Source organism: Thioalkalivibrio sp. AKL8 (assembly GCF_000380525.1).
Taxonomy (GTDB): domain Bacteria; phylum Pseudomonadota; class Gammaproteobacteria; order Ectothiorhodospirales; family Ectothiorhodospiraceae; genus Thioalkalivibrio; species Thioalkalivibrio versutus.
Genome location: NZ_AQYF01000004.1, coordinates 112,193 through 160,000, shown reverse-complemented (window position 1 = coordinate 160,000; position 47,808 = coordinate 112,193). Strand labels below are relative to the sequence as shown.

Below are 47,808 nucleotides of genomic sequence, written 5' to 3'. Positions count from 1 at the left end.
ACCGAAGCTGCGGACTTGCTTTGCAAGTGGTAGAGGAGCGTTCTGTAAGCCTGTGAAGGTGTGCCGAGAGGCATGCTGGAGGTATCAGAAGTGCGAATGCTGACATGAGTAACGATAAGATGGGTGAAAAACCCATCCGCCGAAAGCCCAAGGTTTCCTGCGCAACGCTAATCGGCGCAGGGTTAGTCGGCCCCTAAGGCGAGGCAGAAATGCGTAGTCGATGGGAAACAGGTTAATATTCCTGTACCGACTGTTAATGCGATGGGGGGACGGAGAAGGCTAAGTGATCCGGCAGTTGGTGCCCGGTTCAAGTATGTAGGGAGTGTCCTTAGGCAAATCCGGGGACACAATCCTGAGATACGATGACGAGCCTCCACGGAGGCGAAGTCACTGATGCCATGCTTCCAGGAAAAGCCTCTAAGCTTCAGTTAACAGTTGACCGTACCCCAAACCGACACAGGTGGGCAGGGTGAGAATCCCAAGGCGCTTGAGAGAACTCGGGTGAAGGAACTAGGCAAAATGGTACCGTAACTTCGGGAGAAGGTACGCCTCGGCTGGTGATGGGACTTGCTCCCTGAGCTGGCCGAGGTCGCAGAGACCAGGCCGCTGCGACTGTTTATTAAAAACACAGCACTCTGCAAACTCGAAAGAGGACGTATAGGGTGTGACGCCTGCCCGGTGCCGGAAGGTTAATTGATGGGGTTATCTTCGGAGAAGCTCTTGATCGAAGCCCCGGTAAACGGCGGCCGTAACTATAACGGTCCTAAGGTAGCGAAATTCCTTGTCGGGTAAGTTCCGACCTGCACGAATGGCGTAACGATGGCGGCGCTGTCTCCACCCGAGACTCAGTGAAATTGAAATCGCAGTGAAGATGCTGTGTACCCGCGGCTAGACGGAAAGACCCCGTGAACCTTTACTACAGCTTCACACTGAACTTTGAACTTGTTTGTGTAGGATAGGTGGGAGGCTTTGAAACCGGGACGCCAGTCTCGGCGGAGCCAACCTTGAAATACCACCCTGGCAATTTTGGAGTTCTAACCCAGGCCTGTTATCCAGGTCGGGGACCGTGTGTGGTGGGTAGTTTGACTGGGGCGGTCTCCTCCCAAAGAGTAACGGAGGAGTGCGAAGGTACCCTCAGCGCGGTCGGAAATCGCGCGACGAGTGCAAAGGCATAAGGGTGCTTAACTGCGAGACAGACACGTCGAGCAGGTGCGAAAGCAGGTCTTAGTGATCCGGTGGTTCTGTATGGAAGGGCCATCGCTCAACGGATAAAAGGTACTCCGGGGATAACAGGCTGATACTGCCCAAGAGTCCATATCGACGGCAGTGTTTGGCACCTCGATGTCGGCTCATCACATCCTGGGGCTGAAGCAGGTCCCAAGGGTATGGCTGTTCGCCATTTAAAGTGGTACGCGAGCTGGGTTTAGAACGTCGTGAGACAGTTCGGTCCCTATCTGCCGTGGGCGTCGGAGATTTGACAGGATCTGTCCTTAGTACGAGAGGACCGGGATGGACGCACCTCTGGTGTTCCGGTTGTCACGCCAGTGGCATTGCCGGGTAGCTAAGTGCGGAAGGGATAACCGCTGAAAGCATCTAAGCGGGAAACCCACCTGAAGATGATATCTCCCTGGACCCTCGAGGTCCCTGTAGGGCCGTTGAAGACTACAACGTTGATAGGCTGGGTGTTGAAGCGCGGTAACGCGTGTAGCTAACCAGTACTAATTGCCCGTGAGGCTTGACCATATAACACCCAAAGTGTTGGTGGTCTCGTTTGACACATCGCTACGTACACAAGCCTAGAAAGCATTCCGAATTTAGATGACGTGGAACAGTCCGCGTGGTCTAGCCAGTTTGTCTGGCGGCAATAGCGAGTAGGAACCACCCGATCCCATCCCGAACTCGGAAGTGAAACTGCTCTGCGCCGATGGTAGTGTGGGGTCTCCCCATGTGAGAGTAGGTCACCGCCAGGCATTAATCCGAAGCCCGGTCCCCTTTTTGGGGGCCGGGCTTTTTTTATGCGTGTTAGTCAGGCACCGTGTGCGGACGGTGAAGGCTGCTGCTGCGGCCCTTGGCCGGTTTGCAAGGGACGCAGGTGCCGAGACGGAGGCTGGGATGAGACAGAAGCGGACGGACGGAGGGTTGGTCCTGGTAGGGCTGGTGCTGCTCGGAATTGGACTCTATGCGATTTTCGGCGGACAGTTGGCTTTCACGCCCATTGCGCCGCGGGAGGGTTCCGGGTTTGGCGGGCCGGTGGCAACAGTCATTGGCGTGGCCTTCGTGATCGGGGGCCTGTATTTCCTTCGGGAGTCGCGCCGCTGATCACACTGGGCTTGGGACCACGTTGAAGAGCCGGCCTTGGTTTCCGACCCCAGCGTCAGGTGGCCGGAGGGGGCTGCGCCATGTGGGTTGATTGGCGCAGCCCTTCGACATGCGGCCGCGGCCGGGCTGATGTGACCGGGGGCACGGCGTTGGACGGGTAGTTGGAGTCAGGCTTGAGCCGTGGTTCGCCACGTGAAGCCGTAGTCCTGGGTTGCGATCTCGGGGTCGGATGGGGAGGAGCCAAGGCCGTCGGCGAGCGCCTGGCGTGCAAGCCCCTCGTGGTTGTTGTCACTCGACAGGTGCATACCGATCACGTGGCGTAGCCTGGATCGATCGATGCGATGGAGAAGGTCGGTGGCCGCGTGATTCGGTAGGTGGCCGTAACCGCCCGCAATACGTCGCTTGAGCGATGCCGGGTACCGCCCGGCGGCGAGCATGGCAGGGTCGTGGTTGCACTCCAGTAACAGGGCTTCGGCTGCATTGGCCACGTCGACCATGTGCGGGGAGATGTGGCCGGCATCCGTCATCAGGACCAGCCGGTGATCGCCGTCGGAAAACGCGAATTGGATGGGTTCGCGGGAGTCGTGCGGCACCGTGTACGGTTGCACCCAGGCGTCGTCGATCTCCAGCGGTGCATCCGCCTGGATCTCCTGGATGTGAGCAAAACCGGTGTCGCGGGCGGCCAATCGGGTGCCGGGGCTGGTAAATACGGTGAGGCCGTAACGCCGGGATAGCGGCGCGGTGGCGCCGATGTGGTCGGCGTGCTCATGGGTCACCAGGACGGCCGTCAGGTCCTGTGGGGTCAGGTCGACCCGGGACAGGCGGCGTTCCAGCTCCTGCATCGAGAATCCGCAATCCACCAGCAGGCGAGTGGCACCGATCTCGACCACCAGGGCGTTGCCGGAACTCCCGCTGCCCAGGGAGCAGAAGCGGATCATGGTGGCTGGGCTCGCCGCGTTCTAGCGAAGGATCTGCTGCTCGATCTGCTCCAGTACGAACTCGGCGTCACGGCGGCCAAGGGGCTCGCCATCGATGTCGCGCGCCTCGATTCGCAGATCGCCGTCGCCGATGTCGGTCAGGCGAATCTGATAACGCTCGTTCTCGCGACGATCACCGCCGCGCCCGAAGATCCGACTGAAGAAGCCGCCGCGTTCGCTCTCGCCGACCATGTCGGGGCGATAGGTCACCTCGAAGGTCCCCGTATTGCGGTCTTGCTCGTCCACCAGGAGGCCGGCGCGGTCCAGGTAGGTGCCCATCTGCGACCACATGCGGTCGAAGTCGCTGCCCGTCACCAGTACCGGGTGGCCTTCGTGTTCCGTCTGGTGCAGCTCGGTCGGACGGTCGCCAATGGTCTCGGCTACCCGGGTGCCGCCCTCGGGGGTCTCGCCCGTGGCGAGGTAGACACGCAGGCGATTAAGCATTTCGGCCTCGAGTTCGGGATCGGACGGGCGCATTGCCCAGCGCCAGGTCTCGCCCTCGGGTTCTTCGGTGGCCCTTCGGTGCGAGATGTAGATGGCTGAGCGGCCATTGTCGCGTTCGACGCGCAGGCGGTATTGGTCGCGCGTGTTGGCGTCGTACACGTTACCCAGCGCACGGGCGAAGATGTTCTGTGTGCCCCGCAGCGGAATCCCGGCGCGGTCTTCGGCCCATTCGGTCTCCATGACGCCGACCTGGGGTTCGTTGCGCTCCAGGCGCAGGTTCTGACTGTCCCAGAATGCGGTCAGGCGATCCCAGAGATCCTCCGGGGCCACCTCGACACTCAGCCAGCGGACGCTGCCTTCGCGCATCAGCTGGATCTCGGTCGATTCCGGAAGCACCCGGGCATCGCTGCGGACCGGCGCGGTTGCCCCGGTGGGCTGGCGCTGCTGCTGGCGGGCCGCGGAGTCTTGCTGCATCTCGCGGGCGCTGATCCGTTCGCCCGGGGCGTCCGGAATACGGTAGGCGCGTTCGCTGTCGGGCGCGATCAGGTCCGGCGGGACCTCGAGGTTGTCCATCTGCCGACTCATTTCGTACTCGGGGCCGGACTGGCGGTCGCCGGAGGTCGAGCACCCGGCGATGGCCAGGCCCGTAGCCAGGGCCAGGGCGGTGCGGGTCGCGTGACGGTGGAGCTTGGCAGACTGTTTCATGTCGGGGATCAGACCTCTATGCCGGCCTGGCGCATCGCGTCCAGGACCGGCGCATGGAAGGGTTCGGACAACGGAGTCAGAGGCAGGCGGATGCCTTCCTCCATGAGCCCCATGCGTTGCAGCGCCCATTTGACCGGAATCGGGTTGGCCTCGAGGAACAGGGCCGAATGCAGCCCGTCCAACTGGCGATTGATCTCGCGCGCCTCGTCGGGGCGGCCTTCGCGCACGGCGCGGCACATGGCGGCCATCAGTTGCGGTGCGACGTTGGCGGTGACCGAGATAACCCCGTGGCCGCCCGCGAGCAGAAAGGCCAGCCCGTTGCCGTCATCCCCACTGTAGAGGTCCAAGCGGTTGCCGACACGGGCGACCAGCTCGGCGGTGCGTTCGTTACTGGCCGAGGCTTCCTTGATCCCGATGATGTTCGGGATGTCGGCCAGACGCTCCACCGTCTCCGGCAACAGATCGACTGCGGTGCGGCCTGGCACGTTGTACAGGATCTGCGGGATGTCCACCGCTTCCGCAATGGCCTTGTGGTGCAGGTAAAGGCCTTCCTGGGTCGGCTTGTTGTAGTAGGGGGAGACCAGCAGGCAGGCATCCGCGCCGCCTTCCTTGGCGCAGCGGGTCAGGGCGATGGCCTCGCGCGTGGAGTTCGCGCCGGTACCCGCGATCACCGGCAGGCGCCCCGCGACGGTCTTCACCGTGTGGGCGATGGCCTCGCAGTGCTCGTCGAAATCGAGGGTCGCGGATTCACCGGTGGTGCCGACGGCAACAATGGCATCGGTGCCGGCCTCGATGTGGAATTCCAGGAGCCGATCCAGGGCCGGCCAGTCCAGGCTGCCGTCCGCGTGCATCGGGGTCGCCAGTGCGACCATGCTGCCTTGAAACATCGACTCCTCCAACAACGGTAATGGTGCAGTCTAACGGGCGGGTGACAGGGCATTCAAGATTCCTTCGGCCGGGTGTTCGCCGCACCTCGTCTTTCGTGCACCCGGTCGCCTCCCCTGGCGGGGAGACACGCGGATCAAGTCGCCCGGCTGCGTTGGCGCCGCCGGGGCAAGGTGGTATGTTGCGAGCCATCATGCCTGTCGCCGCTTTCACGCAGAGAACCCCCGGGTGCTTGCCCGCCCCTTGCCTCGCGCGCAGCCGGCGGGTGCCGCATGGCTGAGGTGGTTGGCGCGGGCACCCACACCCACTTGATCCTCAACCTGATCGGGCCCGATCAGCCCGGTCTGGTGTCCAGCGTGACCCGCGTGATCGCCGACACCGGCTGCAATCTCGAATCCAGTCGCATCACGGTCGTGGGTGGCTACTGCTGCATGGCGCTTAGCGCCAGTGGCAACTGGAAGACCCTGGGTACCCTGGAGTCCCGTCTGCAGCGCCTGGAGGCGGAGATGGGGCTGGTCGTGGTGGCCCGTCGCGGCCCGCTGGAGGAGCGCCCCGAGGCGGCGATGCCCTATGCCGTGGACGCAGTAGCCCTGGACACCCCGGGCCTGCTGAATGCCCTGGCCGATTTCTTTACCAGCCGTGGAGTGAACCTGCGCGACGTCCAGACCCGGGTGTACATTGCCCAGCAGACTGGGGCGCGCATGTTTGCGGCCAATATGGTCGTGGATATCCCCGCAGGGCAGCACCTGGCCACCCTGCGTGGCGAGTTCATGGATTTCTGTGACGAACTGAACGTGGACGGCGTGCTGGACCCGATCAAGGCCTGAACCGGCCGGGCTCGCGTGGCGTCCGCAGTCTTCTGCTTTGAGACCCTCTACTCAAGGAGCAACGCCTGATGAGCATCGCAATCGACCAGCGGGTACCCGAGGACCTGCGTGTGCCGGCGACCGGCGACCAGACGCTGGGACCGGCCGACTTCAAGGGCCGCATCGTGGTCCTGTATTTTTACCCCAAGGACAGTACCCCCGGCTGCACCAACGAGAGCCGCGACTTTGCTGCCAACCAGGCCGCCTTTGACGCCGCCGGTGCAGTGATCCTCGGTGTCTCGCGCGACAGCGTGAAGAGCCACGAGAACTTCCGCGCCAAGCAGGAGTTGCCCTTCGATCTGTTGAGCGATGGCGACGAGACCCTGTGCGACGCCTTCGATGTCATCAAGATGAAGAACATGTACGGCAAGCAGGTGCGTGGTATCGAGCGCTCCACGTTCGTGATCGATGCCGATGGCGTGTTGCGCAAGGAGTGGCGCAAGGTGAAGGTGCCGGGCCATGTGGACGAGGTTCTCGCCGCGGTGCGCGAACTCGCAGGGAGCTGAGCCCCTCTTCCCCCACTGCGCCCCGGAGGTGTCATGAACGCGATCGCCCAGGATCCGAAACGCCTGCTCGTCCTGGACACCAATGTCCTGATGCACGACCCCACGGCGCTGTTCCGCTTCAAGGAACACGACATCTTCCTGCCCATGGTCGTGCTCGAGGAGCTCGACCGTGGCAAGAAGGGGGTTTCCGAAGTCGCGCGCAACGTACGCCAGGTCTCGCGCTTCATTGACGAGCTCACCACCGGCGCCCAGCACGAGCAGATCGCCGCCGGGTTGCCGCTGCAGGCGGATTCGCTCAGCGAGTCGACGTTCGCGCCCACCGGGCGCCTGTTCTTTCAGACCCGCAACCTGTCCTCCAGCCTGCCGGCCTCGCTGCCGGGCACCTCGGCCGACAATGACATCCTCGCCACGGCCCAGGCGCTGAAGACCGAGTATCCCGACACCCCGGTGACGCTGGTATCCAAGGACATCAACCTGCGCATCAAGGCCACGGTGATCGGCCTGCACGCGGAGGACTACTACAACGATCAGGTGCTGGACGACGTCAGCCTGCTGTTCTCCGGCATGACCGAACTGCCAGCGGACTTCTGGGAGACCCACGGTGCCAAGATGGACTCCTGGCAGGAGTCCGGCCGCACCTACTATCGCGTGACCGGCCCGCTGGTGGCCGAGTGGCAGCCCAACCAGTTCGTCTACCGCGAGGGCGAGAACCCGCTGTCCGCGATCGTGCTGGAGATCGACCAGCCGAACGAATCCGCGGTAATCGAGCTGGTCGACGACTACATGACCCCGCGCCACAGCGTCTGGGGCATCAACGCCCGCAATCGCGAGCAGAACTACGCCCTGAACCTGCTGATGGACCCGGAGGTGGACTTCGTCTCCCTGCTGGGGGCCGCCGGCACCGGCAAGACCCTGCTGACCCTGGCCGCCGGGCTTGCGCAGACACTGGAGGACAACACCTACAAGGAGATCATCATGACCCGGGTCACGGTCCCGGTGGGCGAGGATATCGGCTTCCTGCCCGGGACCGAAGAGGAAAAGATGACCCCGTGGATGGGAGCGCTGATGGACAACCTCGAGGTGCTGGCCAAGTCCGAGGGCGCCGGGGACTGGGGGCGCATGGCCACCAACGACGTCCTGACCAGCCGCATCAAGATCCGCTCGCTGAACTTCATGCGCGGGCGTACCTTCCTCAACCGCTACATCATCCTTGACGAGGCGCAGAACCTGACCTCCAAGCAGATGAAGACCCTGATCACCCGGGCCGGGCCCGGGACCAAGGTGGTCGCGCTGGGCAATATCGCGCAGATCGACACCCCGTACCTGACCGAGACTTCCAGCGGACTGACCTATGTAGTGGACCGGTTCCGCAACTGGACCCACAGCGGCCACATCACGCTGACACGCGGGGAGCGCTCACGGCTGGCGGACTACGCCTCGAATCACTTGTAGGTGTCGGGAAGACAAACGCGGGGGCGGCAACGGAGCGGGAAACGGGCACCGTCATTGCGAGGAGCGAAGCGACGTGGCGACCTCCGTCCGGGATCATCTGATTCCGCATCTAGCTCAGCGCCAGCTTCGGGCGGTTGCCGCGGCCCCTGCGGGGCCTCGCAATGACGGTGCCAGTTGCGAGGAATGGGCTCAGCCGTCCTCGCTGTAGCGCACGCAGGCGCGGTCGGTCTCCCACAGGGTCAGCGCGTGCATGCGCAGGCCCGGGCGGTTCAGGCGTCCGGCCATTTCCCGGTAGAACCACTGGGCAATGTTCTCGGCCGTGGGGTTGACCGTGTCGAACGGCGGGACGTCGTTCAGGTAGCGGTGATCCAGCTGCCCGGCGATCTCGCGCGCGGCGGTCTTGACCACCTTGAAGTCCACCGCCATGCCGGAATCGTCCAGGGTCTCGGCCTGGACCTCGGCCTCCACCTTCCAGTTGTGCCCGTGCATGTTCGCGCACTGCCCCGGGTAGTCGCGCAGGGTATGCGCGGAGGCAAAGTCGGTCAGGACGCGAAGGGTGTAACGGGCACTCATGATCGTTTTCCGGGCGAGCGGCCATGGCGGCCGGGTTTTGATTAGCCCGCGAAGCCTATCCGGCTGCCGTCGTCCGCGCAATTCTCCAGCCCGAAGGCGTGGCGAATCGCGGCCAGTACGCCGGCCGTGTCGAGGCCGCAATCGGCGAGGATCTGCTCGCGCGAGCCATGCTCGGTGAAGGCATCCGGGATGCCCAGTACCTGGCAGGGCCGGGTCAGCCCTTCGGCCGAGAGCCACTCCAGTACTGCGCTGCCGGCACCACCGGCGCGCGCATGATCCTCGAGCGTCACGAAGCCCTGGTGGCTGGCGGCCAGTTGCGCCAGCAGCGCCGTATCCAGGGGCTTGATGAAGCGCATGTTGACCACGGTGGCATCCAGCGCCTCGCCGGCCGCCAGGGCGGTCTCCAGCAGAGCGCCGAAGCTGAGGATGGCCAGACCCCGGCCCTCGCGCACGACCTCGGCGCGCCCGACCGGCAATGTTTCCAGATCCTCGCTGCCGCCCTCCGGCAGTTCGCCGGGCCCGCCACCGCGCGGATAGCGCACCGCCGCCGGGCCGTCGTGGGCGAAGCCGGTGGACAGCATCTGGCGACACTCGCGCTCGTTGGCGGGTGCCATCAGCAGCAGGTTGGGGACCGTGCGCAGCAGGGCCGTGTCGAAGGTGCCGGCATGGGTCGGGCCATCGGCGCCGACGATCCCGGCACGATCCACGGCGAACAGCACCGGCAGATTCTGCAGTGCGACGTCGTGGATCACCTGATCCATGGCGCGCTGCAGGAAGGTCGAGTAGATCGCCACCACGGGCTTCTGGCCCTCGCAGGCCATGCCCGCGGCCAGGGTGACGGCATGCTGCTCGGCGATCCCGACGTCGAAATAGCGCTGTGGGAATTGTTCGGAGAACGCGACCAGGCCGGAACCCTCGCGCATGGCCGGGGTGATACCCAGCAGGCGATTGTCGGCCGTGGCCTGGTCGCACAGCCACTGGCTGAAGATGTCGGTGTAGGTTGGGGGCTTCGGGGCGGACGGGGCGAGGCCATTTTCCGGCTCGAACTTGGACACGCCATGGTAGCGGCAGGGGTCTTCCTCCGCGGGTGCATAGCCCTGGCCCTTGCGGGTAACCACGTGCAGCAGTTGCGGCCCGTGGGTGCCGCGCAGGTTCTTCAGGATCGAGACCAGCCCGTTCACGTCGTGGCCGTCCACCGGGCCGAAGTAGCGAAAGCCCAGTTCCTCGAACAGCGTACCGGGCACGAACATGCCCTTCATGTGTTCCTCGGCGCGCTGGGCAAAGGCCTTCATCGGCGGGACGAACTCCAGCATGCGCTTGGAGCCTTCGCGCATCGAGCTGTACAGGGGGCCGGACAGCAGTCGGGTGAAGTACTGATTGAGCGCGCCGACATTGGGCGAGATCGACATATCGTTGTCGTTCAGGATCACCAGCAGGTTGCAGTCGAGATCGCCGATGTGGTTCAGCGCCTCGAAGGCCATGCCCGCGGTCATCGCGCCGTCGCCGATTACGGCCACGTGGCGCCGGTCCAGCCCGGCGTGCTTCGCCGCCAGGGCCATGCCGGCGGCAGCGCTGATGGAGGTGCTGGAGTGCCCCGCCCCGAAGGCGTCGTATTCGCTCTCCGCGCGTTTGGGGAAGCCGGCCAGGCCCCCGTACTGGCGCAGACGGGCCATGTCGGCCCGGCGTCCGGTCAGGATCTTGTGGGCGTAGGCCTGATGGCCGACGTCCCAGACGATGCGGTCGTCGGGGGTGTTGAACGCGTAGTGCAGCGCGATCGCGAGTTCCACCGTGCCGAGGTTGGCAGCGAGATGGCCGCCGGTGCGCGAGACGCTCTCGATCAGGAATTGACGCAGTTCGTCGGCCACCCCGGTGAGGTCCGAGGCCGGGCGTTCCCGCAGGTCGGCGGGCCATTCGATTGCATCCAGCAAGGGTGTGGGGGTCATCTAGGCGGGCCGGTTCAATTCATGCGATCGACGATGTACCGCGCCAGGAAGCGAAGCAAGTCCGCCTCCTGACCGAAGGGTTGCAGCTCGGTCAGTGCCTCGTCGACCAGGGCCACCGCCCGCTCGCGCGAGGCCTCCAGGCCCTGCAGCGAGGGGAAGGTGGGCTTGTGCAGACGGGCATCCGCGCCACAGGCCTTGCCCAGGATCTCGGGGTCGCCTTCCACGTCGAGGACGTCGTCACGGATCTGGAAGGCCAGGCCGATGCATTCGGCGTAGCGTGTCAGGCGCTCCAGGGCGTCGGGGTCGGGCGTGCCGGCCAGCGCCCCCAGCCGCACCGAGGCGCGGATCAGGGCGCCGGTCTTCAGCCGGTGCATGCGTTCCAGTTCCGGCAGGTCGATGGGCTGGCCGCAGGCCCCGAGGTCGATCGCCTGGCCACCCGCCATGCCGTGCAGGCCGGCGGCGCGCGCGAGCTCGCGCACCGCGTTCAGCCCGGTCGGCGCGGGCAGTTCCGCGACGCCATCGGTCAGGATGTCGAAGGCCAGGGCCTGCAAGGCATCCCCGGCGAGGATGGCGGTCGCCTCGTCGAAGGCCTTGTGGCAGGTCGGGCGGCCGCGACGCAGGTCGTCATCGTCCATCGCCGGAAGGTCATCGTGGATCAGGGAATAGACGTGGATCATCTCCACCGCTGCGGCCATCGCATCCAGCGCCGGTTCCGGGGCGCCGGTCGTGCGCCCGGCCGCGTAGACCAGGACCGGGCGCAGGCGCTTGCCGCCGGACAGCGTGGCGTAGCGCATCGCCTCGATCAGGCGGGCGTCGGGGGCGCCGCCCGTGCCCAGGTGGCGGTCGAGGACGACCTCGATGCGATGCTGGTATTCGTTCAGGGCCTGCTCGGGGGCGGTGGCGGTCAATGGCGGCTCGCTAGAACGGGACATCGGGGTCCGTCGTATCGTGCGGCTCCGGTGTCCGGGGAACATGGGTGCTTGCGTGATGGTCATTCTGGGCAGCGGTGCCGGAAGGTGCTTCCTGGGCCAGTGCCTCGATCCGGCGCTGGGCATCGTCGAGCGCCAGCTGGCAGCGGTTGACCAGTTCCATGCCACGCTGGAATTCGCCCAGCGACTGCTCCAGGCCGAGCTCGCCGGACTCCATCCGGGCGACCAGGGCCTCCAGGGCCTCCAGGCTGGCTTCGAATTCCGCCGGGCTGTCGGCGCTGGGCGAATCGGTCATGATGGATTACCGGGTCGAAAAGGTGAGAAAGTATCCGATCCGCTGCGGCGAGGAAAGGCGTGGCGCACGGCAGTCCTTGTTTATGGCGCCACCGCCCCCATAATCCGGAGGGCTTCCGGTTGACACTGAACCGGGTGCCGACTAGAGTTTTCGTACGGTTTAGACCGAGTCTAAACGCCCGTCTGCACAGGCATTCCTGTGGTTGTGTAGAACTTATCCAGAGAGAAGGAGAGCACCATGGACCTGAAAGGCAGCAAGACCGAAGAAGCCCTGAAAGAGGCCTTTGCCGGCGAATCGATGGCCAACCGCCGTTACCTGTACTTCGCTTCCAAGGCCGACGTGGAAGGCTACAACGACGTCGCCACCGTGTTCCGTTCCACCGCGGAAGGTGAAACCGGCCACGCCCACGGTCATCTCGAGTACCTCGAGAGCTGCGGCGATCCGGCCACCGGCCTGGAGTTCGGCCCCACCTCCGCCAACCTGAAGACCGCCGTCGCCGGCGAGACCCACGAGTACACCGACATGTACCCGGGCATGGCCAAGACCGCCCGCGACGAAGGCTTCGACGAAGTCGCCGACTGGTTCGAAACCCTCGCCAAGGCGGAGCGTTCCCACGCCAACCGCTTCCAGAAGGCGCTGGACCAGCTGGACGACTGATCGTCTCGCAGTGCTGGAAGTACACGGGGCCGGTCCGCCGGCCCCGTTTTCCGGGAGATACGGAACAGCCTGTGGCGTGGCTGAATGCAGTTCACCTCGCATGCTGTTCCGTGTTTCCCTCGAAGCATCGTACTGATACGGACACCGGAGGGATGCATGTCTGCGCCGACGCACCAACGTGAAGGAAGTCTCGAAGCCCCGACCCGTCATCCGCTGGACTGGAAGAACCCGGAGTTCTACAACGAGGAATCGCTGTTCAGCGAACTGGAACGGGTCTTTGATATCTGCCACGGCTGCCGTCGTTGCGTAAGCCTGTGCAACTCCTTCCCCACCCTGTTCGACTTGGTCGACGAATCCGAGACCCTGGAAGTCGACGGGGTCGACAAGAAGGATTACTGGCAGGTCGTCGATCACTGCTACCTGTGTGATCTGTGCTACCTGACCAAGTGTCCCTATGTGCCGCCGCACGAGTGGAACGTGGACTTCCCGCACCTGATGTTGCGGGCCAAGGCCTTCCGTTTCCAGAACGAGGGCGCCAAGACCTCGCACAAGCTGATGTCCAGCACGGACATGGTCGGCAAGCTGGCGGGCATCCCGGTGGTCGCCGGCGCGGTCAATGCCGCGAACAAGAACGGCGCGGTGCGCAAGATGCTGGACAAGACCATGGGCGTGCACCCGGACGCCCCGGTCCCCGAGTACCACTCCAGCAAGGGCCGCTCGCGCGTTGCCAAGACCGCGAAGGGTGTCAGCAACCCCGAGCCGGCCGGTGCCACCCAGGGCAAGGTCGCCCTCTACGCGACCTGCTACGGCAACTACAACGAGCCGCATCTGGTCGAGGACCTGGTCAAGGTCTTCGAGCACAACGGTATCGAGGTCACCCTGGTCGAGAAGGAACAGTGCTGCGGCATGCCCAAGCTGGAGCTGGGCGACCTGAAGTCGGTAGAGGCCTCCAAGGACGCCAACATCCCGGCAATGAAGCGCATGATCGACCAGGGCTATGACATCGTGGCCCCGGTGCCGTCCTGCGTGCTGATGTTCAAGCAGGAACTTCCGCTGATGTTCCCGGACGACGCCGACGTGATCGCAGTGCGCGACCGCATCTTCGACCCGTTCGAGTACCTGATGGAGCGGCACAAGGACGGCAAGCTGAATACCGATTTCCCCGAGAAGCTCGGCAAGATCGCTTACCACGCCGCCTGCCACCTGCGGGTGCAGAACATGGGTCTGAAGACCCGTGATCTGCTCAAACTGGTGCCGGAGACCGAGATCGACGTGATCGAGCGCTGCTCCGGACACGACGGCACCTACGGGGTGAAAAGCGAATTCTACGAGACGGCATCCAAGATCTGCCGTCCGGTAGTCAGCCGCGTGCAGAAGGCCGAGTCCGACCACTACTCGAGCGATTGCCCGATGGCCGGCCACATGATCGAGAACGGGCTGCAGGGCAAGGGCGAGGACAAGGCGCCCGAGCATCCGCTAACCCTTCTGCGCCAGGCGTATGGCCTGTAAGGCTGCCGGGCGGTATATCAGGATCAGCAAGGGCGTGAACGAACGCCCGCGAACGGAGAGAACCCATGGCGAGTGACAGCTACCACGAACCGGTGGAGGAACTGAGCGACGAGTCGCGCGAGATGCATCGCGCGATCGTCTCGTTGATGGAAGAACTCGAGGCGGTGGACTGGTACCAGCAGCGCATCGACGGCTGCAAGGACGAAGAGCTCAAGGCGATCCTCGCGCACAACCGCGACGAGGAGATCGAGCACGCCGCGATGGTGCTGGAGTGGATCCGTCGGCATAACCCGGTGTTCGATCACGAACTGAAAGACAACCTCTGGTCCGACAAGGACTACACGAAGACGGGGCATCACGATCACTGAGATGTGCTGATCCTGACGGACCCGTCCGGCGCGAAGGAGGTATCGAGATGAAGATGGAGGCAAGTGTGGACAAGCTGAGTCGTGAAGACCTGTATTCGCTGGAGAAGTACCACGAGATGCGGCCCCAGTTCCGCGCCGAGGTGATGCAGCACAAACGCAATCGCGTCGTGCAGGTGGGCCCGGCCGTGAGCCTGCACTTCGAGGATCGCAAGACGATGCAGTACCAGATCCAGGAGATGCTGCGGGTCGAGAAGATCTTCGACGCCGAGGGCATCCAGGAAGAGCTGGATTCCTACAACCCCTTGATCCCGGACGGCTCCAACTGGAAGGCGACCATGATGGTCGAGTATCCGGACGTGGACGAGCGCAAGGTGCAGCTGTCCAAACTGATCGGGATCGAGCGCAAGACTTATGTGCAGGTCGAAGGGCATGACAAGGTCTACCCGATCGCGAACGAGGACCTCGAGCGCGAGACGGACGACAAGACCTCGTCGGTGCACTTCCTGCGCTTCGAGTTGACGCCGGAGATGGTCGCGGCGGCGAAGTCGGGTGCGGCCATTGCCATGGGTGTGGAGCACGAGAACTACAACCACCGGCTGGACGCGGTCGCCGAAGGCACCCGCGAGTCGCTGGCCGCCGATCTCGACGCCATCAACTAACGCCGCGCGCTCCCGCGCATCGCAAAGGCGCCTCCGGGCGCCTTTTTTGTGCCTCCGTGTTGCCGGCGAACAGGCTGACCGTGGCCCGAAATCCGGTGTTTACATGCCTTCGCCCAGCCGCCTGCCCTGTTGTGGCTAGGCCGGGTTCGTCATCTGGTGTTTACGGTGCGTTCGTCTGGCCGCCTGCCACGCGCTCTCTCGCGAGCGCACCGCGAGGTCCTTTCTTGCTTGTCCAAGAAAGGACCCAAAGAAGGACACCCGGATTCCGCCCGGGAACCTTGCTCCAGGGCCCTCGGGCCGGCGGCGCTGAACTCGCTGCGCCTGCGGCTCCGCTCAGACATCCAGCGCCTTCTCCCGGCCCGAGAACCCTTCCGCAAGGGGCTCCGTACGGGAGGCGAAGGTCAAAACCGACCGCATCCCGACGCTTCCGCCTAACCATAGGCATCGCCGCTCGCAGCCCCCCGGCGCCCGCCGCGCGGGCGCGGCACGCAACGGCCAAAGGCCGAGCGTGCCGAAGATGTCCGAAGACCTAGCCATCATCCACTGGCAACAACGTCGGGAAAGCTGTTGTTTTGACCTACCTCCCCGTTGTCGTCGCGCCGAGTGGAGAGGCTTTTCGCGGGAGAAAAGGCGCTGGATGTCTGAGCGGAGCCGAAGGCGTAGCGAGTTCAGCGCCGCCCGCGAAAAGCCTCGGAGCGAGGGAAACCCCGGCCCGCGCAGCGGGCTGGGGTCGCGGCAGTCGGGCGTGTTTCTTGGGTACTTCTTTGCACGAGCAAAGAAGTACCTCGCGGTGCGCTCGCGAGAGAGCGCCTGGCAGGCGGTGGACCGGAGCCACCGTAAACACCGGACGATGAACCATGGCCAGCCACAACAAGGCAGGCGGCCGGTCGAAAGTACGTAAACACCGAGCGATGAACCTGGCCCGACCTGGGCGCGCGGCAGGAGACGACGCTACAGGGCGTCGAGGACCTCCGAGAGGCGCGATACGGGGATGACCTCCATTCCCTTGATCGGCTTGCGCGGGGCGTTGGCGGCCGGCGCGATGGCGCGGGTGTAGCCATGCTTGGCCGCTTCGCGCAGGCGTTCCTCGCCGTTCGGGACCGGGCGGATCTCGCCGGCCAGGCCGACCTCGCCGAACGCCAGCAGCTCCTGCGGCAGGGCGCGATCACGGAAGCTGGAGAGCGCGGCCGCCAGCATCGGCAGGTCGGCGGCAGTCTCGGTTACGCGCACGCCGCCTACCACGTTGATGAAGACGTCCTGGTCGAACAGGGCCACGCCGCCGTGGCGATGCAGTACGGCCAGGAGCATGGTCAGGCGGTTCTGCTCCAGCCCGACGGTGATCCGCCGCGGCTGCGAGGCATGGCTCTCGGCGACCAGCGCCTGCACCTCGACCAGCAACGGGCGCGTGCCCTCGCGGGTAACCATGACGACGCTGCCGGGCACCGGCCCCTGGTGACGTGACAGGAAGATCGCGGACGGGTTGGAGACGGCCTTCAAGCCGTTCTCCAGCATGGCGAACACGCCCAGCTCATTCACCGCGCCGAAGCGGTTCTTCACCGCGCGCAGCATGCGATAGCGCCCGTCCGGGTCGCCCTCGAAATAGAGCACCGTATCGACCATGTGTTCCAGCACGCGTGGCCCGGCGAGCTGGCCGTCCTTGGTCACGTGCCCGACCAGGATCACGGTGATGCCGCGCTGCTTGGCCATGCGCACCAGGGCCGCGGCGCTTTCGCGCACCTGGCCGACCGAGCCGGGGGCGGACTGCAGCGCAGCGGTGTAGAGCGTCTGGATGGAGTCGATTACCAGTACGCGCGGGCGCTCGCGTTCGCAGGTGGCGATCACGTTCTCGACCTGGGTCTCGGTCAGCAGGCGCAGCCCGTCGACCTCCAGGCCCAGGCGCCGGGCGCGCATGCCGATCTGCTGGGCCGATTCCTCGCCGGTCACGTAGAGCGTGTCGCCGATGGGCAGCATGGCCAGGGTCTGCAGCAGCAGGGTGGACTTGCCGATGCCCGGGTCGCCGCCCAGCAGCACCACCGACCCGTGGACCAGGCCGCCCCCCAGGGCGCGATCCAGCTCCGACAACCCGGTGCTGGTGCGCGGTACCTCGGCCAGCTCGACCTCGCCCAGGCGGGTAATGCCGGCGACCGCGCCGGCGTACCCGCCGCGCGGGCCGGCGCTGGCCGCCGGAGCGGCCTCCTCCAGGGTGTTCCAGGCGCCGCAGTCGCCGCACTGGCCGGCCCACTTGGGGCTGATCGCGCCGCAGGACTGGCATACGTACTGGGTCTTGCTCTTTGCCATCAGGGGGCCTTCTGCGGTGGGGCTTCCGGCAGGTCGGGCGCGACCACGCGCACGGTGCGGATGGTGTTGTTCTTGATCTGGGCGATGTCCATCACCACGCCGTTGATTTTCACGCTCACGGGCGCTTCGGGGATGCTCTCCAGGTGTTCGACGATCAGGCCGCTGAGGGTCTTCGGGCCGTCCTGTGGCAGGTCCAGGCCCAGGGCCCGGTTCAGTTCACGCAGATGAATGCCGCCGTCGACCATGACCGAGCCGTCGTCCTGACGCAGGAGGTCGTCGCTCATCGCCGGGGAGTCGGTGGTGAACTCGCCGACGATCTCCTCCAGCAGGTCCTCCAGCGTGATCAGCCCCTCGATATCACCGTACTCGTCCACCACCAGGCCGATCCGCTTCTTCTGTTGCTGGAAGTTGATCAGCTGGCGGTTGAGCGCCGTACCTTCGGGAATGAAGTAGGGCGGGGTCAGGACCTGACGCAGGTCGTCGGGGCCGAACGCGTCACGTTCGACCAGTGGCAGGACGTCGCGGCGATGGACGAAGCCGACGATGTGGTCCAGCTCGCCCTCCACCACCGGCAGGCGGGTGAAGCTGCCGTGGATCAGTTGGTCCTCGACCTCGTTCCAGGGTTCGTTCAGGTCGATCACCACAATCTCGTTGCGCGGGATCATGATGTCCTCGACCGTGGTGCGCTCCAGATCCAGCAGGTTCAGCAGCATGCGCTGGTGGTTGGCCGGGATCAGCGCGCCGGCCTCGGAGACCACGCTGCGGAGTTCATCGGTGTTCAGTGCGGCGCGCTGGTCGGCATTCATATGGACGCCAAATAGGCGCAGCACGCCGTTCGCCATCAGGTTGATCATCCAGACCACCGGCCACATCACCCTGATCAGTCCAGAGTAGACCCAGGCGGCGGGGTAGGCCACGCGTTCGCTGTGCAGCGCGGCGAGGGTCTTCGGTGCGGTCTCGGCGAAGATCAGCAGGGTCAGGGTCAGCACGCCGGTGGCGATGGCCACGCCGGTATCGCCGAACAGGCGCCACCCGATGAAGGTGGCGATCTGCGCGATCATGATGTTGACGAAATTATTGCCCAGCAGGATCAGTCCGATCAGTCGATCCGGTTTCTCCAGCAGCCGCGCGGCGCGCTGGGCGCCGCGATGGCCGGTCTGCGCGCGGTGGCGCATGCGATAGCGGTTCAACGCCATCAACGCCGTCTCCGAGCCGGAGAAGAACGCCGACAGCAGGAACAGCACCACCAGGGCGCCGAACAGGACGTACAGCGGGATCTCTTGCAAGGGTGCGGCCTGCGGTCAGGGGTGGGCGGACGGGCGGGGCTGCATGCTCGGGATCATTTCAGGCAAGGCCCGCGGGGGTGTCAAGCCGTGGTTACCGCGTTCAGATGCGTCCGAGGATGACTTCCAGCACCAGCTTGGAGCCGAAATAGGCCAGCACCAGCACGACAAAGCCGCCGGTGGTCCAGGCCAGCGCGCGGGTGCCGCGCCAGCCGAGACGCCAGCGGCCAATCAGCAGGGTGGAGAAGATCAGCCAGGCCAGGATCGACAGTGTGGTCTTGTGGACCAGGTGCTGGGCAAACAGGTTGTCCACGAACAGCAACCCGGACAGCAGGCTGAGCCCGAGGAACAGCCAGCCGATGAAGATCATCCGGAACAGCCACACCTCCATCGAGAACAACGGCGGCAGGGCACGCACGAAGCCCGAGGCGTGATGGTTGTGCAGGGCCCGGTGCTGGGCGGCCATCACCGCCGCCTGTGCGGTGGACAGCGCGAGGAACGCCCAGCCCAGTGCCGAGAACAGGATGTGCAGGTCGATCCCGGCCGAGGTGGTATAGCGCGTATCGCCGTCACACAGGAGAGCGGTGAGGGCGGCCAGCGCGGTCAGCGGCAGGATCACGACCCCGAGGATGGCCAGGGGATGGCGCCAGCTCGTCAGCCACAGCAGTGCGGCCACCAGCCACAGCGAGGCCGACAGCGCATTGCCCAGGCACAGGTTGAGTCCCGTATCGGTCAGCACCATCGGCAGCAGAGCGCCCAGGTGGGCGAGCAGCGCGAGCCCCCACAGGGCCAGGGGCCCCCGCGGCTGGCCCTGTGTCAGCGGCTGCCGGCGGGCGGTGACAACCAGGTAGCCCGCGGTGACGAGATACAGCGCGACGGCGAGGAGTCCGATGGCAATGATCATGACGCCGGATTATCGCCGCTCCGCGGGCGGATTGCACATGGTGGCGGCCGTTCCGGCGCCAGTTCGGGTGCCCCGCTGTGATCTCTCGACCGGTTGCCCGGCGGTGGGCCTGCATCCCGGAGCGCGAGAGCGGTATACTGTGCGGTCCCGTGGTCGGTGGATGTGCGCCGACCACCGCTGATTTAGACGAGGACGCGTGATGTTCGACGGCCTTTCCAGCCGCCTGCAGGAGACCATGAAGCGCCTGAAGGGTCAGGCGCGGCTCACGGAGGACAATGTCCAGGACGCCCTGCGCGAGGTGCGCATGGCGCTGCTGGAGGCCGACGTGGCCCTGCCGGTGGTGCGCGAGTTCATCAAGGACGTCAAGGAAAAGGCGCTGGGCAAGGAGGTCATCGGCAGCCTGACCCCCGGCCAGGCCCTGATCAAGGTCGTCCATGACGAACTGATCGCGACCATGGGTGGCGAGAATGCCACGCTGAACCTGGCGCAGCAGCCGCCCGCCGTAGTGTTGGTGGCCGGCCTCCAGGGTGCCGGCAAGACCACCAGTATCGGCAAGCTCGCGCGCCTGTTGCGCGAGCGCGAGAAGAAAAAGGTCGCAGTGGTCAGCTGTGACGTCTATCGCCCGGCGGCAATCCAGCAGTTGGAGACCCTGGCCGGCCAGGTCGAAGTCACGTTCTATCCCAGTGACACCAGCCAGAAGCCCGAGGCGATCGCCAGGGATGCGGTCGCCCGCGCCCGCCGCGAGGGCATCGAGGTCCTGCTGGTGGATACCGCGGGCCGCCTGCATGTCGACGAGGACATGATGGCCGAGGTCCAGGCCCTGCATCAGGCGATCGACCCGATCGAGACCCTGTTCGTGGTCGATTCCATGACCGGGCAGGATGCGGCGAACACCGCACGCGCCTTCGGCGAGGCGCTGCCGCTGACCGGCGTGGTGCTGACCAAGGCGGACGGCGATGCCCGTGGGGGTGCGGCCCTCTCGGTGCGCCAGATCACCGGCGTGCCGATCAAGTTTATTGGCATGGGCGAGCGCCCGGATGCCCTGGAGCCGTTCCACCCCGAGCGCATCGCCTCGCGCATCCTCGGCAAGGGCGACGTGCTGTCGCTGGTCGAGGAGGCCAGTCGCCAGGTCGACCAGGATCAGGCCGAGAAGCTGACCCGCAAGTTGAAGAAGGGGCGCGGCTTCGACCTGAACGACCTGCGCGACCAGCTGGGCCAGATGCAGAAGATGGGCGGCATGAGTTCCATGCTCGAGAAGCTCCCCGGCGGCGGCAAGCTGCCGGATGCGGTGAAGAATCAGGCCAACGACAAGGAGATCGGTCGCATGATGGCGGTGATCTCGTCGATGACCGAGCGCGAGCGCCGTCACCCGGAGGTGATCAAGGGCTCGCGCAAGCGCCGTATTGCCGCCGGTTCCGGCACCCAGATTCAGGATGTGAATCGTCTGCTCAAGCAACACACCCAAATGAGCAAGGCGATGAAGAAATTCTCCAAGGGCGGCGCATCGAAGATGATGCGGGCCCTGGGGAGCAAAATGGGCGGCATGGGGGGTATGGGTGGCCCCGGCGGCGGGATGCCGTTTCGCTAGCAGAAACTACCTAAAGCACGCGCGAGCGGCGGCCTGGCGCACAAGGGAGACCTGAGCTCTCCCTTGTGTTGTCGGTCGAATTCGTTATAATCGCGCGTTTTCTCGAGAAAACGGACTCACGGGGTTCAACACTACATGGTTACGATTCGCCTGCTACGCCGCGGCGCCAAGAAGCGCCCGTTTTATTCGATCGTGGTTACCGATTCCCGCGCTCGTCGCGATAGCGGCTACAAGGAGCAGATCGGTTTCTTCAACCCGGTGGCCCGCGGTCAGGAAGAACCGCTGCGCATCGATCTGGAGCGCGTGGACCACTGGCTGGGTCACGGCGCCGGCATGTCCGAGCGTGTGAATCACCTGGTCAAGGGTTACCGCAAGCAGCAGCAGTCCGCGGCGGCCTGAGGGCGCCCGGCCGTTGTACTGACGCTTGGCTGCGGTCATGAATGAGGCGGATGAGCGTATCCGCGTCGGGCGTGTGTCCGGGGTCTATGGCGTCAAGGGTTGGGTGCGGGTCTTTTCCGAGACCGCGCCGCGCGCCGCGATCACCGAATTCCCGCAGCTGTGGATGCAGCACGGGAGTGATTGGCGCCTGGTTGACGTCGAGGGCGGCCGCGGCCATGGCCAGGGCGTCGTGATGAAGTTTCGCGAAGCCGCGGATCGCGATGGGGCGCACCGGTTGATTGGTGCCGAACTCGCGATCGAGCGGGCCTGGTTGCCACCGGCCGAGGATGGCGCCTACTACTGGGCCGATCTTCTGGGCATGGCGGTCGAGAACAACGACGGCGCGGTGTTGGGAACCATCTCGGGTTTTATCGAGACCGGTGCCAACGACGTGCTGGTAGTCCAGGGGGATCGGGAACGCCTGATCCCCTGGGTTCGCGACCAGTACGTGCTGGACGTGGATCTGGAGGCCCGCCGCGTGCGGGTCGACTGGGACCCGGAATTCTGAAGCGGCGCGGATGCGTTTCGACGTCATCTCGCTGTTTCCGGAGCTGGTCGCAGCGGTTGGCGAATCCGGAGTGACCGGGCGGGCCGTGGAGCGCGGTCAGCTGGAACTGAGATACTGGAATCCGCGTGCCTGGGGCGCCGGTGTTCACCAGGCAGTGGACGACCGGCCATATGGCGGGGGTCCGGGCATGGTGATGCAGTACGCGCCGCTGGCGTCCGCGCTGAATGCGGCGCGGGCGGATGCCGAAGCCACGCCGCACGTGATCGCACTGACCCCGCAGGGGCAACCGATCCGGCAGGCGATGCTGCGTGAACTGGCCGGGCGGCCGCGGGTCGCCCTGGTCTGCGGGCGCTACGAGGGTATCGACGAGCGCTTTATCGAGGCGCAGGTCGACGCGGAGTGGTCGCTGGGCGACTTCGTGCTCTCGGGCGGCGAACTTGCGGCGATGGCGGTGATCGATGGCTGTGCCCGCCTGCTACCGGGGGTTCTGGGGCATGCGGACTCGGCCGAGCAGGACTCGTTCAGTGCGGGGCTTCTGGATTGCCCGCACTACACGCGCCCGGAGACGGTCGCCGGGCGTACCGTGCCGCCGGTCCTGAAGGGGGGCGATCATGGCGCGATCCGGCGCTGGCGCCGCCGCGAGGCACTGGGCAGGACCTGGACCCGGCGGCCGGACCTGCTGGCCCGGCTGGAACTCGGGGCCGAAGATGCGGCCCTGTTGGACGAATACCGTGCGAGTGGCCATACCGGCGGCTCGCGCACCGAAAGCGATGATTGAGGTCGAGCAATGAATAACGTCATTCAGGAACTGGAAGCCGAGCAGATGAAGTCGGATGTGCCCGCCTTCGGGCCCGGCGATACCTTGGTGGTGCAGGTCAAGGTTCGCGAAGGCGACCGCGAGCGTCTGCAGGCCTTCGAGGGCGCGGTGATCGCCGTGCGCAACCGCGGCCTCAACTCCGCCTTCACCCTGCGCAAGGTCTCCTACGGCAACGGCGTGGAGCGTACCTTCCAGACCCACAGCCCGCAGATCGCCGAGATCAAGGTGAAGCGCCGCGGCAAGGTGCGTCGTTCCAAGCTGTACTACCTGCGCGACCGGACCGGCAAGGCCGCCCGCATCAAGGAAGACGTCAAGGCCGCGAAGTAACGCGACCGGACGGGGTTCGGCGTATGGCCGAATCCCTGCCACCCCTGGCGTTTAACCATTCGATGTCGGCAGGTCCGATGACCCGCAGCCAGCGCTGCCTCCTCCCCGGAGTCGCGCTGGCTTTTGTGTGGCTGGAATCCGCCGATGGCGAAGTCCTGGCCTGCGACTGGCAGGATCCGGGCGATCCCGAGGACCTGGTGCCGTTGGTGGATATCCCGAGCGCGGATCTCCAGGCGCCGCGCTTTGACCCGGAACGCTACGGTCGTGACGCCACGGCCTGGCGCCCGACGTCGGCTGTACCCCCCGGCAGCGCCCATGCGCGCCGGGTGTGGGCCGCCTTGTCGGAGATCCCGGTGGGCGAGGTGCGCACTTACTCCGAGATCGCGACCCGCGTGGGTTCTGCGCCCCGTGCGGTGGGGCAGGCCTGTCGTGCCAACCCCTGGCCCTTGTTCATCCCCTGCCACCGCGTGGTGTCCTCGCGTTTTCGTACCTCCAGCGATGTCGGCGGTTACGCCGGCGATCAGGTTGGCGAGCTGGCCCAGGTGAAACGCCTGCTGCTGGTCCATGAGGGTGTTCTGGGTCGCGATTGACCCCGCGGCCGCTAGTTCGCAGCTCGCCGATCCCTCCCCATACTCGTACCTGCGTCGGGTGCTTTTCTCATTCTGGCCCGCTATTCCGTGGAGGCCGCGTTAGCCCGCCGTTCTCGGGCTGGTGATGGCCCCCGGGTATTCGCCCGCGGCATCAGGTGTTTGTCGCTCGGGGCGCGCCTGAACGGCGCCTGAAAAAAACTCTGGAAAGGCGGGAATAATAAAGGGGTAATCATCGTCTGCCCCTTGGTGTTGATCCCCAAGAATCGTTGCAAAACAGCCTTTTAGCAAACGCTAATATAGTCTTTTGTGTTGACAGCACGGACTCGGGTTCAGCACTCTGCTACACAGGTCCGGGCCAGATCAGTCCCGGGCTCAATCGAAAAAAAACCCGTGTGATGGAGGTTTCCATGTTCAAGAAAGCATTGCTTGCGTTGCCCGTAGCAATGGCTGTTGGGGCTGCGGCTCAGGCCGGCGAATGGCAAGACCCCAACGATGTCCTGCAGAACTTCCTGCAGGAAAATCCAGACTCCGCCTACCTGCATCAGAGTGAAATGAACATCATGATGATGCCGGACAACCCGGCCCTGTGGCTGGTCGAGGAAGGCGAGGATCTGTTCTACGCCCAGCGTGGCCCGAACAACGTATCCCTGGAAGGCTGCGACTTCGGCAAGGGCCCGGGCGAGCTGGACGGCGCCTATGTCGAACTGCCGCGCTACTTCGAAGATACCGGCAAGGTGATGGACTTCGAAATGCGCCTGGTGCACTGCATGAAGGAACTGCAGGGCTTCACCAGTGATGACGCCGCCGTTGGCCAGCGCCACGGCAACGGCTCCGACATCATGAAGCTGACCACCTTCATCGCCCACCAGTCCTCCGGCATGGCGTGGAACCCGTCGCTGGAGCACCCGGAAGAGCAGGCCATGCGTGATGCGGGCGAGAAACTGTTCTACCGCCGCGGCGGCGCGATGGACTTCAACTGCGCCAGCTGCCATGGCGAAGTGGGCAAGCAGATCCGTGCTTCCGTGCTTCCGCATGTAGGTACCGGTCCGGAATGGTCCAAGGCTGTGTCCTGGCCCGCTCACCGCGCCGGCCACGACAACGTGCGTAGCCAGAACCACCGTATCCGTGGTTGCGTGTGGCAGATGCGTCACGCAGGTATCAAGCACGATACCCCGGTCAACACCGCCCTGATCTCGTTCTGGAACGACGCGGCGCGTGGCGAACCGGCCATCCTGCCTGACCTGAAGCGGTAATCTACGGACGCAATAGGAGACACCAAGTATGTTTAAAAAGAATGCTGTTGCGGCCGGCATGGCCGCGTTCGCATCCGTCGCCCTCGCCGCTGGTTGCGCCGTTGCCGATGGAAGCAAGGGTTCGGATGTCGACATCACCGCGATGAGCGCGGACGAGCTGGCCGAGCATCTCATCTTCGAAACGGACAGCTTCCGTGACCAGGAGATGCAGGAAGGCGGGTCCTGGCGTGATCGCATGACCCAGGACGAGCTGCAGAAGGCCTGCTCCATGGAAGGCGATCCGGATGGCGAAACCGCCGGCCGTGTCGTGGCCATGGCGCGTGCCGGCTACGAGCGTCCGGAAGGCGGCGTGGAGCTGGGTGACTGGCGCAAGGGTGCCGAACTGGCGAATTCCGGTTATGGCTACCGCCAGGGTCATCGCACCGACAACCACGATCAGCGCGAGGCGGGTGGCAACTGCTACAACTGCCACGTGTTCGACCCGCGGGTTTCCGACCAGGGGACCATCGGCCCGAGCCTACAGAACTACGGTGCCAACCGTGGTACCAGCGAAGCGGTGCTGAACTACGTGCACGAGGTGATTTCCAATCCTCACCAGTACTTCCCGTGCACCCAGATGCCGCGGTTCAACTCCGACCGTCACCAGCTCCTGAGCGACGAGCAGATCAGCCATCTCATGGCTTACCTGCTGGATCCGGAGTCGCCGGTCAACAACCAGTAAGCCACACGCTGGTTCGAGGGCGGCCTCCCGGGGCTGCCCTTTTTTGAACCACCGTGGGATGGCCCGCGGTGGTTTTTCCTGACGGACTCGAGCATGGGTCTATTTATTTTGCGGCCATGGGCCGTTGATCCGGGACCTGTTCTCCATCGGGCCTGGAGGCAACCGGGCCTACGCCTGGAAGACGCCGGCACGATGATCGGCCAGAAGCGGCAATAGCCGACGCAAGAGGAGACATCAGGGATGCTTAGGAACAAGACAGTTGGGGCGGGCTTGGCCGTTCTGGCGTCCACGGTGCTGATCGCGGGTTGCGATGGCTGGATGGGCGAGACCAGTGGCGAAGTCGACATTACGGCGATGAGCGCCGATGAATTGGCAGATTACCTCGTGCTGGAAACGGACAGTTATCGTTTCGAGCAGGAGGCACAGGAAGGTGGGTCGGCCCGTGATCGCATGGTGCAGGATGGCATTCAGGCCGCCTGTTCGATCGAGGGCGATCCGAATTCCGGGACCGCGGGCGCGGTGATCGCCATGGCCCGCGAAAGCTACGAGGTGCCGCCGGGTGGTCCGCGCCTGGGCAACTGGCGCCGTGGCGCCGAGTTGGCGCGCTCCGGGTATGGCTACCGTATCGGTCATCGAAACGATGACCATGGTACCCGCGAGGCAGGCGGTAACTGCTACGCCTGCCATCAGATGGATCCGGCCGAGGAGCTTTACGGCACCCTGGGCCCGAGCCTGGCCGGGTATGGGGCCACCCGCGGTAATGACAGTTCGGTGGTGAATTACGTGCACCAGGTGGTGTCCAACCCCCACCAGTACTTCCCGTGCACCCAGATGCCGCGGTTCGGACGCAACAATTTCCTCAGCGAGGAACAGATTGCGCACGTCATGGCGTATCTTCTGGATCCGGACTCGCCGGTCAACCAGTAAGCCGTTCACACGGTCGAGGGCGGTCCTGCCGGGCTGCCCTTCTTGAGCCATCGCGGGTACTCTCGCGGTGGCTTTTTGTTTGAGGAACGCATGCTCAGCTACCAACACGACTATCACGCCGGCAATTTCGCCGACGTGCATAAGCACCTGGTCCTGTGGCAGGTACTGGAATCGCTGCGCGGGCGTGACAAGCCCTTCGTGGCACTGGACCTGCACGCAGGAGCCGGGGGCTATGACCTGACCGGCGCGCGGGCGCGCAAGACCGACGAGGCCGCCTCCGGTATCGCACGTCTGTGGTCTGCGGATCCGGTCTGGCCATCCGCGGGCCGCACGTTCCTGCAGACGCTGCGGGGGATGCAGCCGAAGCCCCCGCGCCTTACCGAATATCCGGGGTCCCCGTTGCTGATTCAGGCGCGGTTGCGCGAACGCGATCGCCTGATCGCGTGCGAACTCCATCCGGAGGCCTATGATCGGCTGCAGACGCGCCTCGCCGGCGATTCACGCTGCCATGTGCACAAGCGTGACGCGCGCGAGGCCGCGCGAGCGCTGTTTCCGCCGGAGCCACGCCGCGGTCTGGTCCTGCTGGACCCGTCCTACGAGCGCAAGTCGGAGTACCGCGAGGTGGCGGAGATGGTGACCACCATCCGTCGGCGCTGGAACACCGGGATCATCCTGGTCTGGTACCCCATTCTCGCAGGCCGGCCGGATCACCCGATGCGCGAACAGTTACGCGCCGAGCTGGACGATCCCTGGCTGGTCAGCGAGTTGCGTATCGCCGCCGACCCGGAGCGCCACCTCGGGTTGGCGGGCTCCGGGATGCTGGTGCTGCGTCCGCCGTGGCAGCTGGAGGAGCAGCTTCCGGAGCTGCTCGCGCCGGTCTGGGCACTGCTGGATCCGGAAGGAGCGGGCGGACTTTACCAGGCCGCGGTCCTTGAAAACGGGACAGGCGACCCTACCTTACGACGTGTCGAGAACAATCAAGGGACACGCACGCCATGACCGAAACCCAGACCGAACCCAGCACCGAAACTCGCCGCTTCGAGACCGAGGTCAGCCAGCTTCTGCAGCTGATGATCCACTCGCTTTATTCCAATCGCGAGATCTTCCTGCGTGAGTTGATCTCCAACGGCGCCGATGCCTGTGACAAGCTGCGTTTCGAGGCCCTGGCCCAGCCGGACGCGATCCCGCAGCCGGCGGAGCTGGTGATTGACGTCGAGGTGGACGCGGAGGCGCGGACGGTGACGGTGCGCGACAACGGCATCGGCATGTCGCGGGACGAGGTGGTCGAACATATCGGCACCATCGCACGCTCGGGTACCAAGGCGTTTCTCGAGAAGCTGACTGGCGACCAGAAAAAGGATTCCCAGCTGATTGGTCAGTTCGGCGTGGGTTTCTACTCGTCGTTCATCGTCGCCGACCACGTGCGCCTGGAGACGCGCCGCGCCGGCAGCGAACAGGATGCGGGTACCCGCTGGGAGTCGCGTGGCGATGGTGAATACACCATTACCCCATGCGAGCGCACCGAGGCCGGGACCGAGATCACCCTGACGCTGAAGGAAGACGCCGGCGAGTTTCTCGAGCCCGTGCGTCTGCGCCACATCATCGGGCGCTACTCGGACCATGTGGCGTTCCCGATCCGCATGCGCAAGCAGGACGAGGAGGGCAACCCTACCGACGACTGGGAGACCGTGAACCGTGCCAGCGCGCTGTGGACTCGCTCGAAGAGCGAGATCAGCGACGAGGAATACCGGGAGTTCTACAAGCACGTCGCGCACGACTTCGAGGATCCGGCCGCCTGGACCCACAATCACGTGGAGGGCCGGCAGGAATACACCACGCTGTTCTACATCCCGAAGCGCGCGCCGTTCGACCTTTGGGATCGCGATGCCCGCCACGGGGTGAAGCTCTACGTGAAGCGGGTGTTCATCATGGACGACGCGGACAAGCTGCTGCCCAACTACCTGCGCTTCGTGCGCGGGGTGGTGGACTCGGCGGACCTGCCGCTGAACGTCTCGCGCGAGATCCTGCAGGACAACCGCCTGGTGGACTCGATCCGCTCCGGTTCGGTGAAGAAGATCCTGGGGCTGCTGGAAAGCATCGCCAAAAACGAGCCCGAGGCGTACGCCGAGATCTGGCAGAACTTCGGGCGGGTGCTGAAGGAGGGCCCGGGCGAGGATTTCGCCAACCAGGAGGCGATCGCCAAGTTGCTGCGCTTTGCCAGCACCCATAACAGCGACGACACCCAGAACGTCGCGCTGGCGGATTACCTCGGGCGCATGAAGGAGGGCCAGGAGGCGATCTACCTGATCACTGCCGACAATGCCTCCGCAGCGCGCAATAGCCCGCACCTGGAGATCTTCCGCAAGCACGGGATCGAGGTCCTGTTGCTGTCGGACCGGGTCGACGAGTGGCTGCTGTCCCACCTGCGCGAGTTCGACGGCAAGCCCATCAAGAATGTCGCCAAGGGTGACCTGGACCTCGACAAGATCATCGGCGAGGACGTCGAGCAGAAGGACGAGACCGGCGAACAAGCCGCGGAGGGCGACCTGGGCGATCTGCCGGAACGTCTGCAGCAGGCCCTGGGCGACCGCGTGGAGAGCGTGCGGCCCTCGCGGCGGTTGGTGGAGTCCCCGGCCTGTATCGTGCTTGGCGAGCACGAGATGGCGCTGTATCTGCAGGAACTGCTGAAACAGGCGGGCCAGGAGACCTTCTCCGGCAAGCCGGTGCTGGAGGTCAACCCGGGCCATCCGCTGGTCGCACGCCTCAAGGCCGCGGAAGGCGACGACTTCAACGACCTGGCCTCCTTGCTGTTCGAGCAGTCCCTGCTGGCCGAGGGCGGACAGCTGGAGGACCCGAGCGGCTTCGTCGCCCGGTTGAACCGACTGCTGTTGCAGAAGGCCGCCTGACCCGGCGGACACCCCACCCGCCGGAAACCGCGTGTCCGGCGGGTGGACCTGACGTGGAGCGATATTCCGCGTTACCCTTAAAAGTTCATGTATTAAGAGGGCAAAGCCCATGCAAGTCGCGCAGAACGCCGTGGTGGCCATCCACTACACCCTGACCAACGATGCTGGCGAGAAAATCGACAGCTCCGAAGGCCGCGAGCCGCTGGCCTACCTGCACGGACAAGGCCAGATTGTCCCGGGCCTGGAAAAGGAGCTGGAGGGCAAGGCCGCCGGTGACAAGGTCCAGGCGAAGGTCTCCCCGGAAGAAGGCTATGGCGAGAAGATCGACGCCATGGTTCAGGAGATCCCGATGGAGGCCTTCCAGGGCGTTGAATCCGTCGAGCCGGGGATGCAGTTCCAGGCGCAGACCGAGAACGGCCCGCTGACGGTCACCGTGACCAAGGTCGAGGGCGACACCGCCACGGTCGATGGCAACCATCCGCTGGCCGGCGAGACCCTGAACTTCGACGTCGAGATTGTCGAAGTCCGCGAGGCCTCGGCCGAAGAGCTGGAGCACGGCCACGCCCACGGCGAGGGCGGTCACCAGCACTGATCGCGCCTGGCCGGCGATACCGCCGGCCTAGCCGCCTTTTTCGACCCGCCCCGGTGCCGCCGGGGCGGGTTTTATCGTTTTGGACCCGAGGAAAGTTGACCCGGGCTGCCGCGTATCGATCCGGAGCGAATGGTGCCATATGCGACTGGTATTGCAAACCATTCGCATTAAGGGTAGGGTGCGCTCTGTTCGTGGGCAGTGACTTGGCAATCCGCCGGCTAGCCGCGATAGTCGGATTCCGGGAGATGCGTGACCCATACGCGCCGATGTGCGAGCGGGTTAGCTTCTCTTCGGTCAAGGCGTCTATACATTCGTGTCCTGCGGCGAGCTAGCTCATCCATGACCCACCGTTCTTCCATATCCCCTTCCGGCAGTCGTCGTGCGTTGGCGCTGGGCGTGGCCGTGAGCTTCGCGCTGCATGGCGGGATACTGGGCTCGCTATGGGTGATGCGTGATGCCGCACCGGAGTTGGCTGGCACCCGGGGCGGGGGCATGGAGGCACACTGGGTCGAACTGGACGCAGTGTTGCCTGACCCGACCGGGCAAGAAACGGCGGTCGTTGAACCCGACGCCGTGACCGAGACACTTGAGGAACCGGAACCGGAACCGGAACCGGAACCGGAACCGGAACCGGAACCGGAACCGGAACCGGAACCGGAACCGGAACCGGAACCGGAACCAGAGCCGGAACCAGAGCCGGAACCAGAGCCGGAACCAGAGCCGGAACCAGAGCCGGAACCAGAGCCGGAACCAGAGCCGGAACCAGAGCCAGAGCCAGAGCCAGAGCCAGAGCCAGAGCCAGAACCGGAGCCAGAACCGGAGCCAGAACCGGAGCCAGAACCGGAGCCAGAACCGAGTCGTTCGGGCGCGTCCGGGCCGGCCGAAGACCAGGAGCCGGCGACGGAGGCGGCCCCCGGTGGTCCGGTGGGCCAAGAGGACGAGCCCTTCGAGGAGCCGGGGTTCGGGGCGGAGTACCTGAATAACCCGCCGCCGGACTATCCGCGAATCTCGTTGCGCCGAGGGGAGGAGGGTACCGTCCTGCTGCGAGTCCGGGTCTCCGCGCAGGGGCAGCCGCTGGACTGGTCGGTGGAGGAGAGCAGCGGCCACCGGCGCCTGGACGATGCCGCCGAGGCGGCGATCGAGCATTGGGAGTTCGAGCCTGCCCGCCGTGGGGGACGCGCGGTGGAGGGCGTGGTGCTCGTACCGATGGACTTTTCGATTCGATGACAAGGCCGGCGCATGAAGCGCTGCGCAGCCGGGGATGATTGCATGAACGAGTTCGATGTCTTCTACGTGTTTCGCCATGGTGACCCGGTGCTGGTCGCGGTCTTCGCGATCCTGCTGCTGATGTCCGTCGCGACCTGGGCGATTGCCGCGAGCAAGCTGCTGACGCTGATTGGCGTGCGTCGCGACAACCGCGCCGCGTTGGCGGCCTTCGATGCCAGCCAGACGGCGCCGGCCTTCCACGACGCGATCCACGACCAGCGCGGCCCGCTGGCGGTGATCGGTCAGGAGGCGTTTGCCGCGTTCGACGACTACCGCGGGGTGCGTGATGGGTCGGACAAGGCCGAGCAGCGCCTGGACGACCACGTGGTGCGCCGGATTCGCCAGGCGATGGACCGGCAGCTGCTGCGCATGCAGGCCGGCAATATCGTGTTCGCCTCGGTCGGGGCGCTGGCGCCCTTTGTCGGACTCCTCGGTACCGTCTGGGGTATCCATGGCGCCCTGATCGACATCTCACAGGAGTCGTCGGTGTCCATGGATCTGGTGGCGGGTCCGCTCGGCGAGGCCCTGGTGGCGACCGCCGCCGGCCTGGCCGCGGCGATCCCGGCGGTGGCCTTCTTCAACATCTTCAATCGCTCCCAGCGCCTGTTGCATCAGGACTTCGAGGCCTTTGCACACGATGTGCATGCGCTGCTGATGCACTCTGACCTGAAGCCCGGCAATGCTCGCGAGGCGCGTGACCGTCGCACCGATCCGCATGCACTGCCGGACGACGGCCTGCACCAGGAGGGCTAAGCCATGGCCTTCGGACGCATGGGCGACACCAGCGAACCAATGTCGGACATGAACGTGATCCCGCTGGTGGATGTGATGCTGGTGCTGCTGGTGATCTTCATCATCACTGCACCGGTGATTACCCACTCGGTGGACCTGGATCTGCCTCAGGCCGCCAGCGAGCCGGTGGACGAGCTGCCGGACAGCGTGACGCTGTCCCTGGACGGAAGCGGCGACCTGTACTGGAACAACGAGTCGGTCTCCCAGGAGCGTCTCCCGGCGCGCCTGCGCGAGGCGCTGGAGACACAACCGGACATCGCGATCTATCTGCGCGCGGATCGTGACACGCGTTACGAACGCCTGGCCCGGGTGATGGCCGAGGTGCGCCAGTCCGGGGTGAGCCGCATGGCCTTCGTCTCCGAACCGGAGGGGGAACAATGAATTCCGGAACGCATCCACCCGGCAAGCCGGCTGTCCGCCAGGATCCGGGCCCGCGCGAGATCGCCAGCGAGCAGCTGCTGGGCTCCGCGCGGCAGATCCGCATCTGCCACCGCGGCGAGTGGTACACCCTGCGCCGGACCGCCAACGACAAGCTGATCCTGACCAAGTAAACCCCGTGAAACACCGGCCACGGTCCACACCGTGGCACCTGCCAGCCAGGGGAGCCTCTCCCTCAGCCAGCCTCCAATCCGTCACCGATCCGCGGCGCCCCGGCGTCCGTGGCGGTGTTGATGCTGGCCAACTCAAGGGAGACAACCATGGCTCGAAACCATCTGGCAAGCCGCCGAATCGCACGACCCGCCGACCACTCGCGCAACTCCGGGGTATGGAGGCGACGTGCCGTCGTACTCGCAATTGCCGGGGCCGTGGGGATTCCCGCGCTGCATGCCGACGAGGCCGCCCCGACCGCCGAGTCCGGAACCGAGGCCCGGCTGGCGCCGGTGCAAATCCTCGGAGACGTGACCGCGACGCAGCGCCTGCCCGGTTCGGCGGCCGTGGTGGGTCGCGAACAGCTGGAAACCGAAGGGACCACGGACATCCACCAGGCGCTCAAGACCGTGCCCGGCGTGTACGTGCAGGAGGAAGACGGGGCGGGTCTGCGCCCCAATATCGGGATCCGTGCGGCGCCTCCGGGCCGCAGCAGCAAGGTGACCCTGATGGAGGACAACGTGCTGATCGCCCCGGCACCGTATTCCAACCCGGCGGCCTACTATTTCCCGACCACGATGCGGGTCAGCGAGATCGAAGTGCTCAAGGGGGCCCCGCTGTTGCGCCACGGGCCGCAGACCACCGGGGGCGTGATCAATCTGGTATCCACGCCCATCCCCCGGGAACGCGGAGGCTCCATCGAGACGGTGGTGAACGATCGGGGCGGCACCGACGTGCACGCGATGTTCGGGGATCGCTCCGGTGACTGGAGCTACATGGTCGAGACCGTCCAGCGCAACGGGGCCGGCTTCAAGGACATCGATCGCAGCAACCGCGATACCGGCTACGACATCCAGGACTATGTCGGCAAGCTGCGCTGGGATGGCGAGCGCCAGAGCATCGAGGCCAAGGTCCAGTACTCGGAGGAAACGTCCAACGAGACCTATCTTGGCCTGACCGACGCGGATTTCGCGCGTGACCCCAATCGGCGCTATGGCCTGTCCGAGATCGATCAGATGGAGAACGACCACCTCGGTCTGAGCGTCACGCATGACATCGATTGGTCCGAGCGCGTGCGCATGACCACCACGTTGTACCGCAACGAATTCGCCCGAAACTGGTTCAAGCTGGGCGGGGGTAGCGCGTTCATTGATGACGCCAATCGGGGCGACGCGACCGCGCAACGAATCCTCCGGGGCGAGGACGATGTGGCGGGGATGACCTACCGCAACAACAACCGTGAGTATGTGTCCGAGGGCATCCAGACCGAACTGGGCATGGACTTCGGGGACCACTGGCTGCGTGCGGGTGCCCGCTATCACCAGGACGAGATGGACCGCTTCCAGCCGGACGACATCTACGATCAGGTCAACGGTTCCCTGGTCTACCAGGAGACCATCCAGCCGACGGGCAGCAACAACCGGTTCGAGGATGCGCAGGCCCGGAGCTTCTGGCTCGCCGACGAGTGGTACGTCAGTGACCGGCTGACCGCGAACCTGCTGCTGCGCTATGAGGATGTCGAGACCTCGCGGACCCAGTATGCCGACACGCAGCGTAACGTCGTGGATTCGCGGCGCTCCAACTCGAGCAGCGTCTGGCTGCCCGGGGCCTCGCTAACCTACGACTTCACGGACCGCTGGCAACTCCTGGCGGGGGTTCACCGTGGGTTTGCTCCCCTGGGGGGCGGTGCGACCGAAGACCAGGACCCGGAAACCAGCACGAACTGGGAACTGGGCGCCCGGTATCAGGGCGACCATGCGTTTGTCGAGGCGATTGGTTTCTACAGCGATTTCTCCGACTTCGTGCAGAACTGCTCGGTGGCGACGCCCTGCTCGGACGGCGCCACCTCCGGGACCTTCACGACCGGGGAGGCGGTCATCTCCGGACTGGAGTTGCGGGCCTCCACTGGGATGGATCTGGGATCCTTCCACGCGCCCCTGGAGGCCAGCTACACCTACACCAGCGCCAAGGCCAGCGCGGACAACCCGGCCTCGGGGCAGCAAGAGGGCGATCGCTTGCAGGGGGTCCCGCGCCACCAGTTCAGCCTTCGAGGGGGCCTCGAGCACGCGAGTGGCTGGAACCACTACGCGGTCGTGAAGTACATCGACGCGACCTGCAATAGCGATGGCTGTAACCGGAGCACGGGCGCATTCGACCGCACCGAGTCGCTGACCACGATCGACCTGGTGAGCCAGTATCCCCTGGGCAGGAACACCGACCTCTATGCCCGGGTGAGCAATGTGCTGGATGAGCAACAAATCATCTCCCGTTCCCCGGACGGTGCCCGGCCCAACGAACCGCGTACGTTCTCGGTCGGGTTGACGCACCGGTTCTGAGTCGGTGTCTCTTGCATCGAAGACCGCACCTTCCTCGGGTGCGGTCTTCTTGTATGGGAAACCGGAATCGGTAGCCCGTCACATTCTGGAGGGCGGGTTTCCGGCAAGACGGATCGTATGTTGGGCTTCCCGGTCGAATGCCCCGAGTGTCCCCGGTTCGACGGGTAACTGTCGGGTACTGGGGGCGAAGCGAGAAAGGACCCTTACGGTAAAGGAGAACACCATGTGGAAATCGCGACTGACGATCCTGATGCTTGCCCTGATGATGGCGCTGGGCAGTGCCACCCTCGCGGGGTGTGACAATCAGGGCCCGGCGGAAGAGGCCGGCGAGAACATCGATGACGCCATGGACGATGCGGGCGATTCGATGGAGGATGCCGGCGACGAGATGGAAGACACCTTCAGCAACTGATTTCCTGCCCTGCAGTACGTGAAAGCCCCGGCACGCGCAGCGTGTCGGGGCTTTTTTTGTGGCGGACCAGCGCCAGCTGGTCGCCTGGGTGACGGATCCGGGGCAGGATCAGAGGCGGTCGTCACCCTCGGGTTCCAGGGAGCCGCCCTGCTCGTCCATGCCGTCATCCATCGGGGGCTGCTGCATGTCGCCTTCCCGCGGCTGCTGTTGCTGCATGCCGTCTTGGGGTGGTGGGGCGCTCTGCATGCCGCCTTCACCGGTCTCGGGCTGTTGCTGCATCTGTTGCTCTTCGAACTCGTCCATGCCCATGTCGCCGTCGGAGCAGCCCATCAGGAAGACGAGGGGTGCGATGGCCATGGCGGCCAGGATCTTGGTGGAATGTTTCATGGAAACTCCTGTGTATCCGGGGTGAATGTGAACGGACAAATGACGTTCAATCCGGTTGACCGGAATACCCCCTCATATGTTGCGAGAAGTTCATCACACTCCATCGTTTCGGTGAGGCGATCGTGGCGCTCATCACGTATCCCCGTGCGGTTTGTCGACGCATCACGAACCCACCGCTACAGTGATGCCCAGGCAATTCACGGACCGTAGTGATGGCGCAATCCTCCCAACCCGACCCCCTCCTCGATCAGGCCCGCTCGGCCTGGGCCCGGGGCGAACATGACGCTGCGATGACCCTTTGGCGCCAGGGTGCCGAGGCGGGGGATCCGCAGTGCGCGTTTAATCTTGGCGTGCTGCTGGACGAAGGGCAGTACCTGCCCCGGGATCCGCTCGAGGCCGCGCAGTGGTACCAGCGCTCAGCCGAGGCCGGCTTCCCGGATGCGGCCTTCAACCTGGCGGTGCTGTTCGAGCAGGGTGATGGGCCGGAGGCGAATCCCAACGAGGCCGCGCGCTGGTTCCATATTGCCGCCGAGCGCGGGAACGCCCAGGCCATGTTCAATCTGGGTCTCAAGTTCGACGAGGGCCGGGGCCTGCCGCAGGACCCGGAACAGGCGGCACAGTGGTACCTGCTGGCGGCCGAGGCCGGTGAGGGGCGTGGGGCGGCCAATCTCGCGCGTCTGTTCGCGATGGGCGAGGGCGTGGAGCGGTCCGACGTGTCGGCGTTCAAGTGGTATGCGATTGCGGCGGAGATGGGGGTTGCGAGCGCCGCGCGGCACCGCGAGCGGGTCGCTCGCGAGCTGAGCCCGGAGCAGCGCCTGCATGCCGGTGAGCGTGCGCAGGAGTGGTTGCAGGGCCATTCGTCGCCCCGTCTGCAATAGCGGGTCGGTCGGGCGCTTGCGCTGGGGTGCCCCTGAGACTGAGAAAGGGGCAAGGCGTTGCGGTTGGCGTTGGGCTAGATCACTACGTTCAGTTCGCGGCGCGGCTCTTCGGCCGGGCCGGCCAGGCTGACCGCGAGTTCCACGCGACGGCGCAGGGCCTCGACACCACCACCGCTCAGCGGGCCGCCGTCCGCCGGCATGGCCTCGGCGGAATCATTGCCGCTGCGGAACGCCTCGATCTGGGCCGCCACGCGGGCGCGGGAGGCCATCTCCTGGTCCGATCGCGGGAAGGCCAGTCCCTGATCCTGTTCGGCATCACCGCGCCGGTTGTCGTCCTGTTCCGGGCGGTCTTCGAGCGGCCGGCGGGCTGCGCCGGCCTCCGGATCGTTCAGCGGGCGTTCGAAATCCGCCGGGGTGGAGAGTTGGCCCAGGCCCAGCCGGTCGCTTCCGGTCGGGCGTGTGCCGATCGGTACTGCAGCTGAGGGGTTGGAGACTGGGACTTCCATCGTGTGACTCGTCGAGCCCCCTGATCGTTACGTGGTCTTGTCGCCTGGATTCAGGCGCGCACATCCAGCAGTGAGCCGATCATTCGATCTTCGGCCTGCAGGGTCTTCACCGAGGCCTCGATCTGATTCTGGCTGGCGATCATGCCGACCTGGGCGCCCATGCCCTCGCGACTGCCCGCATTCTCGGTGGCCACCGTATGTGCCTGCTGGCGCATGCTGGTCATGCCCTTCTGAATGCCCGCGAGGGAGGTGCTGCCGTCGATCATCGTTTCGAACTCGTTATGGTTTTCGGTTGCAACCCTACGACCGAATTATAGATCAATTAGTTGCACTTCACCGGAAGCCCATCCAGGAAGGCGTCAGGAGGTGCCGAGCAAGCCTTGCAGGCGGGCTTGAACAGCCTCGCGGGCGCCGGCCTGTCGCGCCTGCCATGCAGCCAGACGCTCGCGGCGAGCCTGCCGATCAATCCCTTCCGCCAGGCGGGCAAGCACCTCTTCGGCCACCTGTTCGGGGTCCTCGCCGCGGGCGACCAGGCCGGTGTGTTCGGCCGCGATGCGCAGCCGGGTGGCGGCGTCCGGATGGCGCTCGTGCTGCGCGGGGCCGCAGATCACCGCGCTGCCACAGGCCAGTGGCAGCCCCAGGTCCGGAGGGGTCTCGCTGGCGGCCAGGGTGCCACCCGGCAGGGTCACGTCGGCGCAGGTGTAGGCGGCGTGCAGGGTCTCCGGGTCCTCGATGTAGTAGACCCGGTTCTTGCGCGGCACGAAGGACGTCATGAAGCGGTTGTGGCGGATGATCGGCAGGGAGTACTTGATCGCGTCGCGATAGACCGGCTCGTGGCGTGCCGGGTCGGCCGGGGCCAGCAACAGGATGGCGGCGCTCTTGCGCAGGACCGCGAACAACACGGCGAAGGCGAAGGCCTCCTCGCCCGGGCCAGTATTGGGTGCCAGCAGGATCGGGTGACCCTTCTCGTGGTACTCGCGAAAACGCTCGCAGAACCCGTCATCTCCGGATGGCGCGGGCGGCAGTTCCACCGCGCCGGCGATCGGATCGCCGATCACCTCGACCGGGCCGGAGGGGGTAGCGGCCTCGCGTGCAGCGAAGACCGCATTCCATTCGACGCCTGCCGCGCCGTCACCCTCGGCATTGATCCAGATGCGTGGCACGTGGACCGCGCCGAGGGCGGGTCCCAGGTCCAGATCGCCAGCGTGCAGGGGGCCGATGACCAGGATGGCGCGCGGTTGCAGGCGCGCCAGACGTGTGGCGGCCAGTTCGGGGCGCATCGCCAGGGCCGGGAGGCCGTCGATCAGGCCCTCGACCTCGCGGTCCTGGCCACAGTCGGTGACGCCGAGGGCGATGGGGCCGACGGACCCGGCCAGCTCCTGCAGCCAGTCGGCGGCGGTCTCCAGAGTGGCCCGCGGGGCCAGGACCAGGATGCGCCCGCTGCTTTCGCCGGGGACGGAGCGGGCGGTGATCCAGGCAGACAAACGTGCGAACATGGTGGGCTGTTATCCGGTCGTCGGGCGAGCGCCGCATTATACGAGGCGCCGCACAGCGCCCGCCACGGGCGGGCTACACGTTGTCTCGAGGGGAATCGCGGAATGGGCATACGCTGGATCATCGGGCTGGTGGTGATGGGGGTCATCCTGGCCCTGGCCATGTGGGTCTATTCCAACCCCGGCGGGATGCGCAGCCAGCAGTTCTCCGATCTGCCCTGGCAGATCGAGGTGGGGGACCGCCAGCGCACCCGGGTGCTGGGGGTCGTGCTGGGCGAGACCACCATGGCGGATCTGATGCACCGCCTGCCGGTGCCGGATATCCGCCTGTTCGTGGACGCGGACGGCTCGCGTTCGCTGGAGGCCTATTACGTGAACGCGCGCATCCCGCCGTTCGAGGCCAACCTGATCCTGCGCCCGGATCTGGACGAGGCCGCGCTGGACCGGATTCAATCCGAAGTCACCTCCGAGCGCCCGATGCCCAGTGGCGCCCGGCGCTACGGGCTGAGCGACAATGCCCTGACCTCGCTGGGCAATGTGCCGATCGTCGAGATGAGCTATATCCCCCGCGCGCAATGGACCGAGGACCTGATCACCAAGCGCTTCGGCGAGCCCCGCGAGCGGATGCGCATCGCCTCCGATCACAGTTACTGGCTCTACCCCGAGGAGGGGCTGGTTATCCTGGTCCCGCGGCGCGGCCGCGTGCTGATGCATTACGTCATCCAGGACCGCTGGGGGCAGACGGTGGAGCGCCTGCGCGATGAGGGGCGGCGCCGTCTGGGCGAGGATCACGGGGATCATGAGTGAGTCGAACCCGACGGATGACCGCCCGTTCTGGGAGCGCCCGCTCGAGAGCCTGACCCATGCCGAGTGGGAGGCCCTGTGCGATGGCTGCGGGCGCTGCTGCCTGCACAAGCTGGAAGACGAGGACTCGGGCGAGCTCGCCTTCACCTGGCTGGCCTGCGATCTGCTCGACTGCGAGACCGGCTACTGCTCCGACTACGCGAACCGCCGCGACTTCGTGCCGGACTGCATCCAGCTGACCCGGAAGGACCTGCCGCACTATCACTGGCTGCCACCGACCTGCGCCTACCGGCTGCGCTTCGAGGGCCACCCTCTGCCAGCCTGGCATCCCCTGCTGAGCGGCGATCCGGAGACGGTCCGCCGCGCCCGCGTTTCAGTGGCCGGGCGCGTGATCCGCGAGCAGGACGCCCCGGACCTGCCACTGATCGACTACGTCGTGGACTGGCCCGGCGAGGTGCCCGAGTCCGCGCGCCTGTGGCGCCCGGTGGTCCGCCTGCCGCGGGAGTAGCCATGCCGGCGGTGGTGGACCTGTTCGTCTACGGGACGCTCAAGCGCGGTTTTGCCAACCACCGTGCATTCTGCGAGCGGGCCCTCCGGATCCGCCCCGCGTCGATCGAAGGCACGATCTTTGACCTGCCGGTGGGCTACCCGGCCGTACAGATCCCCGGTGACAGCATCCTGCTGGAGGCGGGCCCCGATCCCGTGCGCGATGCAGGCCGCCAGCGGCTCGTCCGGAACCCGGTGCCACCCGTGCGGGCCGGGGATGCCTGCGGCCGCGTCCTGGGCGAATGGATCCGTCTGCCCGACCCGGCCTGCACCCTCCCGCGAGTGGACGCCCTCGAAGGCCTCCGCCGCGACGGCCGCGGGGAATATCGCCGCGCGCTGGTTCCCGCCTGGACGGAGGAGGGACCCCGGGCCCTCTGGGTGTACTGGATGCCGCAATTGCCGCCCGATGCGCGCTACCTGCCGGATGGGGCCTGGCCGGCGCGGTCTTGATCCGGGCGGCGTGTTCATTGTGGTCCCGGGACGCCGGCGGCCCGGTCCGAAAGCGGTAGGATGCCGATGAGCGCAGCGAATCGCATCGGGTGGCCCATGGGGTGAGTGCCACGTCTTGAACGATGCGATTCGCTGCGCTCATTGCATCCTACGGTTTCCCTGGTATTCGTGGTTCCGGGGAGGCGCTAGCCGGCGGAGGCGAGGAGTTCGCGGGCGTGGGTGCGGGTGGTCTCGGTGAGCTGGGTGCCGCCGATCAGGCGGGCCAGGGCCTCCACGCGGCGTTCGTCGTCCAGCGGCTGGATCGCGGTGCGGGTGCCGTCCTTGGCGTGGCTCTTTTGTACCTCCAGCTGGTGGTGCGCCTGGGCGGCGACCTGGGCCAGGTGAGTCACGCACAGGACCTGATGGCGCTCGCCCAGGCTGCGCAGCTTGCGCCCGACCACCTCGGCGACCGCGCCACTGATGCCGCTGTCGACTTCGTCGAAGATCAGCGTGGGCACTGTCTGCTGCTCGCTGGCCAGTACCTGTAGCGCCAGCCCGATGCGCGAGAGCTCGCCGCCGGAGGCGACCTTGGCCATCGGCTGCGGCGCAGCACCGGGGTTCGCGGCCACGCGGAATTCAATGTGGTCCACGCCGTGGGCCTGCGGCTTGTCGGCGGGCTCGACCCCGATCTCGAAGTGGCCGCCAGCCATGCCCAGTTCCTGCATGGTCTCGGTGACCGACTGTCCGATGCGGCTGGCGGCCTTCCGGCGGGCCTGAGTGAGTTTCGTGGCAGCGGTATCGAAGGCCGCGCGGGTCTGCTGTTCGCGGGCCTCCAGGGCCTCAACGGTCTGATCGCCGTTTTCCAGGGCATCCAGTTCCGTTTGCAGTTCATCGAACAGGCCTGGCAGGGCCTCGGGGTCGATCCGGTGCTTGCGCGCCAGGCGCAGGTATTCGCTGACGCGAGTATCCAGCTCGGCGAGACGTTCCGGGTCCAGCTCGATGCCGTCGGCCAGGCGGCGCAGGTGGTCGCCCGCCTCGTCGATCTGGATGCGGGCGGATTCCAGCAGCTCGACCGCCGGACTGACCCGCTCGTCGTGTTGCGCGGCGTCCTGCAGGGCGTGCAGGACCTGGCCCAGCTGCGTGTCCAGCCCGCTGTCCTCCTCGATCTGCTGGCTGGCGGTCTGCAGGGCGGTGAGTACCTCGGTGCCGTGGGCGAGCTGGTTTTGTTCGGTCAGCAGTCGGGGGTATTCGTCCTGTACCGGGGCCAGCTCGGCCAGTTCTCCGCTCTGGAAGCGCAGCAGATCGAGGCGGTCGGAGGTGTCGGCCTGGGCCTCGCGTGCCTGGTCCAGGGCGCTCGCCGCAGCGCGCCAGGCGCGGTGGGCCTCGCGGACATCGCGCGTCGGGTTGCCGTCGAGGAAGCCGTCCAGCCAGTGGCGCTGGGTATCGCGCTGCAAGAGCTGCTGATGCGCGTGCTGGCCGTGGATGTCCACCAGCCATTCGCCCAGGGTGCGCAGCTGACCCACCGCGACCGGCCGCCCGTTGATCCAGGCGCGGCTCTTCCCCTGGCGGGTCAGCACGCGGCGCAGCAGGACGTTTTCGTCGTCCGCCGCGGCCAGGTCCTGTTCGGCCAGCCAGGCGCTGGCCGGGCCCTTGGCGGGCAGGGCGAACTCGGCCGACAGATCGGCCTGTTCGGCGCCCTCGCGCACCATGCCGGCGTCGGCGCGGTCGCCCAGCAGTTGGCCGATCACGTCGATCAGGATGGACTTGCCGGCCCCGGTCTCGCCGGTCAGGGCGCTCAGGCCGGTGTCCAGCTCCAGTTCCAGCCGGTCGATGATCGCGAAGTCGCGGATGCTGATCAGATGCAACATGGGATCAGGGCTGCTCGCCCCAGCGCAGCTTGGTGCGGAGCACGCGCAGGAAGTGGTGTTCGCGGGGGTGGATCAGGGTCAGGGCCTGTTCGCGGCGATGGATGCGCAGCAGGTCGCCGGGGGCGAAGTCCACGTTCTCCTGGCCATCCAGTGCGACCTGGGCCGGCGAGCGGCTGCCGCTGGACAGGCGGATCTCGATGGTGGAGCGGCCGCTGACGACCAGCGGGCGGTGATTCAGGCTGTGCGGGCAGACCGGCACGAGCACCATCGCGTCCAGCTGGGGGGTCAGGATCGGCCCGCCGGCGGACAGTGCGTAGGCGGTGGAACCGGTGGGGGTCGCGATTACGAGGCCGTCGGCCCGCAGGCGTCCGACATCCATGCCGTCGATCGCGGTGTCGAATTCGATAATGCGCACCACGCTCAGCACGTGGAGGACGACGTCATTCAGGGCGATCCCGCGGTGGATGGTGACGCCGTCGCGGATCAGCTCGGCCTCGAGCATGGCCCGGGGTTCGCGCTCGAAGGCGCCATCCAGGACCTCGCCCAGTTCCTCCGGGGCGGTGTCGGGGGAGACATCCACCAGGAAGCCGAGCCGGCCGAGGTTGATCCCCAGCAGCGGGGTGTCGGCATCCGCGGTGACGCGGGCCGTGGCCAGCAGTGTCCCGTCACCGCCGATCACGATCAGCAGGTCCACCGCGTGGGCCAGTTCGTCCAGCGGCAGGAGCCCGACGCTGTCCGGCCGCTCGAAGCCGTCGATCTCCTGTTCCATGAAGACCTGGCGGCCGCGCTCCTGCAGCAGACCCACCAGGGTCGCGACCAGGGGCGCGGTACGCGAGTCGCTGGACTTGCCGACCAGTCCGACCTTGTTGAAGTCTGGCATCATGCCGGCATTATCCGGAAAAGGGACCGCGACTGCACCCGGGGTTTCTTGACCTGATTCCTGCACGATCCAAGACTGAACCTTTAAGCACTCGACCGAGTGGAGCGCTGACGATCCATGGAAAACGCAACGATCAATCTGGACGCCAGGGCCCGCACCCTGTTGCGGACCCTGATCGAGAGCTATATCCGGGATGGCCAGCCCGTCGGTTCGCGCACCCTGGCCCGGACCTCTGGCCTCAGTGTGAGCGCCGCCACCGTGCGCAACGTGATGGCGGATCTCGAGGATATGGGGCTGATCCATTCGCCGCATACCTCGGCCGGGCGCATACCGACCCCGGCCGGCTACCGGCTGTTCGTCGACAGCCTGCTGGAGGTGCGCAATCCCTCGCCGGAGGATATCCGTGCGATCCAGTCGGGGTTCGATCCGACTGCCAGCACCCAGGACCTGATGGACGCCACCAGCAACCTGCTGTCGCGGGTCACGCGCATGGCCGGGATGGTGCGCCTGCCGCGGCATCGCAACGTGGCGCTCAGTCAGATCGAGTTCCTGCGCCTGGGCGAGGGCCGCATCCTTGCGATCCTGGTGATCGACGGCAAGGAGGTGCAGAACCGGGTACTGGAACTGGACCGTGACTTCAGCCAGGACGAACTGCAGCGCATGGCGAACTACCTGAATGCCCATCTGGCCGGCAAGAGCCTGCATGCGGTGCGCGCCGAGCTGTTACGCGAGATGCGTGACGTGCGCGACGACCTGGACGCAATGATGCTGGCGGCGATCGACCTGGGCGAGAAGGCGGTGGGCGACGAGGACCCGGACGATGTGGTCGTGGCCGGGCAGACCCACCTGCTGGGCTACGAGGAGCTGGCGGACATGGCTCGCCTGCGCCAGTTGCTGGAGGCCTTCAACGAGAAGCAGGAGATCCTCGGCATCCTCGACCAGTGCATCCGCGGCGACCGGGTGCAGATCTTCATCGGCCGCGAATCGGGGCTCGACTGGTTCGAGAACTGTTCGGTGGTGACTGCGCCCTACAGTGTCGACGGCGAGGTGGTGGGCGTGCTCGGGGTCATTGGTCCCACGCGGATGTCCTACGACCGGGTGATCCCGATTGTGGACGTGACGGCCCGCCTGCTGGGCTCGGCGCTGGGCGATCACCCGGTGGATGATTCGAAGTAGCGACCCCCTTGAAACCGGGGGGAATGCCCCCAGCATCCAGATAGACAACCCAATCCACCCTGTCCGCCGGTGATCGGCGCGGCGGGCGATTTTGTTTTTCATTGATTTGCGAGGCCAGCATGTCCGAACAGCGGGAATCCCAGGAACAGCCGGAAGAACTCGAGACCCGGAACGAGGAGGCCCCCGAGGCCGAGGGTGGCACGGATGATCGGCTGCAGGAGCTCGAGGCTCTGGCCGAAGAGCGCCGCGACCAGGCCCTGCGGGCCCAGGCCGAGCTGGAGAACCAGCGCCGCCGCTTCGAGCGCGAGCTGGAGAACGCGCACAAGTACGCAATGGAGAAGTTCGCTGCCGAAATGCTGGAGGTGGGCGACTCGCTGGAACTGGGGCTGCAGGCGGCGCGCGAGTCCAAGGATGTCGAGCGCATCATCGAGGGCGCCGAGCTGACCCTGAAGAACCTGACCCGGGTGTTCGAGAAGTTCGGCATCCAGTCCGAGGACCCGACCGGCCAGCGCTTCGATCCGGAGCGTCACCAGGCGATGTCCATGCAGGAAGACCCGGAGAACCCGCCGAACACCGTGGTGGCCACCATGCAGAAGGGGTACCGGTTGCAGGACCGCGTGCTGCGCCCGGCGATGGTGGTGGTCTCCAAGGCGCCGACCTCGCCGAACATCGACGAAAGCGCCTGACACCGTCTTTTCGGGCCGGTTTTCGGGGTATCGGACACGCTGCCCCTTGAAAACCCGGCCCGGGGCCCCAGATTCCCGTACAAGTTGGCAGAGAAACACGCTCTGCAGCGCAAAATTTTTCGCATCAGGAGATTTCAGTCATGGGCAAGATCATTGGTATTGACCTCGGGACCACTAACTCCTGCGTCGCCGTAATGGAAGGCGACCAGGCCAAGGTCATCGAGAACGCGGAAGGCACCCGCACCACCCCGTCCATCGTCGCGTTCAGTGACGACGGCGAGGTGCTGGTTGGCCAGTCCGCGAAGCGCCAGGCGGTCACCAACCCCCAGAACACCGTGTTCGCTTCCAAGCGCCTGATCGGTCGCAAGTTCCAGGAAGACGAGGTCCAGAAGGACATCAAGCTCGTCTCCTACAACATCGTGAAGGCTGACAACGGTGACGCCTGGATCGAGGTGCAGGGCAAGAAGATGGCCCCGCCGGAGATCTCTGCGCGCGTGCTGCAGAAGATGAAGAAGACCGCCGAGGACTATCTCGGCGAAGAGGTCACCGAGGCGGTCATCACCGTCCCGGCGTACTTCAACGACTCCCAGCGCCAGGCGACCAAGGACGCCGGCAAGATCGCCGGGCTCGAGGTCAAGCGCATCATCAACGAGCCGACCGCGGCCGCGCTCGCCTATGGCATGGACAAGCAGCGCGGGGATCGCAAGATCGCCGTGTACGACCTGGGTGGCGGTACCTTCGACGTCTCGATCATCGAGATCGCCGAGGTGGATGGCGAGCACCAGTTCGAGGTGCTGGCGACCAACGGCGACACCTTCCTCGGTGGCGAGGACTTCGACAATCGCCTGATCGACTACCTGGTCGACGAGTTCAAGAAGGACCAGGGCATCGACATCAAGGGCGATCCGCTGGCGATGCAGCGCGTGAAGGAGGCCGCCGAGAAGGCCAAGATCGAGCTGTCCTCCAGCCAGCAGACCGAGGTGAACCTGCCGTACATCACCGCCGACAACACCGGGCCCAAGCACCTGGCGCTGAAGATCACCCGCGCCAAGCTGGAAAGCCTGGTCGATGACCTGGTCAAGCGCTCCATCGAGCCGTGCAAGGTCGCGCTGAAGGATGCCGGTCTGTCCGCCTCCGAGGTGGACGACGTGATCCTGGTCGGTGGCCAGACCCGCATGCCCAAGGTGCAGGAAGCGGTGCAGGCCTTCTTCGGCAAGGAGCCGCGCAAGGACGTGAACCCGGACGAGGCCGTTGCGGTCGGTGCCGCGGTGCAGGCCGGCGTGCTGGGTGGCGACGTCAAGGACGTGCTGCTGCTGGACGTGACCCCGCTGTCGCTCGGGATCGAGACGATGGGCGGCGTGATGACCAAGCTGATCGAGAAGAACACCACCATCCCGACCCGGGCCAATCAGGTGTTCTCCACCGCCGAGGACAACCAGACGGCGGTGACCGTGCACGTGCTGCAGGGCGAGCGCGACATGGCCAGCGCCAACAAGTCGCTGGGTCGCTTCGACCTGCAGGACATCCCGGCCGCGCCGCGTGGTGTGCCGCAGATCGAGGTCACCTTCGACATCGACTCCAACGGCATCCTGAACGTCTCGGCCAAGGACAAGGCGACCGGCAAGGAGAACAAGATCGTCATCAAGGCCTCCTCCGGCCTGTCCGACGAGGAAGTCGAACAGATGGTCAAGGACGCCGAGGCCCACGCCGAGGACGACAAGAAGTTCCAGCAGCTGGTCCAGGCGCGCAACCAGGCTGATGGCCTGGTGCATTCGGCCGAGAAATCCCTGAAGGATCTGGCAGACCAGGTCTCCGACGACGAGCGCACCGCGATCGAGTCGGCGGTGGCCGAGACCAAGACCGCGATGGAAGGCGACGACCCCGAGGTCATTGAGCAGGCCGCGCAGAAGCTGGCCGAGGTCTCCGGCAAGCTGGCCGAGAAGGCCTATGCCCAGGGCGCGGACGCCGCGGGCGAGGCCGGGGCCGAGCAGGCCGAGGGTGGCCCGCAGGGCGACGATGTCGTGGACGCCGAGTTCGAGGAAGTCGACGACGACCAGAAAAAGCAGGGCTGATGCCGCAGCCGGCGGGACGCTATGGCGTCCCGCCGGAACTGTTTGAACGCCGCGCCCGGGGTACTCGTGACTCCGGGCGTTTGCGTGAAGGCATTCCGCGTTCGCGCGCACGAATCAGCAGGGAATGACCATGTCACAACGCGACTATTACGAGGTGCTGGGCGTCTCCAAGGACGCCTCGGCCGCCGATATCAAGAAGGCCTTTCGCCGCCTGGCGATGAAGCACCACCCCGACCGCAACCCCGGGGATGCGGAGGCCGAGGCCAAGTTCAAGGAGGCGCGCGCCGCCTATGACGTGCTCAGCGACGACCAGAAGCGCGCCGCCTACGACCGTTACGGCCATGCCGGCGTGGACGGCTCGGCCGGGGGCTTTGGCGGGGGCGCCGGGGCCTCCAACTTCAGTGACATCTTCGAGGACATCTTTGGCGATATCTTCGGAGGTGGCGGGGG

51 protein-coding genes and 2 rRNA genes (2 of these 53 only partly in view) are annotated in these 47,808 nt (G+C 65.8%); 36 read left to right on the top strand and 17 right to left on the bottom strand.

Going from position 1 to position 47,808, the window contains the following annotated elements:
- The 3 genes from G335_RS0102865 to G335_RS0102855 form a co-directional block, all read left to right on the top strand.
- Positions 1-1,743, top strand: a 23S ribosomal RNA gene (locus tag G335_RS0102865) (it extends 1,136 nt beyond the left edge of the window).
- Between the two features lie 111 nt (positions 1,744-1,854).
- A 5S ribosomal RNA gene (gene rrf / locus G335_RS0102860) occupies positions 1,855-1,970 on the top strand.
- 142 nt (positions 1,971-2,112) lie between these two features.
- A complete protein-coding gene (locus G335_RS0102855; protein ID WP_018145297.1) occupies positions 2,113-2,319 on the top strand; it encodes a hypothetical protein in 207 nt (68 codons plus the stop codon).
- 167 nt (positions 2,320-2,486) lie between these two features.
- Here G335_RS0102855 and G335_RS0102850 read toward each other — a convergent pair whose 3' ends face one another.
- The 3 genes from G335_RS0102850 to dapA are packed head-to-tail and all read right to left on the bottom strand — an operon-like array spanning position 2,487 to position 5,332.
- Complete coding sequence (locus G335_RS0102850) at positions 2,487-3,257, bottom strand: MBL fold metallo-hydrolase (RefSeq protein ID WP_018175873.1); 771 nt, start codon at positions 3,255-3,257, stop codon at positions 2,487-2,489.
- A gap of 21 nt (positions 3,258-3,278) precedes the next feature.
- Complete coding sequence (bamC, locus tag G335_RS0102845) at positions 3,279-4,445, bottom strand: outer membrane protein assembly factor BamC (RefSeq protein ID WP_018169068.1); 1,167 nt, start codon at positions 4,443-4,445, stop codon at positions 3,279-3,281.
- Positions 4,446-4,453: 8 nt separating this feature from the next.
- Positions 4,454-5,332 (bottom strand): 4-hydroxy-tetrahydrodipicolinate synthase, encoded by an 879-nt coding sequence (gene dapA / locus G335_RS0102840; RefSeq protein ID WP_018145300.1) that lies wholly within the window; start codon positions 5,330-5,332, stop codon positions 4,454-4,456.
- 270 nt (positions 5,333-5,602) lie between these two features.
- Here dapA and G335_RS0102835 point away from each other — a divergent pair, with 270 nt between their 5' ends.
- The 3 genes from G335_RS0102835 to G335_RS0102825 all read left to right on the top strand — a co-directional run bounded on the left by G335_RS0102835 (position 5,603) and on the right by G335_RS0102825 (position 8,154).
- Complete coding sequence (locus G335_RS0102835) at positions 5,603-6,157, top strand: glycine cleavage system protein R (protein ID WP_018145301.1); 555 nt, start codon at positions 5,603-5,605, stop codon at positions 6,155-6,157.
- 68 nt (positions 6,158-6,225) lie between these two features.
- Positions 6,226-6,702, top strand: a complete 477-nt coding sequence (locus tag G335_RS0102830; protein WP_018169069.1) for a peroxiredoxin — start codon at positions 6,226-6,228, stop codon at positions 6,700-6,702.
- A 33-nt stretch (positions 6,703-6,735) separates the two neighbouring features.
- The gene (locus tag G335_RS0102825; RefSeq protein ID WP_018169070.1) at positions 6,736-8,154 is read left to right on the top strand and encodes a PhoH family protein; all 1,419 of its coding nucleotides are present in this window, start codon (positions 6,736-6,738) and stop codon (positions 8,152-8,154) included.
- Positions 8,155-8,343: 189 nt separating this feature from the next.
- Here G335_RS0102825 and queD read toward each other — a convergent pair whose 3' ends face one another.
- The 4 genes from queD to G335_RS0102805 are packed head-to-tail and all read right to left on the bottom strand — an operon-like array spanning position 8,344 to position 11,894.
- Positions 8,344-8,727, bottom strand: a complete 384-nt coding sequence (queD, locus tag G335_RS0102820) for a 6-carboxytetrahydropterin synthase QueD (protein ID WP_018145304.1) — start codon at positions 8,725-8,727, stop codon at positions 8,344-8,346.
- Positions 8,728-8,768: 41 nt separating this feature from the next.
- Positions 8,769-10,670, bottom strand: a complete 1,902-nt coding sequence (gene dxs / locus G335_RS0102815) for a 1-deoxy-D-xylulose-5-phosphate synthase (RefSeq protein WP_018169071.1) — start codon at positions 10,668-10,670, stop codon at positions 8,769-8,771.
- Positions 10,671-10,684: 14 nt separating this feature from the next.
- Entirely contained in the window at positions 10,685-11,578 is an 894-nt protein-coding gene (gene ispA, locus G335_RS0102810) for a (2E,6E)-farnesyl diphosphate synthase (protein WP_018175871.1), read from the bottom strand.
- A 10-nt stretch (positions 11,579-11,588) separates the two neighbouring features.
- Positions 11,589-11,894, bottom strand: a complete 306-nt coding sequence (locus G335_RS0102805; protein WP_018169073.1) for an exodeoxyribonuclease VII small subunit — start codon at positions 11,892-11,894, stop codon at positions 11,589-11,591.
- Positions 11,895-12,131: 237 nt separating this feature from the next.
- Here G335_RS0102805 and G335_RS0102800 point away from each other — a divergent pair, with 237 nt between their 5' ends.
- The 4 genes from G335_RS0102800 (at position 12,132) to G335_RS0102785 (ending at position 15,087) form a co-directional block, all read left to right on the top strand.
- Positions 12,132-12,551: a rubrerythrin family protein gene (locus G335_RS0102800; RefSeq protein WP_018145308.1), complete on the top strand. Its 420-nt coding sequence runs from the start codon at positions 12,132-12,134 to the stop codon at positions 12,549-12,551.
- 156 nt (positions 12,552-12,707) lie between these two features.
- Positions 12,708-14,060, top strand: a complete 1,353-nt coding sequence (locus G335_RS0102795) for a heterodisulfide reductase-related iron-sulfur binding cluster (RefSeq protein WP_018145309.1) — start codon at positions 12,708-12,710, stop codon at positions 14,058-14,060.
- A gap of 65 nt (positions 14,061-14,125) precedes the next feature.
- Positions 14,126-14,428: an encapsulin-associated ferritin-like protein gene (locus G335_RS0102790; protein ID WP_017940767.1), complete on the top strand. Its 303-nt coding sequence runs from the start codon at positions 14,126-14,128 to the stop codon at positions 14,426-14,428.
- A gap of 47 nt (positions 14,429-14,475) precedes the next feature.
- Complete coding sequence (locus tag G335_RS0102785) at positions 14,476-15,087, top strand: DUF3501 family protein (RefSeq protein WP_018169074.1); 612 nt, start codon at positions 14,476-14,478, stop codon at positions 15,085-15,087.
- Between the two features lie 333 nt (positions 15,088-15,420).
- On the opposite strand, the gene G335_RS14315 is transcribed toward G335_RS0102785, so the two are convergent.
- The 4 genes from G335_RS14315 to G335_RS0102765 form a co-directional block, all read right to left on the bottom strand.
- Positions 15,421-15,627: a hypothetical protein gene (locus G335_RS14315; protein ID WP_026304755.1), complete on the bottom strand. Its 207-nt coding sequence runs from the start codon at positions 15,625-15,627 to the stop codon at positions 15,421-15,423.
- A gap of 411 nt (positions 15,628-16,038) precedes the next feature.
- The gene (gene radA / locus G335_RS0102775; RefSeq protein ID WP_018169178.1) at positions 16,039-17,385 is read right to left on the bottom strand and encodes a DNA repair protein RadA; all 1,347 of its coding nucleotides are present in this window, start codon (positions 17,383-17,385) and stop codon (positions 16,039-16,041) included.
- Positions 17,385-18,671, bottom strand: coding sequence for an HlyC/CorC family transporter (locus G335_RS0102770; protein ID WP_018169177.1), 1,287 nt, complete (start codon positions 18,669-18,671; stop codon positions 17,385-17,387). The genes radA and G335_RS0102770 overlap by 1 nt, the downstream gene beginning before the upstream one ends.
- 100 nt (positions 18,672-18,771) lie before the next feature.
- Positions 18,772-19,572, bottom strand: a complete 801-nt coding sequence (locus G335_RS0102765) for an inner membrane protein YpjD (RefSeq protein ID WP_018169176.1) — start codon at positions 19,570-19,572, stop codon at positions 18,772-18,774.
- A gap of 199 nt (positions 19,573-19,771) precedes the next feature.
- Between G335_RS0102765 and ffh the strand changes: the two genes are divergently transcribed.
- The 18 genes from ffh (at position 19,772) to G335_RS0102670 (ending at position 35,633) form a co-directional block, all read left to right on the top strand.
- Positions 19,772-21,160: a signal recognition particle protein gene (gene ffh / locus G335_RS0102760; protein WP_018175870.1), complete on the top strand. Its 1,389-nt coding sequence runs from the start codon at positions 19,772-19,774 to the stop codon at positions 21,158-21,160.
- A 135-nt stretch (positions 21,161-21,295) separates the two neighbouring features.
- On the top strand, positions 21,296-21,559 hold the full coding sequence (gene rpsP / locus G335_RS0102755) for a 30S ribosomal protein S16 (RefSeq protein WP_018145315.1): 264 nt from the start codon (positions 21,296-21,298) through the stop codon (positions 21,557-21,559).
- Between the two features lie 37 nt (positions 21,560-21,596).
- The gene (gene rimM, locus G335_RS0102750; protein ID WP_018169174.1) at positions 21,597-22,106 is read left to right on the top strand and encodes a ribosome maturation factor RimM; all 510 of its coding nucleotides are present in this window, start codon (positions 21,597-21,599) and stop codon (positions 22,104-22,106) included.
- Positions 22,107-22,116: 10 nt separating this feature from the next.
- Entirely contained in the window at positions 22,117-22,884 is a 768-nt protein-coding gene (gene trmD / locus G335_RS0102745; RefSeq protein ID WP_018169173.1) for a tRNA (guanosine(37)-N1)-methyltransferase TrmD, read from the top strand.
- Positions 22,885-22,893: 9 nt separating this feature from the next.
- Complete coding sequence (gene rplS / locus G335_RS0102740; protein WP_018145318.1) at positions 22,894-23,250, top strand: 50S ribosomal protein L19; 357 nt, start codon at positions 22,894-22,896, stop codon at positions 23,248-23,250.
- Positions 23,251-23,273: 23 nt separating this feature from the next.
- Positions 23,274-23,840, top strand: a complete 567-nt coding sequence (locus G335_RS0102735; protein WP_018169172.1) for a methylated-DNA--[protein]-cysteine S-methyltransferase — start codon at positions 23,274-23,276, stop codon at positions 23,838-23,840.
- 443 nt (positions 23,841-24,283) lie between these two features.
- Positions 24,284-25,093, top strand: coding sequence for a sulfur oxidation c-type cytochrome SoxA (gene soxA, locus G335_RS0102730; protein ID WP_026304754.1), 810 nt, complete (start codon positions 24,284-24,286; stop codon positions 25,091-25,093).
- Between the two features lie 28 nt (positions 25,094-25,121).
- Positions 25,122-25,814, top strand: a complete 693-nt coding sequence (soxX, locus tag G335_RS0102725; RefSeq protein ID WP_018145321.1) for a sulfur oxidation c-type cytochrome SoxX — start codon at positions 25,122-25,124, stop codon at positions 25,812-25,814.
- Between the two features lie 240 nt (positions 25,815-26,054).
- On the top strand, positions 26,055-26,741 hold the full coding sequence (gene soxX, locus G335_RS0102720; protein ID WP_026304753.1) for a sulfur oxidation c-type cytochrome SoxX: 687 nt from the start codon (positions 26,055-26,057) through the stop codon (positions 26,739-26,741).
- A 90-nt stretch (positions 26,742-26,831) separates the two neighbouring features.
- Positions 26,832-27,740 carry a 23S rRNA (adenine(2030)-N(6))-methyltransferase RlmJ gene (locus G335_RS0102715; RefSeq protein ID WP_018175867.1) on the top strand — a complete coding sequence of 303 codons (909 nt, stop codon included), beginning with the start codon at positions 26,832-26,834 and terminating at the stop codon, positions 27,738-27,740.
- Complete coding sequence (gene htpG / locus G335_RS0102710; protein WP_018175866.1) at positions 27,737-29,647, top strand: molecular chaperone HtpG; 1,911 nt, start codon at positions 27,737-27,739, stop codon at positions 29,645-29,647. The genes G335_RS0102715 and htpG overlap by 4 nt, the downstream gene beginning before the upstream one ends.
- Before the next feature lie 109 nt (positions 29,648-29,756).
- Positions 29,757-30,239, top strand: coding sequence for a peptidylprolyl isomerase (locus G335_RS0102705; protein WP_018169167.1), 483 nt, complete (start codon positions 29,757-29,759; stop codon positions 30,237-30,239).
- Between the two features lie 492 nt (positions 30,240-30,731).
- On the top strand, positions 30,732-31,466 hold the full coding sequence (locus G335_RS13710) for an energy transducer TonB (RefSeq protein ID WP_369773004.1): 735 nt from the start codon (positions 30,732-30,734) through the stop codon (positions 31,464-31,466).
- A gap of 42 nt (positions 31,467-31,508) precedes the next feature.
- On the top strand, positions 31,509-32,258 hold the full coding sequence (locus tag G335_RS0102690; protein WP_018169164.1) for a MotA/TolQ/ExbB proton channel family protein: 750 nt from the start codon (positions 31,509-31,511) through the stop codon (positions 32,256-32,258).
- Positions 32,259-32,261: 3 nt separating this feature from the next.
- Positions 32,262-32,678, top strand: coding sequence for a biopolymer transporter ExbD (locus G335_RS0102685; protein ID WP_018175864.1), 417 nt, complete (start codon positions 32,262-32,264; stop codon positions 32,676-32,678).
- A complete protein-coding gene (gene hemP, locus G335_RS13705; RefSeq protein WP_018175863.1) occupies positions 32,675-32,848 on the top strand; it encodes a hemin uptake protein HemP in 174 nt (57 codons plus the stop codon). The genes G335_RS0102685 and hemP overlap by 4 nt, the downstream gene beginning before the upstream one ends.
- Before the next feature lie 255 nt (positions 32,849-33,103).
- Positions 33,104-35,221, top strand: coding sequence for a TonB-dependent receptor domain-containing protein (locus G335_RS0102675; RefSeq protein WP_018175862.1), 2,118 nt, complete (start codon positions 33,104-33,106; stop codon positions 35,219-35,221).
- 223 nt (positions 35,222-35,444) lie between these two features.
- Positions 35,445-35,633: a hypothetical protein gene (locus G335_RS0102670; RefSeq protein WP_018145331.1), complete on the top strand. Its 189-nt coding sequence runs from the start codon at positions 35,445-35,447 to the stop codon at positions 35,631-35,633.
- A 108-nt stretch (positions 35,634-35,741) separates the two neighbouring features.
- On the opposite strand, the gene G335_RS0102665 is transcribed toward G335_RS0102670, so the two are convergent.
- Entirely contained in the window at positions 35,742-36,020 is a 279-nt protein-coding gene (locus G335_RS0102665) for a hypothetical protein (protein WP_018175861.1), read from the bottom strand.
- A gap of 212 nt (positions 36,021-36,232) precedes the next feature.
- Between G335_RS0102665 and G335_RS0102660 the strand changes: the two genes are divergently transcribed.
- A complete protein-coding gene (locus tag G335_RS0102660) occupies positions 36,233-36,898 on the top strand; it encodes a tetratricopeptide repeat protein (RefSeq protein WP_018175860.1) in 666 nt (221 codons plus the stop codon).
- A 74-nt stretch (positions 36,899-36,972) separates the two neighbouring features.
- On the opposite strand, the gene G335_RS0102655 is transcribed toward G335_RS0102660, so the two are convergent.
- From G335_RS0102655 to G335_RS0102645, 3 genes are all read right to left on the bottom strand, one after another.
- Entirely contained in the window at positions 36,973-37,404 is a 432-nt protein-coding gene (locus G335_RS0102655; protein WP_018175859.1) for a hypothetical protein, read from the bottom strand.
- Positions 37,405-37,454: 50 nt separating this feature from the next.
- Complete coding sequence (locus G335_RS0102650; protein WP_018145335.1) at positions 37,455-37,670, bottom strand: hypothetical protein; 216 nt, start codon at positions 37,668-37,670, stop codon at positions 37,455-37,457.
- A 93-nt stretch (positions 37,671-37,763) separates the two neighbouring features.
- A complete protein-coding gene (locus tag G335_RS0102645; protein WP_018175858.1) occupies positions 37,764-38,900 on the bottom strand; it encodes a hypothetical protein in 1,137 nt (378 codons plus the stop codon).
- A 102-nt stretch (positions 38,901-39,002) separates the two neighbouring features.
- Here G335_RS0102645 and G335_RS0102640 point away from each other — a divergent pair, with 102 nt between their 5' ends.
- Genes G335_RS0102640 through G335_RS0102630 form a run of 3 tightly spaced genes read left to right on the top strand, consistent with a single transcriptional unit; the run spans position 39,003 to position 40,697 of the window.
- Positions 39,003-39,704 carry a hypothetical protein gene (locus G335_RS0102640; RefSeq protein ID WP_018175857.1) on the top strand — a complete coding sequence of 234 codons (702 nt, stop codon included), beginning with the start codon at positions 39,003-39,005 and terminating at the stop codon, positions 39,702-39,704.
- Positions 39,697-40,209 (top strand): YcgN family cysteine cluster protein, encoded by a 513-nt coding sequence (locus tag G335_RS0102635; RefSeq protein WP_018145338.1) that lies wholly within the window; start codon positions 39,697-39,699, stop codon positions 40,207-40,209. The genes G335_RS0102640 and G335_RS0102635 overlap by 8 nt, the downstream gene beginning before the upstream one ends.
- A gap of 2 nt (positions 40,210-40,211) precedes the next feature.
- On the top strand, positions 40,212-40,697 hold the full coding sequence (locus G335_RS0102630) for a gamma-glutamylcyclotransferase (protein ID WP_018175856.1): 486 nt from the start codon (positions 40,212-40,214) through the stop codon (positions 40,695-40,697).
- A 185-nt stretch (positions 40,698-40,882) separates the two neighbouring features.
- On the opposite strand, the gene recN is transcribed toward G335_RS0102630, so the two are convergent.
- Positions 40,883-42,544, bottom strand: a complete 1,662-nt coding sequence (gene recN / locus G335_RS0102625; protein WP_018175855.1) for a DNA repair protein RecN — start codon at positions 42,542-42,544, stop codon at positions 40,883-40,885.
- A gap of 4 nt (positions 42,545-42,548) precedes the next feature.
- Positions 42,549-43,427, bottom strand: a complete 879-nt coding sequence (locus G335_RS0102620; RefSeq protein ID WP_018169154.1) for an NAD(+) kinase — start codon at positions 43,425-43,427, stop codon at positions 42,549-42,551.
- 114 nt (positions 43,428-43,541) lie between these two features.
- Between G335_RS0102620 and hrcA the strand changes: the two genes are divergently transcribed.
- The 4 genes from hrcA to dnaJ form a co-directional block, all read left to right on the top strand.
- Positions 43,542-44,600 (top strand): heat-inducible transcriptional repressor HrcA, encoded by a 1,059-nt coding sequence (gene hrcA, locus G335_RS0102615; RefSeq protein ID WP_018175854.1) that lies wholly within the window; start codon positions 43,542-43,544, stop codon positions 44,598-44,600.
- 119 nt (positions 44,601-44,719) lie between these two features.
- Complete coding sequence (gene grpE, locus G335_RS0102610) at positions 44,720-45,286, top strand: nucleotide exchange factor GrpE (protein WP_018175853.1); 567 nt, start codon at positions 44,720-44,722, stop codon at positions 45,284-45,286.
- Between the two features lie 140 nt (positions 45,287-45,426).
- Positions 45,427-47,358 carry a molecular chaperone DnaK gene (dnaK, locus tag G335_RS0102605; RefSeq protein ID WP_018145344.1) on the top strand — a complete coding sequence of 644 codons (1,932 nt, stop codon included), beginning with the start codon at positions 45,427-45,429 and terminating at the stop codon, positions 47,356-47,358.
- Between the two features lie 124 nt (positions 47,359-47,482).
- Positions 47,483-47,808: the start of a molecular chaperone DnaJ gene (dnaJ, locus tag G335_RS0102600; RefSeq protein WP_018145345.1), read on the top strand. Its footprint extends 823 nt past the window's final position; the window shows 326 of its 1,149 coding nt (coding positions 1-326); the start codon lies at positions 47,483-47,485; the stop codon falls past the right edge of the window.

Bases quoted from the DNA above. Each gene is read 5' to 3' on its own strand.
- G335_RS0102660 (WP_018175860.1), top strand. From the start codon at position 36,233: ATGGCGCAATCCTCCCAACCCGACCCCCTCCTCGATCAGGCCCGCTCG.
- hrcA (WP_018175854.1), top strand. From the start codon at position 43,542: ATGGAAAACGCAACGATCAATCTGGACGCCAGGGCCCGCACCCTGTTG.
- grpE (WP_018175853.1), top strand. From the start codon at position 44,720: ATGTCCGAACAGCGGGAATCCCAGGAACAGCCGGAAGAACTCGAGACC.
- rimM (WP_018169174.1), top strand. From the start codon at position 21,597: ATGAATGAGGCGGATGAGCGTATCCGCGTCGGGCGTGTGTCCGGGGTC.
- G335_RS0102655 (WP_018175859.1), bottom strand. From the start codon at position 37,404: ATGGAAGTCCCAGTCTCCAACCCCTCAGCTGCAGTACCGATCGGCACA.
- dapA (WP_018145300.1), bottom strand. From the start codon at position 5,332: ATGTTTCAAGGCAGCATGGTCGCACTGGCGACCCCGATGCACGCGGAC.
- G335_RS0102850 (WP_018175873.1), bottom strand. From the start codon at position 3,257: ATGATCCGCTTCTGCTCCCTGGGCAGCGGGAGTTCCGGCAACGCCCTG.
- recN (WP_018175855.1), bottom strand. From the start codon at position 42,544: ATGTTGCATCTGATCAGCATCCGCGACTTCGCGATCATCGACCGGCTG.
- G335_RS0102630 (WP_018175856.1), top strand. From the start codon at position 40,212: ATGCCGGCGGTGGTGGACCTGTTCGTCTACGGGACGCTCAAGCGCGGT.
- rpsP (WP_018145315.1), top strand. From the start codon at position 21,296: ATGGTTACGATTCGCCTGCTACGCCGCGGCGCCAAGAAGCGCCCGTTT.
- G335_RS0102705 (WP_018169167.1), top strand. From the start codon at position 29,757: ATGCAAGTCGCGCAGAACGCCGTGGTGGCCATCCACTACACCCTGACC.
- G335_RS0102670 (WP_018145331.1), top strand. From the start codon at position 35,445: ATGTGGAAATCGCGACTGACGATCCTGATGCTTGCCCTGATGATGGCG.
- G335_RS0102735 (WP_018169172.1), top strand. From the start codon at position 23,274: ATGGCCGAATCCCTGCCACCCCTGGCGTTTAACCATTCGATGTCGGCA.
- G335_RS0102690 (WP_018169164.1), top strand. From the start codon at position 31,509: ATGAACGAGTTCGATGTCTTCTACGTGTTTCGCCATGGTGACCCGGTG.
- G335_RS0102785 (WP_018169074.1), top strand. From the start codon at position 14,476: ATGAAGATGGAGGCAAGTGTGGACAAGCTGAGTCGTGAAGACCTGTAT.
- G335_RS0102805 (WP_018169073.1), bottom strand. From the start codon at position 11,894: ATGACCGATTCGCCCAGCGCCGACAGCCCGGCGGAATTCGAAGCCAGC.
- G335_RS0102665 (WP_018175861.1), bottom strand. From the start codon at position 36,020: ATGAAACATTCCACCAAGATCCTGGCCGCCATGGCCATCGCACCCCTC.
- radA (WP_018169178.1), bottom strand. From the start codon at position 17,385: ATGGCAAAGAGCAAGACCCAGTACGTATGCCAGTCCTGCGGCGCGATC.
- soxX (WP_018145321.1), top strand. From the start codon at position 25,122: ATGTTTAAAAAGAATGCTGTTGCGGCCGGCATGGCCGCGTTCGCATCC.
- G335_RS0102650 (WP_018145335.1), bottom strand. From the start codon at position 37,670: ATGATCGACGGCAGCACCTCCCTCGCGGGCATTCAGAAGGGCATGACC.
- G335_RS0102825 (WP_018169070.1), top strand. From the start codon at position 6,736: ATGAACGCGATCGCCCAGGATCCGAAACGCCTGCTCGTCCTGGACACC.
- G335_RS0102855 (WP_018145297.1), top strand. From the start codon at position 2,113: ATGAGACAGAAGCGGACGGACGGAGGGTTGGTCCTGGTAGGGCTGGTG.
- dxs (WP_018169071.1), bottom strand. From the start codon at position 10,670: ATGACCCCCACACCCTTGCTGGATGCAATCGAATGGCCCGCCGACCTG.
- hemP (WP_018175863.1), top strand. From the start codon at position 32,675: ATGAATTCCGGAACGCATCCACCCGGCAAGCCGGCTGTCCGCCAGGAT.
- dnaK (WP_018145344.1), top strand. From the start codon at position 45,427: ATGGGCAAGATCATTGGTATTGACCTCGGGACCACTAACTCCTGCGTC.
- G335_RS0102800 (WP_018145308.1), top strand. From the start codon at position 12,132: ATGGACCTGAAAGGCAGCAAGACCGAAGAAGCCCTGAAAGAGGCCTTT.
- G335_RS0102685 (WP_018175864.1), top strand. From the start codon at position 32,262: ATGGCCTTCGGACGCATGGGCGACACCAGCGAACCAATGTCGGACATG.
- G335_RS0102835 (WP_018145301.1), top strand. From the start codon at position 5,603: ATGGCTGAGGTGGTTGGCGCGGGCACCCACACCCACTTGATCCTCAAC.
- G335_RS0102620 (WP_018169154.1), bottom strand. From the start codon at position 43,427: ATGATGCCAGACTTCAACAAGGTCGGACTGGTCGGCAAGTCCAGCGAC.
- soxX (WP_026304753.1), top strand. From the start codon at position 26,055: ATGCTTAGGAACAAGACAGTTGGGGCGGGCTTGGCCGTTCTGGCGTCC.
- queD (WP_018145304.1), bottom strand. From the start codon at position 8,727: ATGAGTGCCCGTTACACCCTTCGCGTCCTGACCGACTTTGCCTCCGCG.
- G335_RS0102795 (WP_018145309.1), top strand. From the start codon at position 12,708: ATGTCTGCGCCGACGCACCAACGTGAAGGAAGTCTCGAAGCCCCGACC.
- G335_RS0102645 (WP_018175858.1), bottom strand. From the start codon at position 38,900: ATGTTCGCACGTTTGTCTGCCTGGATCACCGCCCGCTCCGTCCCCGGC.
- G335_RS0102640 (WP_018175857.1), top strand. From the start codon at position 39,003: ATGGGCATACGCTGGATCATCGGGCTGGTGGTGATGGGGGTCATCCTG.
- G335_RS14315 (WP_026304755.1), bottom strand. From the start codon at position 15,627: ATGATGGCTAGGTCTTCGGACATCTTCGGCACGCTCGGCCTTTGGCCG.
- htpG (WP_018175866.1), top strand. From the start codon at position 27,737: ATGACCGAAACCCAGACCGAACCCAGCACCGAAACTCGCCGCTTCGAG.
- trmD (WP_018169173.1), top strand. From the start codon at position 22,117: ATGCGTTTCGACGTCATCTCGCTGTTTCCGGAGCTGGTCGCAGCGGTT.
- rplS (WP_018145318.1), top strand. From the start codon at position 22,894: ATGAATAACGTCATTCAGGAACTGGAAGCCGAGCAGATGAAGTCGGAT.
- G335_RS0102790 (WP_017940767.1), top strand. From the start codon at position 14,126: ATGGCGAGTGACAGCTACCACGAACCGGTGGAGGAACTGAGCGACGAG.
- G335_RS0102715 (WP_018175867.1), top strand. From the start codon at position 26,832: ATGCTCAGCTACCAACACGACTATCACGCCGGCAATTTCGCCGACGTG.
- G335_RS0102635 (WP_018145338.1), top strand. From the start codon at position 39,697: ATGAGTGAGTCGAACCCGACGGATGACCGCCCGTTCTGGGAGCGCCCG.
- ffh (WP_018175870.1), top strand. From the start codon at position 19,772: ATGTTCGACGGCCTTTCCAGCCGCCTGCAGGAGACCATGAAGCGCCTG.
- bamC (WP_018169068.1), bottom strand. From the start codon at position 4,445: ATGAAACAGTCTGCCAAGCTCCACCGTCACGCGACCCGCACCGCCCTG.
- G335_RS0102830 (WP_018169069.1), top strand. From the start codon at position 6,226: ATGAGCATCGCAATCGACCAGCGGGTACCCGAGGACCTGCGTGTGCCG.
- soxA (WP_026304754.1), top strand. From the start codon at position 24,284: ATGGCTGTTGGGGCTGCGGCTCAGGCCGGCGAATGGCAAGACCCCAAC.
- G335_RS13710 (WP_369773004.1), top strand. From the start codon at position 30,732: ATGGAGGCACACTGGGTCGAACTGGACGCAGTGTTGCCTGACCCGACC.
- G335_RS0102765 (WP_018169176.1), bottom strand. From the start codon at position 19,572: ATGATCATTGCCATCGGACTCCTCGCCGTCGCGCTGTATCTCGTCACC.